Annotated in this window: 55 protein-coding genes (2 of these 55 running past the window's edge); 19 read left to right on the top strand and 36 right to left on the bottom strand. The window is 72.0% G+C overall.

Translation table 11 applies throughout. From position 1 onward, the window contains the following. A protein-coding gene (locus ABD091_RS14830) for an SRPBCC family protein (protein WP_343919778.1) crosses the window boundary here: on the bottom strand, positions 1-207 show its 5' portion. The gene continues 402 nt to the left of window position 1, outside the view; 207 of the gene's 609 nt are visible here — the first part of the coding sequence; it begins with the start codon at positions 205-207; its stop codon lies beyond the left edge, outside the window. 99 nt (positions 208-306) lie between these two features. Here ABD091_RS14830 and deoC point away from each other — a divergent pair, with 99 nt between their 5' ends. The 4 genes from deoC (at position 307) to ABD091_RS14810 (ending at position 4,266) form a co-directional block, all read left to right on the top strand. Beyond that, positions 307-1,290 (top strand): deoxyribose-phosphate aldolase, encoded by a 984-nt coding sequence (gene deoC, locus ABD091_RS14825; protein WP_343919776.1) that lies wholly within the window; start codon positions 307-309, stop codon positions 1,288-1,290. Positions 1,291-1,295: 5 nt separating this feature from the next. Continuing rightward, the gene (locus ABD091_RS14820; RefSeq protein WP_343919774.1) at positions 1,296-2,735 is read left to right on the top strand and encodes an aldehyde dehydrogenase family protein; all 1,440 of its coding nucleotides are present in this window, start codon (positions 1,296-1,298) and stop codon (positions 2,733-2,735) included. Continuing rightward, on the top strand, positions 2,735-3,616 hold the full coding sequence (locus ABD091_RS14815; RefSeq protein WP_343919772.1) for an aldehyde dehydrogenase family protein: 882 nt from the start codon (positions 2,735-2,737) through the stop codon (positions 3,614-3,616). The genes ABD091_RS14820 and ABD091_RS14815 overlap by 1 nt, the downstream gene beginning before the upstream one ends. A 134-nt stretch (positions 3,617-3,750) precedes the next feature. Next, positions 3,751-4,266: a hypothetical protein gene (locus ABD091_RS14810; protein WP_343919770.1), complete on the top strand. Its 516-nt coding sequence runs from the start codon at positions 3,751-3,753 to the stop codon at positions 4,264-4,266. Between the two features lie 3 nt (positions 4,267-4,269). Here ABD091_RS14810 and ABD091_RS14805 read toward each other — a convergent pair whose 3' ends face one another. Further along, positions 4,270-5,256: a zinc metalloprotease gene (locus tag ABD091_RS14805; RefSeq protein ID WP_343919768.1), complete on the bottom strand. Its 987-nt coding sequence runs from the start codon at positions 5,254-5,256 to the stop codon at positions 4,270-4,272. Positions 5,257-5,403: 147 nt separating this feature from the next. Between ABD091_RS14805 and ABD091_RS14800 the strand changes: the two genes are divergently transcribed. The 3 genes from ABD091_RS14800 to ABD091_RS14790 are packed head-to-tail and all read left to right on the top strand — an operon-like array spanning position 5,404 to position 8,758. Beyond that, complete coding sequence (locus tag ABD091_RS14800) at positions 5,404-6,294, top strand: oxygenase MpaB family protein (RefSeq protein ID WP_343919766.1); 891 nt, start codon at positions 5,404-5,406, stop codon at positions 6,292-6,294. After that, complete coding sequence (locus ABD091_RS14795) at positions 6,279-6,902, top strand: ATP-binding protein (RefSeq protein WP_343919764.1); 624 nt, start codon at positions 6,279-6,281, stop codon at positions 6,900-6,902. Before ABD091_RS14800 ends, ABD091_RS14795 begins: the two co-directional genes overlap by 16 nt. Before the next feature lie 26 nt (positions 6,903-6,928). After that, positions 6,929-8,758, top strand: coding sequence for a glycosyltransferase family 39 protein (locus ABD091_RS14790; RefSeq protein ID WP_343919762.1), 1,830 nt, complete (start codon positions 6,929-6,931; stop codon positions 8,756-8,758). On the opposite strand, the gene ABD091_RS14785 is transcribed toward ABD091_RS14790, so the two are convergent. After that, positions 8,724-9,800: an adenosine deaminase gene (locus tag ABD091_RS14785; RefSeq protein ID WP_343919760.1), complete on the bottom strand. Its 1,077-nt coding sequence runs from the start codon at positions 9,798-9,800 to the stop codon at positions 8,724-8,726. The genes ABD091_RS14790 and ABD091_RS14785 overlap by 35 nt on opposite strands. 18 nt (positions 9,801-9,818) lie before the next feature. On the opposite strand from ABD091_RS14785, the gene ABD091_RS14780 reads away from it, so the two are divergent. Next, positions 9,819-10,271, top strand: coding sequence for a MaoC family dehydratase (locus ABD091_RS14780; RefSeq protein WP_343919758.1), 453 nt, complete (start codon positions 9,819-9,821; stop codon positions 10,269-10,271). Between the two features lie 70 nt (positions 10,272-10,341). Here the strand turns inward: ABD091_RS14780 and ABD091_RS14775 are convergent, their stop codons facing one another. The 14 genes from ABD091_RS14775 to ABD091_RS14710 all read right to left on the bottom strand — a co-directional run bounded on the left by ABD091_RS14775 (position 10,342) and on the right by ABD091_RS14710 (position 26,954). Further along, positions 10,342-10,590: a hypothetical protein gene (locus ABD091_RS14775; protein ID WP_343919756.1), complete on the bottom strand. Its 249-nt coding sequence runs from the start codon at positions 10,588-10,590 to the stop codon at positions 10,342-10,344. A gap of 83 nt (positions 10,591-10,673) precedes the next feature. Then, complete coding sequence (locus ABD091_RS14770; protein ID WP_343919754.1) at positions 10,674-11,498, bottom strand: GNAT family N-acetyltransferase; 825 nt, start codon at positions 11,496-11,498, stop codon at positions 10,674-10,676. A 1-nt stretch (position 11,499) separates the two neighbouring features. Beyond that, positions 11,500-12,780, bottom strand: coding sequence for a thymidine phosphorylase (locus ABD091_RS14765; RefSeq protein ID WP_343919752.1), 1,281 nt, complete (start codon positions 12,778-12,780; stop codon positions 11,500-11,502). Positions 12,781-12,784: 4 nt separating this feature from the next. Further along, positions 12,785-13,948: a cytochrome P450 gene (locus ABD091_RS14760; RefSeq protein WP_343919750.1), complete on the bottom strand. Its 1,164-nt coding sequence runs from the start codon at positions 13,946-13,948 to the stop codon at positions 12,785-12,787. After that, positions 13,920-14,330 (bottom strand): cytidine deaminase, encoded by a 411-nt coding sequence (locus ABD091_RS14755; RefSeq protein ID WP_379189829.1) that lies wholly within the window; start codon positions 14,328-14,330, stop codon positions 13,920-13,922. The genes ABD091_RS14760 and ABD091_RS14755 overlap by 29 nt, the downstream gene beginning before the upstream one ends. Beyond that, positions 14,327-15,580 carry an ABC transporter permease gene (locus ABD091_RS14750; protein ID WP_343919748.1) on the bottom strand — a complete coding sequence of 418 codons (1,254 nt, stop codon included), beginning with the start codon at positions 15,578-15,580 and terminating at the stop codon, positions 14,327-14,329. Before ABD091_RS14750 ends, ABD091_RS14755 begins: the two co-directional genes overlap by 4 nt. Next, the gene (locus ABD091_RS14745; RefSeq protein WP_343919746.1) at positions 15,577-16,677 is read right to left on the bottom strand and encodes an ABC transporter permease; all 1,101 of its coding nucleotides are present in this window, start codon (positions 16,675-16,677) and stop codon (positions 15,577-15,579) included. The genes ABD091_RS14750 and ABD091_RS14745 overlap by 4 nt, the downstream gene beginning before the upstream one ends. Next, the gene (locus tag ABD091_RS14740; RefSeq protein ID WP_343919744.1) at positions 16,674-18,242 is read right to left on the bottom strand and encodes an ABC transporter ATP-binding protein; all 1,569 of its coding nucleotides are present in this window, start codon (positions 18,240-18,242) and stop codon (positions 16,674-16,676) included. Before ABD091_RS14740 ends, ABD091_RS14745 begins: the two co-directional genes overlap by 4 nt. A 136-nt stretch (positions 18,243-18,378) precedes the next feature. Further along, entirely contained in the window at positions 18,379-19,452 is a 1,074-nt protein-coding gene (locus tag ABD091_RS14735; RefSeq protein WP_343919742.1) for a BMP family lipoprotein, read from the bottom strand. A gap of 108 nt (positions 19,453-19,560) precedes the next feature. After that, a complete protein-coding gene (locus ABD091_RS14730; protein ID WP_343919740.1) occupies positions 19,561-20,757 on the bottom strand; it encodes an amidohydrolase in 1,197 nt (398 codons plus the stop codon). 120 nt (positions 20,758-20,877) lie between these two features. Beyond that, positions 20,878-21,963 (bottom strand): ScyD/ScyE family protein, encoded by a 1,086-nt coding sequence (locus tag ABD091_RS14725; RefSeq protein ID WP_343919738.1) that lies wholly within the window; start codon positions 21,961-21,963, stop codon positions 20,878-20,880. Between the two features lie 187 nt (positions 21,964-22,150). After that, positions 22,151-23,143, bottom strand: coding sequence for a methylmalonyl Co-A mutase-associated GTPase MeaB (gene meaB / locus ABD091_RS14720; RefSeq protein ID WP_343919736.1), 993 nt, complete (start codon positions 23,141-23,143; stop codon positions 22,151-22,153). A 5-nt stretch (positions 23,144-23,148) separates the two neighbouring features. Then, on the bottom strand, positions 23,149-25,293 hold the full coding sequence (gene scpA, locus ABD091_RS14715) for a methylmalonyl-CoA mutase (protein ID WP_343919734.1): 2,145 nt from the start codon (positions 25,291-25,293) through the stop codon (positions 23,149-23,151). Beyond that, positions 25,290-26,954 carry a methylmalonyl-CoA mutase family protein gene (locus ABD091_RS14710; RefSeq protein WP_343919732.1) on the bottom strand — a complete coding sequence of 555 codons (1,665 nt, stop codon included), beginning with the start codon at positions 26,952-26,954 and terminating at the stop codon, positions 25,290-25,292. The genes scpA and ABD091_RS14710 overlap by 4 nt, the downstream gene beginning before the upstream one ends. Before the next feature lie 81 nt (positions 26,955-27,035). Between ABD091_RS14710 and ABD091_RS14705 the strand changes: the two genes are divergently transcribed. From ABD091_RS14705 to ABD091_RS14695, 3 genes are read left to right on the top strand one after another with little or no spacing between them, the layout of a single operon-like run. Then, entirely contained in the window at positions 27,036-27,617 is a 582-nt protein-coding gene (locus ABD091_RS14705) for a GNAT family N-acetyltransferase (protein WP_343919730.1), read from the top strand. Positions 27,618-27,668: 51 nt separating this feature from the next. Next, positions 27,669-28,073: a hypothetical protein gene (locus tag ABD091_RS14700; RefSeq protein WP_343919728.1), complete on the top strand. Its 405-nt coding sequence runs from the start codon at positions 27,669-27,671 to the stop codon at positions 28,071-28,073. A gap of 23 nt (positions 28,074-28,096) precedes the next feature. After that, positions 28,097-28,726, top strand: a complete 630-nt coding sequence (locus ABD091_RS14695; RefSeq protein WP_343919726.1) for a LysE family translocator — start codon at positions 28,097-28,099, stop codon at positions 28,724-28,726. Between the two features lie 3 nt (positions 28,727-28,729). On the opposite strand, the gene ABD091_RS14690 is transcribed toward ABD091_RS14695, so the two are convergent. After that, the gene (locus ABD091_RS14690; protein WP_343919724.1) at positions 28,730-30,484 is read right to left on the bottom strand and encodes a glycoside hydrolase family 13 protein; all 1,755 of its coding nucleotides are present in this window, start codon (positions 30,482-30,484) and stop codon (positions 28,730-28,732) included. A 22-nt stretch (positions 30,485-30,506) separates the two neighbouring features. Next, the gene (locus ABD091_RS14685; protein WP_343919722.1) at positions 30,507-31,643 is read right to left on the bottom strand and encodes a glycerophosphodiester phosphodiesterase; all 1,137 of its coding nucleotides are present in this window, start codon (positions 31,641-31,643) and stop codon (positions 30,507-30,509) included. Between the two features lie 82 nt (positions 31,644-31,725). Between ABD091_RS14685 and ABD091_RS14680 the strand changes: the two genes are divergently transcribed. Next, positions 31,726-32,535, top strand: a complete 810-nt coding sequence (locus ABD091_RS14680) for a DUF4328 domain-containing protein (RefSeq protein ID WP_343919720.1) — start codon at positions 31,726-31,728, stop codon at positions 32,533-32,535. Here the strand turns inward: ABD091_RS14680 and ABD091_RS14675 are convergent. The 5 genes from ABD091_RS14675 to ABD091_RS14655 form a co-directional block, all read right to left on the bottom strand. After that, positions 32,522-33,268, bottom strand: coding sequence for a hypothetical protein (locus tag ABD091_RS14675; protein WP_343919718.1), 747 nt, complete (start codon positions 33,266-33,268; stop codon positions 32,522-32,524). The two genes, ABD091_RS14680 and ABD091_RS14675, sit on opposite strands and share 14 nt — an antisense overlap. 68 nt (positions 33,269-33,336) lie before the next feature. Then, on the bottom strand, positions 33,337-34,095 hold the full coding sequence (locus ABD091_RS14670; protein WP_343919716.1) for a glycoside hydrolase family 16 protein: 759 nt from the start codon (positions 34,093-34,095) through the stop codon (positions 33,337-33,339). 3 nt (positions 34,096-34,098) lie between these two features. Next, positions 34,099-34,875 (bottom strand): succinate dehydrogenase/fumarate reductase iron-sulfur subunit, encoded by a 777-nt coding sequence (locus ABD091_RS14665; RefSeq protein ID WP_343919714.1) that lies wholly within the window; start codon positions 34,873-34,875, stop codon positions 34,099-34,101. Positions 34,876-34,877: 2 nt separating this feature from the next. Further along, entirely contained in the window at positions 34,878-36,719 is a 1,842-nt protein-coding gene (locus ABD091_RS14660; RefSeq protein ID WP_343919712.1) for a fumarate reductase/succinate dehydrogenase flavoprotein subunit, read from the bottom strand. A gap of 3 nt (positions 36,720-36,722) precedes the next feature. Continuing rightward, positions 36,723-37,535 (bottom strand): hypothetical protein, encoded by an 813-nt coding sequence (locus ABD091_RS14655; RefSeq protein WP_343919710.1) that lies wholly within the window; start codon positions 37,533-37,535, stop codon positions 36,723-36,725. Between the two features lie 137 nt (positions 37,536-37,672). Between ABD091_RS14655 and ABD091_RS14650 the strand changes: the two genes are divergently transcribed. After that, complete coding sequence (locus ABD091_RS14650) at positions 37,673-38,716, top strand: glycosyltransferase (protein ID WP_343919708.1); 1,044 nt, start codon at positions 37,673-37,675, stop codon at positions 38,714-38,716. 11 nt (positions 38,717-38,727) lie between these two features. On the opposite strand, the gene ABD091_RS14645 is transcribed toward ABD091_RS14650, so the two are convergent. Next, entirely contained in the window at positions 38,728-39,534 is an 807-nt protein-coding gene (locus ABD091_RS14645; RefSeq protein ID WP_343919706.1) for an alpha/beta fold hydrolase, read from the bottom strand. A gap of 119 nt (positions 39,535-39,653) precedes the next feature. Between ABD091_RS14645 and ABD091_RS14640 the strand changes: the two genes are divergently transcribed. From ABD091_RS14640 to ABD091_RS14625, 4 genes are all read left to right on the top strand, one after another. Continuing rightward, positions 39,654-40,358: a succinate dehydrogenase cytochrome b subunit gene (locus ABD091_RS14640; protein WP_343919704.1), complete on the top strand. Its 705-nt coding sequence runs from the start codon at positions 39,654-39,656 to the stop codon at positions 40,356-40,358. Positions 40,359-40,389: 31 nt separating this feature from the next. Further along, positions 40,390-42,411, top strand: a complete 2,022-nt coding sequence (locus ABD091_RS14635) for a fumarate reductase/succinate dehydrogenase flavoprotein subunit (protein WP_343920950.1) — start codon at positions 40,390-40,392, stop codon at positions 42,409-42,411. Further along, positions 42,408-43,151, top strand: a complete 744-nt coding sequence (locus ABD091_RS14630; protein WP_343919702.1) for a succinate dehydrogenase/fumarate reductase iron-sulfur subunit — start codon at positions 42,408-42,410, stop codon at positions 43,149-43,151. Before ABD091_RS14635 ends, ABD091_RS14630 begins: the two co-directional genes overlap by 4 nt. Before the next feature lie 537 nt (positions 43,152-43,688). Next, positions 43,689-44,117, top strand: coding sequence for a hypothetical protein (locus tag ABD091_RS14625; RefSeq protein ID WP_343919700.1), 429 nt, complete (start codon positions 43,689-43,691; stop codon positions 44,115-44,117). Here the strand turns inward: ABD091_RS14625 and ABD091_RS14620 are convergent. From ABD091_RS14620 to ABD091_RS14595, 6 genes are all read right to left on the bottom strand, one after another. Then, positions 44,114-44,332, bottom strand: a complete 219-nt coding sequence (locus ABD091_RS14620; RefSeq protein ID WP_343919698.1) for an SCO4848 family membrane protein — start codon at positions 44,330-44,332, stop codon at positions 44,114-44,116. The two genes, ABD091_RS14625 and ABD091_RS14620, sit on opposite strands and share 4 nt — an antisense overlap. A gap of 22 nt (positions 44,333-44,354) precedes the next feature. Further along, on the bottom strand, positions 44,355-45,374 hold the full coding sequence (locus ABD091_RS14615; protein WP_343919696.1) for a YihY/virulence factor BrkB family protein: 1,020 nt from the start codon (positions 45,372-45,374) through the stop codon (positions 44,355-44,357). Continuing rightward, entirely contained in the window at positions 45,371-45,889 is a 519-nt protein-coding gene (locus tag ABD091_RS14610; protein WP_343919694.1) for a 2'-5' RNA ligase family protein, read from the bottom strand. Before ABD091_RS14610 ends, ABD091_RS14615 begins: the two co-directional genes overlap by 4 nt. Positions 45,890-45,898: 9 nt before the next feature. Beyond that, positions 45,899-46,918 carry a tryptophan--tRNA ligase gene (gene trpS, locus ABD091_RS14605; RefSeq protein WP_343919692.1) on the bottom strand — a complete coding sequence of 340 codons (1,020 nt, stop codon included), beginning with the start codon at positions 46,916-46,918 and terminating at the stop codon, positions 45,899-45,901. A 43-nt stretch (positions 46,919-46,961) separates the two neighbouring features. After that, positions 46,962-48,158, bottom strand: a complete 1,197-nt coding sequence (locus ABD091_RS14600) for an MFS transporter (RefSeq protein ID WP_343919690.1) — start codon at positions 48,156-48,158, stop codon at positions 46,962-46,964. A gap of 68 nt (positions 48,159-48,226) precedes the next feature. After that, positions 48,227-49,183, bottom strand: coding sequence for an ArsR/SmtB family transcription factor (locus ABD091_RS14595; RefSeq protein ID WP_343919688.1), 957 nt, complete (start codon positions 49,181-49,183; stop codon positions 48,227-48,229). 58 nt (positions 49,184-49,241) lie between these two features. Here ABD091_RS14595 and ABD091_RS14590 point away from each other — a divergent pair, with 58 nt between their 5' ends. Beyond that, positions 49,242-50,465 (top strand): MFS transporter, encoded by a 1,224-nt coding sequence (locus ABD091_RS14590; RefSeq protein WP_343919686.1) that lies wholly within the window; start codon positions 49,242-49,244, stop codon positions 50,463-50,465. A gap of 46 nt (positions 50,466-50,511) precedes the next feature. On the opposite strand, the gene ABD091_RS14585 is transcribed toward ABD091_RS14590, so the two are convergent. After that, complete coding sequence (locus ABD091_RS14585) at positions 50,512-52,740, bottom strand: NADP-dependent isocitrate dehydrogenase (RefSeq protein WP_343919684.1); 2,229 nt, start codon at positions 52,738-52,740, stop codon at positions 50,512-50,514. Continuing rightward, positions 52,737-53,495 carry a hypothetical protein gene (locus tag ABD091_RS14580; RefSeq protein ID WP_343919682.1) on the bottom strand — a complete coding sequence of 253 codons (759 nt, stop codon included), beginning with the start codon at positions 53,493-53,495 and terminating at the stop codon, positions 52,737-52,739. The genes ABD091_RS14585 and ABD091_RS14580 overlap by 4 nt, the downstream gene beginning before the upstream one ends. A 71-nt stretch (positions 53,496-53,566) precedes the next feature. On the opposite strand from ABD091_RS14580, the gene ABD091_RS14575 reads away from it, so the two are divergent. After that, entirely contained in the window at positions 53,567-54,553 is a 987-nt protein-coding gene (locus ABD091_RS14575) for a malate dehydrogenase (protein WP_343919680.1), read from the top strand. 110 nt (positions 54,554-54,663) lie between these two features. Here ABD091_RS14575 and ABD091_RS14570 read toward each other — a convergent pair whose 3' ends face one another. The 3 genes in view from ABD091_RS14570 to purH are tightly spaced (at most 25 nt apart) and all read right to left on the bottom strand, a layout consistent with a single transcriptional unit that may run on beyond the window. Further along, entirely contained in the window at positions 54,664-54,996 is a 333-nt protein-coding gene (locus ABD091_RS14570) for a DUF3017 domain-containing protein (protein ID WP_343919678.1), read from the bottom strand. Beyond that, positions 54,993-55,844 (bottom strand): bifunctional methylenetetrahydrofolate dehydrogenase/methenyltetrahydrofolate cyclohydrolase, encoded by an 852-nt coding sequence (locus ABD091_RS14565; RefSeq protein WP_343919676.1) that lies wholly within the window; start codon positions 55,842-55,844, stop codon positions 54,993-54,995. Before ABD091_RS14565 ends, ABD091_RS14570 begins: the two co-directional genes overlap by 4 nt. Positions 55,845-55,869: 25 nt before the next feature. Beyond that, positions 55,870-56,064, bottom strand: partial view of a bifunctional phosphoribosylaminoimidazolecarboxamide formyltransferase/IMP cyclohydrolase gene (gene purH, locus ABD091_RS14560; RefSeq protein ID WP_343919674.1) — the 3' portion only. Its footprint extends 1,377 nt past the window's final position; the window shows 195 of its 1,572 coding nt (coding positions 1,378-1,572); its start codon lies beyond the right edge, outside the window; the stop codon is at positions 55,870-55,872.

Genomic DNA, 56,064 nt, shown 5'->3' with positions numbered 1-56,064 from the left:
GACGACACCGCCGGCGTTGCCCACGAGCTGGTAGCGGCCCCCCACCTGCAGGTCCCCCTCGACCGGGAGGAACCAGCGCGGCAGCCGCTCAGGGACGGTGAGCACCTGCCAGACCTCTCCCACGGGAGCCGCGTAGTGGCGCTCGATCACCAGCCCGCGGGCCGGCTTGCCGTGGTGGTCCAGGGACGTCAGTGCTCGCTCGCTCATGCCGGCACTGTAACAAGTACATGCTTATATAAGTCAAGACGGAAATATGCGGTCACGCTGATTCTGCCCGCACCTCCGCGCACGCCTATGCTGACCCGAGTGACCACCACCATCCGACCCGACTCCCTCGCCCCCGGGGACGTCGCGGAGATCACGCGGAACGACGCCTCGCTGCGGCGCTTCCTCCACGGTCTCCCGGGCGTCGACCAGGTGGGCGCCGAGGCCCGCGCGGCCGGCCTCGGGACGCGTTCGATCAAGACCACCGCGAAGGCCTACGCCCTCGACCTCGCGATCCGCATGGTCGACCTCACCACGCTGGAGGGGCAGGACACCCCCGGCAAGGTGCGGGCCTTGGCGAGCAAGGCCATGCGCCCCGACCCGGCCGACCCGACCGTCCCCCAGGTCGCGGCGGTCTGCGTCTACCCCGACATGGTCGGCATCGCCAAGGAGACCCTCGGCGACTCCGGCGTGAACGTGGCTGCCGTCGCCACGGCCTTCCCCAGCGGTCGCGCGGCGATGGACATCAAGCTCGCCGACACCCGTGACGCCGTCGAGGCCGGCGCCGACGAGATCGACATGGTCATCGACCGTGGCGCTTTCCTGTCCGGCCGCTACCTCCAGGTCTTCGAGGAGATCGCCCAGGTCCGCGAGGCCTGTGCCAGGCCTGATGGGCAGAGCGCGCACCTCAAGGTGATCTTCGAGACCGGCGAGCTGCAGACCTACGACAACGTCCGCCGGGTCAGCTGGCTGGCGATGATGGCCGGCGCCCACTTCATCAAGACCTCCACCGGCAAGGTGCAGCCCGCCGCGACCCTCCCCGTCACGCTCGTGATGCTCGAGGCCGTGCGCGACTGGCGCGAGGCGACCGGTCAGATGGTCGGCGTGAAGCCGGCCGGCGGCATCAAGACCGCCAAGGACGCGATCAAGTACCTCGTGATGGTCAACGAGGTCGTCGGCGAGGACTGGCTCGACCCCGACTGGTTCCGCTTCGGCGCCTCCTCGCTGCTCAACGAGCTGCTGATGCAGCGCACCAAGATGACCACCGGTCGCTACTCCGGCCCCGACTACTTCACGCTGGACTGAGGCACATGAGCAACCCCTTCGAGTACGCACCGGCCCCCGAGTCGCGCAGCATCGTCGACATCAAGGCCTCCTACGGCCTCTTCATCGACGGTGAGTTCGTCGACGGCAACGGCACCAGCTTCAAGACCATCAGCCCGAGCACCGAGGAGGTGCTGGCCGAGGTCGCCGAGGCCGACGCCGGCGACGTCGACCGCGCGGTCAAGGCCGCCCGCCGTGCCTACACGCGGGTCTGGTCGAAGATGCCCGGCAGCGAGCGGGCCAAGTACCTCTACCGGATCGCCCGGATCATCCAGGAGCGCGGTCGCGAGCTCGCCGTCCTGGAGTCGATCGACAACGGCAAGCCGATCAAGGAGACCCGCGACGTCGACGTCCCGACGGTCGCGGCTCACTTCTTCTACTACGCCGGCTGGGCCGACAAGCTGGACTACTCGGGCTACGGCAGCACGCCTCTCGGCGTCGCCGGCCAGGTCATCCCGTGGAACTTCCCGCTGCTGATGCTGGCGTGGAAGATCGCCCCGGCCCTGGCCTGCGGCAACACCGTCGTCCTCAAGCCGGCCGAGACCACGCCGCTGACGGCGCTGCTCTTCGCCGAGATCTGCCAGCAGGCCGACCTCCCGGCCGGTGTCGTCAACATCGTCACCGGCGCCGGCGCGACCGGCCAGGCGATCGTCGAGCACCCCGACGTCGACAAGGTCGCCTTCACCGGCTCGACCGGGGTCGGCAAGGCCATCGCCCGCGCGGTCGCCGGCACCGACAAGAAGGTGACCCTCGAGCTCGGCGGCAAGGCCGCCAACATCGTCTTCGACGACGCGCCGATCGACCAGGCCGTCGAGGGCATCGTCAACGGCATCTTCTTCAACCAGGGCCATGTCTGCTGCGCCGGCTCGCGGCTGCTGGTCCAGGAGTCGGTGGCGGACGAGGTGCTCGAGCGCCTGAAGCGTCGCGTCTCCACGCTGCGCCTCGGCGACCCGCTCGACAAGAACACGGACATCGGCGCGATCAACTCCGCCGAGCAGCTCGCCCGCATCAAGGAGCTCTCCGACATCGGCGAGAGCGAGGGTGCCGGTCGCTGGTCCCCGGCGTGCGAGATCCCGAGCCAGGGCTTCTGGTTCCCGCCGACGATCTTCACCGGCGTCTCCCAGGCCCACCGGATCGCCCGCGAGGAGATCTTCGGCCCCGTGCTCTCGGTGCTGACCTTCCGCACGCCCGCCGAGGCCGTCGAGAAGGCCAACAACACCCCCTACGGCCTCTCGGCCGGCATCTGGACCGACAAGGGCTCGCGGATCCTCAAGATGGCCAACAGCCTCCGCGCCGGCGTCGTCTGGGCCAACACGTTCAACAAGTTCGACCCGACCTCGCCGTTCGGCGGCTACAAGGAGTCCGGCTACGGCCGCGAAGGTGGCCGCCACGGCCTTGCGGCGTACCTGAAGGGAGGCGACGCCTGATGGCCACCTCGCGCATCGACGTCCGGAAGACCTACAAGCTCTACGTCGGCGGGGCCTTCCCCCGCTCGGAGTCGGGGCACTCCTACGTCGTCAACGACTCGAAGGGACGCTTCGTGGCCAACGCCGCCAAGGCCTCGCGCAAGGACGCCCGCGACGCGGTCGTGGCCGCCCGGTCGGCCGTCAAGGGCTGGAGCGGCCGCACGGCCTACAACCGGGCCCAGATCCTCTACCGGATCGCCGAGGTCATGGAGGACCGCCGTCCCCAGTTCGTCGAGGCGCTGCGCCAGTCCGAGGGCCTCTCGGCCGCCGCCGCCGGTTCCGCGCTCGACGCGTCGATCGACCGCCTCGTCTGGTACGCCGGATGGGCCGACAAGCTGACCCAGGTCGTCGGCAACGCCAACCCGGTGGCCGGGCCGTTCTTCAACCTCTCGACCCCCGAACCGACCGGCGTGGTCGCCGTTGTGGCCCCCGAGGACTCCAGCCTGCTGGGCCTGGTCTCGGTCATCGCCCCGGCGATCGTCAGCGGTAACACTGTGGTCGTGATGTCGTCGTTCAGCCGGCCGCTGCCGGCGATCACCTTCTCCGAGGTCCTCGCCACCAGCGACGTGCCCGGCGGCGTGGTCAACATCCTGACCGGCGACCGGCGCGACACCGCGCCGTGGCTGGCGGCCCACATGGACGTCAACGGCCTCGACCTGACCGGCCTCACCGGCGACGACCTGGCCGCCGAGCTGGCCACCTCGCTCGAGGAGGCCGCCGCCGAGAACCTCAAGCGCGTCCGCCGCGCCCCCGGGGCCCACGACTGGGCCGCCGACCCCGGCCTCGACCCGATGACCACGTTCCTCGAGGTCAAGACCGTCTGGCACCCGATCGGCGTCTGACAGCGCGAGCCGTCACTTCTGACGGTGTGTCACCCCGCGAGCCGTCACCTCTGCAGCCCGGATGCTGCGGGAGTGACGGCTCGGCGCTGTTCAAGCCCGCGGCAGTGACGGCTCGCCGTGGGAGCCTGAGGGGTGTGACCAGGTTCCGGCAGCCGGACCCGACGACGTGCGGGTCGGCGGTGGCGGTCCGGGCGCGGATGCTGAGCGACCCGGCGTACGACGCGTGGCTCCGCGCCGACCGCGACCCGGCCGCCCGCTTCGCTGACGAGGCGCTGCGGACGCACCGGCGCACCAACCGCGTCCTCGACGGGTCCGGTCGGGTCCGCCTCCCGTGGCCCCGGGCCCTCGGCACCACGCCCTGGGCGCTGGCCCGCGAGCTCGGCGGCGCCCACCACGTCACGCTCGTCGTCGACCGGGAGGCGGCGTGGCAGCGGCTGACCGACACCGACGCACCGAGCCCCCTCTTTGTCGGCAGCAGCTGGCTGCCGCGCCACGTCGTGCTCGTGCTCGGCGTCACCGGCGACCGGCTGACCGCCTACGAGCCGTCGGCGGGCGCCGAGGCGACGGTCGACCGCGACGCGTTCGTGGGGGCCGACCTCCGCCTCGGCGGGTGGGACCGACCGTGGTTCACGGTCACCCCCGCCGGCTGATTGTCAGCCGTTTCCGCCCGCGCGGAACGCGACCCACGCGTCGCTCATGCGCTCGGCCTGGCCGCGCGTGAACTCGTACATGCAGTTGTCGTAGGTGTAGTCCATGAAGTTGTGGATCGGGTCGAGGCCCGGCTGGCGGCAGGAGTCGTAGGCCTCGTCGGGCTGGTCGCACTCGAACTGGGGGAAGGCCTCGCGCGGCGTGTCGGCCACGCCGTCGCCCGAGGCCGAGCAGCCCCCGGCGAAGGTGTGCTCGAGCATCAGCCAGTGACCGACCTCGTGGGTGAGGGTGTCGCCCTGGCTGTAGGAGTCCACCACGTCGGAGCCCTCGCGCGGGTAGTTCAGGCTGCCGCCCGGCATCGACTCGTCGAGGATGACGACGCCGTCGCGCCAGTCGTGGCCGTTGTTGTAGTCCTTGGGGAAGTAGGCCCAGCCGAGCAGCCCGCCCCCGATGTCGGCGGTGTAGACGTTGAGGGTCTCGGAGCCGCCGACGTGGAGCGCCTTCTTCGGCGCGACCTCGCCCTTGCCCGGCGTGAGGTGGGCCCAGGTCGGGTTGGCGGTCCAGGTGGTGTCGGTCAGCTCGAAGCGGAACGGCGAGTCCGCACCGCCGGTGGCCCCCGAGTAGGCGTCGTTGAGGACCTGCACCTGGTCGTCGATCCGCGCCACGTACTCGGCCTTGGCGGCCGGCGACAGCTTCTGCTCGGTGATGACGTGGAAGACCGTCTCGATCGTCACCGCACCGTCACCGAGGTACGGGGCGTCCTTGATGACGCCGTACTTCTTCGCGTCCTTGGCCTTGTAGAGGGCGGGCTCGACCGCCTTCTTGGCGCCGTGCTTGACCCGGGCGCCGGACGACTCGCCGGCGTGGTCGTCGCAGGCGTCGACGCCCGGCGAGGACCCCTGGGCGATCGTGGCCGGGGCGGCGGCCCCGACGAGCATGGTGCTGGCGAAGGCAGCGGCCGACAGGGCGGCGGCGGTACGGCGCAGGTTCACGGCAGGGTTCCTCCAGGCGGGCGGCACGGGGTGGGACCGTGCGCGGCCGGGCGGTCCCCGGTCGCCGCGAGCAACGTATCCCCCGAAACCTGCCGGAGGGAAGGGCTGACCGTTGCCCCGCTCGATCATGACAGCGATACTGTCACGATGAGCCGGCTGCCCCGCGACCTCTGGTTGCGCCGTCTCGACGAGCTCGACGTCGAGACCGACCACGCCCGGATCTACGGCATCACCGCCCGTCACGAGTTCCCCTGGGACATGAACCAGGCACTCTCCTTCGCGCTCTTCCGGACCTACGCCGTGCCGAGCATCGGCGTGCTCCTCCACGACACGGGCGAGTTCACCTCACGCACGCAGAAGCGCTACGACGACACCGCCCTGATCCTCGACCACATCGGGGAGCACGGCCTCGACTCCGAGGAGGGCCGACGGGCGCTGCGCCGGATGAACCGGATGCACGCGATGTACGACATCTCGCCCGACGACCTGCGCTACGTGCTGTGCACGTTCGTCGCCGTGCCCATCCGGTGGCTCGACGAGCACGGCTGGCGTCCGATGACGGAGAAGGAGAAGCAGGCCTCCGCCCGCTACTACACCGAGCTCGGCCGCCACATGGGCATCCGCGACATCCCCGCGACCTGGCAGGACTTCGGCGGCGCGATGGACGCCTACGAGGCCGACCACTTCGGCTACGACCCTCGCGCCCGCGAGGTCGCCGACGCGACCCTGCGGCTGATGGCGACCTTCCCGCCGAACCACCACGCACCGGCCGCAGCGGTGATCCGGTTCTCCCGCGCCTACATGGACGACGCCCTCCTCGACGCGTTCCGCTACCCCCGCCCCACGGCGGCCGAACGGCGTACGGCGCGGGTCGCCCTGCAGGCCCGCAACGCCTGGCTGCGACGGCGGCCGCCGCGGCTCCTCCCCCAGCACGCGCGCGACGTCGGCAACATCCGCTCCTACCCCGCCGGCTACGACGTGGCCGCGCTCGGCACGTTCGAGCCCTACGGCACAATGACCCGGTGTCCTCACGCGTGATCGTCCTCGCCGGCCCCTCCGGCGCCGGCAAGTCACGGCTCGCCGAGCGGCTCGGCCTGCCGGTGCTGCGCCTCGACGACTTCTACAAGGACGAGGCCGATCCCTCGCTGCCGACCCTCACCGAGGGCGCCAACGCGGGCCTCACCGACTGGGACCACCCGGACTCCTGGCTCCCGGACGACGCGATGGCGGCGATCCGCCTGCTCTGCACCGAGGGTCGTGCCGAGGTGCCGGTCTACGACATCTCGCGCAGCGGCCGGTGCGGCGCCCAGGGGCTCGACCTCGACGGCAGCCCGCTCTTCGTGGCCGAGGGCATCTTTGCGCAGGAAGTCGTGCCCGCCTGCGCCCGTGAGGGGCTGCTGGCAGCCGCCTACTGCGTGACCCAGCACCCGCTCGTCACCTGGTGGCGCCGGCTCACCCGCGACCTGCGCGAGCACCGCAAGCCACCGCTCGTGCTGCTGCGACGAGGCTGGGCGCTGATGCGTGACCAGGGCGAGGTCGTGCGTCACGCCGTCGCGCTCGGCTGCGAGCGCGTCGACACCGACACGGCGTACGCCGAGGTCAGGGCGTTGCAGGGCGCGACGCGCCAACCCCGCGCCGCCCGCTGACGCCGCCCGCTGGCACAGTGGAGGCCGTGGGGGACGCGAGTGAGGAGCAGCAGGCCGACGTCGTCATCGACGACGATCACGACGAGAAGCTCGAGCCCGCGGAGGAGGCCTCCGTCGGGCGCGCGCCGCGGCTGCGGGCGGTCGTCGACGTCCTCGTCGTGCTCGCCGGCGGCGCGCTGATCGGGCTGGCCGCGCTGCAGCAGCCCTACAACCAGAACGAGTGGGTCCAGGTCGAGCCCTACGGCTCCGACCTGCGCAGCGCCGTGTCCGGCACCCGGCAGCCCCCTCTCGACCCCCTCCTCGGCGCCCTCGTGCAACGACTGGTCGGCGTCGGCCAGCTCGAGCAGCGGCTGGTGCCGCTCGCGTGCGGGGTCGGGACGCTGGCCCTCGTGGCAGTCCTCGTACGCCGCTGGCGGCTCGGCTGGGGCGGCACCCTCGGCCTCGTCTTCCTCGCGACCGCTCCGCTCTTCGTCCGCTACTCCGCCTACGCCCGGCCCTACGCGCTCCCCCTGTTCCTCATGGTCGCCTGTGCGACGGTCGGCACGCGCTGGCTCGAGACCGGGCGCTACCGGTGGCTGCTGCTCGCCACCGCCCTCGCCGCCGCGCTGCCGCTCGCGCGGGTGCCGGAGCCGTCGGTCTTCCTCACGACGGCCGCCGTGGCGCTGTTCGCCGCCGGCGTCGTCGAGCGCTGGCCGCTCACCCGGGCCTGGGCGCTCTGCGGAGCGCTGCTGCTCGGTCTCGTCACCAGCGGCACCCTGATGCTGCTGGCGCTCCTCTCCCAGTCCGCGACCAGCCAGGGCGAGAGCCTCGTCGACCCGCTGGGGGTCGTCGACCGGTTCGGCCCGGCCCTCACAGCCGCGCGCCAGACCGTCCTGCCCCTCTACGCCGAGTGGTTCCCGTGGTGGCCGCTCACCCTGGCCGTGGTGGGCCTGGCGCTCGTCGTCGGCTCGACCCGTCGGATGCTGGCGCGCAGCTGGTGGTGGCTGCCCCTGGTCGCGGGCACGCTGGTCTTCCTCGTCGCCTTCCTGCTGGTCGTTCCCGAGGGACTGCGCGACTACCGCGTCCGGTTCGCCTACTTCCTCACCCCGGCCGTCGCCGTCGTCGTCGCCGTCGTGGCCCACTGGGGACTGTCCCGGCCGGTCTGGCTGCGGCTCCCCGTCCTCGGCCTGGTCGCGGCCCTCGTCGTGAGCCAGCTCTCCCTGACCCGCTCGGTGCTCACCCAGGACGAGGCGGTCGACTTCCGGCGCGCGGGCTCGGTCCTGGCGGCCGAGGTCCCCGACGACGCCCTGGTCGTCCTCGACGGGCCAGGAGCCGTCGGCAGCTGGCGGCAGGCGTTCATCGGCCGCAGCCGCGGCTACCTGCCGGCCGACACCCAGGTCGTCACCGCCAACCAGCTCACCCGGACCCGGCTCCAGGACCTGCCGCGGACCGCGCCGGTCTACCTCCTGGTGATGGACGCCGCCTGCACCAGCAACGTGGCCTGCACCGACCCACCCGACCCCGCGTGGGACGGCGAGGTCGCGGGCTACCGCGTGGTGAGCCGGATGCCCCACCTGGTCCTCTACGAGCCCACGAGCGACGAGACCGGGCTCAACGGCGTGCTCGCCGCGATGACCGCGCTCGTCGACGCCTACGGGCCGGCCGAGGCGGTGCCCAACGCCATCGTGGTCGCCCGGATCCTCGACCGCCGCCAGCGCGACGACGAGGCGGAGGCGGTCCTCGACCGCGTCTGCTCCGCGCAGCCCTCCGAGGAGGAGCGCGAGGTCTGCGACACCGTGGCGAAGCGGCGGCTGCGCAGCTCGCTGCGGGCCCCCGACGCGGTCAGCGGGAAGAAAGTGCGGCGTAGCCCGGCTTGATGACCTCGTCGATGAGGGCCAGCCGCTCGTCGAAGGGCAGGAACGCCGACTTCATCGCGTTGATCGTGAACCACCGCAGGTCGTCGAGGGTGTAGTCGAACGCCTCCACCAGCGACCACATCTCCTCGGTCATCGACGTCTGGCTCATCAGCCGGTTGTCGGTGTTGACCGTGACCCGGAACCGCAGCCGCGTCAGCAGCCCGATGGGGTGCTCGGCGATGCTGGCGGCGGCACCGGTCTGCACGTTCGACGCCGGGCACATCTCCAGCGGGATCCGGGTGTCGCGCACGTACGCCGCCAGCCGGCCCAGCCGGACCTCCCCGTCCTCGTCGACCGTGATGTCGTCGACGATCCGGACGCCGTGACCGAGCCGGTCGGCCCCGCACCACTGGATCGCCTGCCAGATCGACGGCAGCCCGAACGCCTCGCCCGCGTGGATGGTGAAGTGGGCGTTCTCGCGCTGGAGGTACTCGAAGGCGTCGAGGTGACGGGTGGGCGGGTGGCCGGCCTCGGCCCCCGCGATGTCGAAGCCCGCCACGCCACGGTCGCGCCACGCGACCGCGAGCTCCGCGATCTCGTTGGAGCGGGCCTGGTGGCGCATCGCGGTCAGCAGCTGGCGCACCACGATCCGCCGGCCCGCACTGCCCTCGTCGAACCCGGTCTGCACGGCGGCGACGACCTCGTCGAGCGACAGCCCGCCCTCGACGTGCTGCTCGGGCGCGTAGCGCACCTCGGCGTAGACGACACCGTCGTCGGCGAGGTCCTCGACGCACTCGCGGGCGACGCGTGTCAGCGCAGCCGCCGTCTGCATCACCCCGACGGTGTGGTCGAAGGTCTCGAGGTAGCGCACCAGCGACCCGGAGTCGGCCGCGGCCGCGAACCAGCGCCCGAGCTCGGCCGCGTCGGTGATGCCGTCGGGCAGCGCGTGGCCGCACTCCCCCGCCAGCTCCAGCACGGTCGCCGGGCGCAGTCCGCCGTCGAGGTGGTCGTGCAGCAGGACCTTCGGCGCGCGGCGTACCTGGTCACGAGTGGGTGTGGTCACGTGCCTATCCTTCCAGCCATGCGGACCTTCACCAGCTTCGACGAGCTCAGCGGCGCCATCGGCGAGGAGCTCGGCACCAGCGACTGGCTGACCATCGACCAGGAGCGCGTCGACCAGTTCGCCGACGCCACCGGCGACCACCAGTGGATCCACGTGGACGTCGAGCGCGCGGCGTCAGGCCCGTTCGGCGGGACGATCGCCCACGGCTACCTGACGCTGTCGCTGATCCCTCTGCTCGGCGCCCAGGTCTTCGCCCTCGACACCCCGGGGGCCAAGCTCAACTACGGCGTCAACAAGGTCCGCTTCCCCTCGCCGGTGCCGGTCGGGGCGCGCGTCCGCAGCACCGTCTCGGTCAAGGAGGTCACCGACCTCCCCAGCGGCAAGCAGCTCGTGCTCGGCCACGTCATCGCGATCGACGGCGTCGACAAGCCCGCCTGCGTCGCCGAGACCGTCGTCCTCCTGCTGCCCTGAGCGGCGAGTCGCCGCGCGGCAGATGACCGGTGTGAGCAGCCCCGGTCGCACCGACCCGGGGCGGCTCAGGTCAGCACCGGTCGTGCGCCAGCGGCTGGAGGACCTGACCGAACGCGTCGTCCCCGAGGTAGAACTCCCTGATCTCGAGGATCCGGGCGGCGACAGTCCGGGGCGCCTCCACCGCCTGCGCCTGGAACACCCTCGCGAGGCAGGAGGCTTCGTCGGCCGGCTCCCCGGCAGCGCTGGCCGGGCCCGGGGTGAGGACGAGGAGTGCAGCGGCGCCCGCAGCGGCGGCCGCCCGGAGAAGAGTGGTGTGCATGGCAGTCCCTTTCGTTGAGGCCCGGTGACCACCGGGATGCCACCAGTGCAACGGCACCCGGTCGCGATCGACTCACGGCCCGGTCACGACGCCGTGATCCGCGGGGTCGGACCTTCTCCCGGGGACCGTTCCCCCGCGGCTCGACGCAGGGAGAGGGAGAAGCAGCGCTGGAGGCCGTACGGCGTGAAGCCGAGGCGGGTGAGGATGGGGGCGGAGGTGTCGTCGACGGCCTTGACCAGCGCGAAGTCCGCGGTCGTGGGCCGGGCGTCGGCGATCCGGCGGGCGACCAGCGCGCGGTACGCGCCACGCCCCCGGTAGGCCGGGAGGCACGACCCGTCCCAGAACCGCAGGGCGTCGCCGTCGACCGTGCTCCCTCCGGACGCGACCGGGACACCGTCGACGTGGGCGACGTAGCACCGGACCAGGCGCTCCGACTCCGGGCGTGACACCGCGGCGAGCATGTCCTCGACCTGCGCCGGGGTCGGCGGAGACATGTCGAAGACCTCGGCCTGGATCCGGCCGGCGAGCTCGAGGCCGGCCCGGTCGGTCACCTCCACGACCTCGACGCCGTCGGGGACGTCGAGCTCGGCGCTCAGCGGGAGCGCGAGCACGACCAGCCGCTCGACCTCCTCCAGCCCGAGGCCGACCAGCTGCTGGTCGGTGTCGGCCGGCACGGTGCGCTCGTCGACCCACCACCGCAGCGTCGGCCGGCCCGCCGCGCGGGCGTGGTCGACGACCTCGTCGAGCACCTCGCCGAGCGGCCGCGACGTCCGCGACCACTGCACGCTGGTGTAGTCGGTGTAGTGGGTCAGCCGGTAGTCGTCGGACTCGACCTCGGTCGCGTCGACCGGCACCCAGACCCACCGCGCTGCCGCGGCGCGCACGCGGTCCGGGTCGAGCGGGTCCATGTCAGGGCGCGACCCGGCCGAGCACCAGCGGTGTCGCCTCGTACGCCGCCTCCGACTCGATGTCGAAGCCGCCGTCGAGCGAGGCGAGCGCGCGCTCGAACCGCGCCTCGTCGTCGGTGTGGAGCGTCAGCAACGGCTGGCCCTCGGTCACCGCGTCACCCGGACGCGCGTGCCAGACGACGCCGGCCCCGGCCTGCACCGGGTCCTCCTTGCGGGCCCGGCCGGCCCCGAGGCGCCAGGCCGCCATGCCGACCGCCATCGCGTCGAGCCGGGTCAGCGTCCCGCTGGCGGGCGCGACCAGGTCGTGGGTGTGGCGGGCGGTCGGGAGCGGGGCGTCGGGGTCACCGCCCTGGGCACGGATCATCTCCTTCCACGCGTCCATGGCGCGACCGGAGGCGAGCACCTCGGCCGGGTCGACGTCGGAGCGACCGGCGCCGGCCAGCATCTCGCGAGCGAGGGCGAGGGTCAGCTCGACGACGTCGGCCGGACCGCCGCCGGCGAGCACGTCGACGGACTCGGCGACCTCGCAGGCGTTGCCGGCGGTGTGGCCGAGCGGGGTGCTCATGTCGGTCAGCAGGGCGACGGTGTGGACCCCGGCGTCGGTGCCGAGCGCGACCATCGTCTCGGCGAGCTCCTGGGCGCGCCCGAGGTCCTTCATGAAGGCACCGGAGCCGACCTTCACGTCGAGGACCAGCGCCCCGGTGCCCTCGGCGATCTTCTTCGACATGATCGAGGAGGCGATCAGCGGGATCGCCTCGACGGTGCCGGTGACGTCGCGCAGCGCGTAGAGCTTCTTGTCGGCGGGGGCGAGCCCGTCGCCCGCGGCACAGATCACCGCGCCGACCGACTCGAGCTGGGCCATCATCTCGTCGTTGGAGAGCGCGGCGCGCCAGCCGGGGATCGACTCGAGCTTGTCGAGCGTGCCGCCGGTGTGGCCGAGACCCCGGCCGGAGAGCTGGGGAACCGCGACGCCGCAGGCGGCCACGAGCGGCGCCAGGGGCAGCGTGATCTTGTCGCCGACGCCACCGGTCGAGTGCTTGTCGGCGGTGGGGCACGACAGCGCCCCGAAGTCCATCCGCTCCCCTGACGCGATCATCGCCGCGGTCCAGCGGCTGATCTCGCGCCGGTCCATGCCGTTGAGCAGGATCGCCATCGCGAGCGCCGACATCTGCTCGTCGGCGACGTCACCCTTCGTGTAGGCGTCGACCACCCAGTCGATCTGGCTGTCGGACAGCCCGTGGCCGTCGCGCTTGGCGAGGATGACCTCGACCGCGTCGTGCATGGATCTACCTTCCCTTCTGCTGCACCGGCACCGAGCGGTGGCCGCGCAGGACGAACGTGCCCCGGCTCTCCGGCTCGGCGGCGAGGCCGAGGTCGGGGAACCGGTCGAACAGGGCCCCCACCGACTCCACCAGCTCCATCCGCGCCAGCGGCGCGCCGAGGCAGAAGTGGACGCCGACCCCGAAGGCGAGGTGGGGGTTGGGGTCGCGCGCGACGTCGAACTCCTCGGGTCGCGCGAAGACGGCGGGGTCGCGGTTGGCCGCGCCGAGCAGGGCGGCGACCTTCTCGCCGGGCTGGAGCACCACGTCACCGACCTGGACCGGCTCGGTGGCGGTGCGCTCGAACAGCTGGAGCGCGGAGTCGAAGCGCAGCATCTCCTCGACCGTCAGCGCCACGTCACCACCGGGGACCAGCCCACGTCGGAGCATCGCCACGAGACCGTTGCCGAAGACGTTGACCGACGCCTCGTGGCCGGCGTTGAGCAGCAGCACCACCGCTGCGACCTGCTCGTCCTCGGAGAGCCCGGTGGCGGCCAGGTCGCTGATCAGGTCGTCCGCGGGCGTACGCCGCCTGTCACCGATCAGCTCACGCACCAGTCCCGCGAACTCGACGGCCGCGGCCACGGCGGCGGCCGTCACGGCCGGCGACGGCGACGGCTCGTACATCCGCACGATCGCCTGCGACCAGTCGCGCAGCTGGGGCGCGTAGGTCGCGGGCACGCCGAGCAGCTCGGCGATCACCAGCACCGGCAACGGCTCGGCGTAGGCCTCGACGACGTCGAAGCCCGTCGGGTCGACCTCGTCGAGGAGCTCGGTGGCCAGCGCGCGCACGCGGGGCCGCAACCGCTCGACGTGGCCCCGGGCGAACGCCGAGGCGACGGGCCGGCGCAGCCGGGTGTGCTCGGGCGGCTCGTTCTCCATCATCTGGTTGCGGTGGAGCAGGTTGAAGGGCTCCATCACGTCCGCGGGCTGCCTGTCGTGCCAGAGCCGGCCCAGGGTGCGGGTGCGCTGCACGGTCGACACGGTCGCGTGCGTGAACGTCAGGTAGGACTGCGACGGCTCGTGCCACGCCACTGCGTGCCGAGCCCGCTCCTCGGCGAGGAACGGGTAGGGGTCGGCGACGACCTCCGGGGCGCCGAGGTCAAGCGAGGTTGTCGGGACCGAACGCATCCGGCAGCACCTCGTCCATCCGGCGTACGCCGGCGCCGGTCATCAGCAGCAGCGACGGCCCGCCGTTCTCGAAGAGCAGCTGGCGGCAGCGGCCGCACGGCATGATCACCCCGCCCTGCCCGTCGACGCAGACGGCGTGGGTGAGCCGGCCGCCCCCGCTCGCGTGGAGCGAGGAGACCATGCCGCACTCCGCGCACAGGCCGACGCCGTAGGCCGCGTTCTCGACGTTGCAGCCGACCACGAGCCGGCCGTCGTCCACGCGTGCGGCGGCCCCCACCGGGTAGGAGGAGTACGGCGCGTAGGCACGGCCCATGATCTCGACCGCGGCCTCGTGGAGCCGCTCCCAGTCGGCGTCGCCGAAGCTGTCGGGCAGGTCGGTCACCCCGCGCTGCCCTTGCGGTAGACCTGTCCGTCGGCCTTGGGCATCCGCAAACGCTGGGAGGCGAAGGCCAGGACCAGCAGGGTCGCGAGGTAGGGCGTCATCCCGGCGAACTCCCGCGGCACCGCGTCGGTGGCGAGGAACCACAGCAGGAACAGCCCACCGGCGACCGCGAAGACGATCGCCTGGACCGTCTGCCGGGTCTTGACCAGCTTCCACACGGCGAAGGCGATCAGGCCGATGGCGACCAGCAGCAGCAGCGCGTGGATGGCCCCGGTGGAGCGCAGCCGCAGGCTGTCGGTGTAGCCGAACATCAGCGAGCCGGTGAGGATGCCGCTGGGGCGCCAGTTGCCGAAGATCATCGCCGCGAGGCCGATGTAGCCACGGCCGTTGGTCTGGCCGGTCACGAACCCGCTCGAGGCGACGAGCGCCAGGAAGCCGCCGCCGATGCCGGCCATCGCACCGGAGGTCGTGACCGCGACCCACTTGTAGAGCAGCACGTTGACGCCGAGGCTCTCCGCGGCCTGCGGGTTCTCACCGCAGGAGCGGAGCCGCAGGCCGAACGACGTCTTCCAGAGCACGTACGCCGACACTCCGACGAGCGCGAAGCACAGGACCGTCATCAGGTTGACCCGGGTGGTGAAGGCGGCGACGACGGACGCGACGTCGGAGATGACGAACCACCGCTGGTCGGCCAGCGCGACCGCCCCGTCGGAGAGGCCGGGGATCGTGACGCTCGGTGGGCTGTCGAGGCCGGTGAGCTGGCGGACGCCGCCGCCCTGGAGGTTCGCGAAGTAGGCCTCCGCCAAGAACTTGGAGGCGCCGAGGCCGATGATGTTGATCGCGACGCCCGAGACGATGTGGTCGACACCGAAGGTGACGGTCGCCAGCGCGTGGAGAGCGCCGCCGATCGCGCCGAGCAGCGCCGCGCCGAGGATGCCCACCCACGGCCCGTAGTAGTAGGTGAAGTAGGCGGCACCCCAGGTGCCGAGGATCATCTGGCCCTCGAGGCCGATGTTGACGACGCCGGCCCGCTCCGACCACAGGCCGCCGAGGGCGGCCATGAGGATCGGGCAGGTGGCGATCAGCGCCGCCCGCAGGCTGCCGGGGGTGTCGATCTCGTGGGCTCCGGTGATGACGCGCACCGCCGAGACGGCGACGAGGACGCCGAGGCCGACCAGCAGCCACATCCAGTAGTTCTGACCGGCGCGCTGCGAGGTCGGCGGCGCGGGGGTCGCGGTCAGGGTGCTCATGCGGTGACCGCCTTGTCGTCGGAGGGCTTGGCGGCGTCGAGCTGCCGCTTCACGGCGTTCTGCTCGGCGGCCTGCTGGCGGCGGCGCACGACCTCGTAGGCCACGACGACGGCGAGCACGATGACGCCCTGGGTGATCTGGACGACGTTCTGGGAGATGTCGGTCAGCAGCGTGAGCCGGTTGGACTGCTCGTTGAGGAAGGCGAAGAGCAGCGCACCGAAGACGATGCCGAGTGGGCGGTTGCGGCCGAGCAGCGCCACCGCGATGCCGGTGAAGCCGAGCTGGAACTGGAACGTCGATCCGTAGGTGTGGGCGGCGCCGAAGAAGGCCGGCATCCAGATCAGTCCGGCGATCGCGCCGGACATCATCATGGAGATGATCACCATGCGATTGACCTTCACGCCGGAGGCGACCGCGGCCGTCTCGGACGCGCCGGTGGCCCGCAGGTCGAAGCCGAAGCTGGTGCGGTTGAGCAGGAAGGAGAAGCCGATGCCCGCGACGACGGCGAGGATCGAGAGCGTCCAGATCGAGCCGTCGCGGTCCAGGAACGGCGTGAAGCCCGCAAGCTGGCTGCTCTCGGGAATCTCCGTGGTGCGCAGCGAGTTGCCGGCGCGGATGCCGTAGGTGTTGAGCAGGTAGCCCACCAGCGTCACCGCGATCGCGTTGAGCATGATCGTCGAGATCACCTCGGAGACACCGCGCGTCACCTTCAGCAGGCCGGCGATGCCGGCCCAGGCGGCACCGGCGACCATGGCGACGACCAGGCCGAGGACGACGTTGAGCAGACCCGGCACGAAGGCCGCCCCGACGGTGACGGCGGCGGCGTAGGAGGCGACCTGGTACTGGCCCTCGACGCCGATGTTGAACAGGTTCATCCGGAAGCCGATGGCGGCAGCCAACGCCGAGAGGAAGATCATCGACGTCTGGTTGACGATGTTGACCATCGTGCGGTCGGCCGGCGGCTCGAGGATCACCTCCCAGAAGTCGCCCGGGCTGCTGCCCGAGGCCATGATCACGATGCTGGTGATCGCCATGGCGGCAACCACGGCCACGAGCGGCGCGACGAGCGCGCCGAGCACACGGCGGACGGCGGTCATGCCCGGTCCTCCTGGGTCTGGTCGTCGGCGGGCTCGTCGGCACCGCCCGTCATCGCGGACCCGAGGTCCTGCGGCGTGACGGTCTGCGGGTCGAACTCGCCGACCAGCCGACCGCGGAGGATCACCTCGATCCGGTCGGAGAGGCCGATCAGCTCGTCGAGGTCGGCGGAGATCAGCAGCACCGCCAGCCCCTCCTCACGGGCCTTCTTGATGTGGCCCCAGATCGCGGCCTGCGCACCGACGTCGACGCCGCGCGTCGGGTGGGCGGCGAGCACCAGCACCGGGTTGCCGCTCATCTCGCGGCCGACGATCAGCTTCTGCTGGTTGCCGCCGGAGAGGGCGCGGGAGTTGGTGTCGATGCCCGGGGTGCGCACGTCGTACTCCTCGACGATCCGCTGGGTGTCCTCGCGGGCACCGGACCGGTTGATGAGGAAGCCGTTGGAGGCGGGCTCGCGGCTCTGGAAGCCGAGGATGCGGTTCTCCCAGAGCGGCGCGTCGAGCAGCAGGCCGTGGCGGTGGCGGTCCTCGGGGATGTAGCCGATGCCGGCCTCGCGGCGCTCACGGGTGTCCCAGTCGGAGATGTCCTCGCCGCCGACTCGGATCACCCCTGCGGTCGGCTTGCGCATGCCCATGACGGTCTCCACGAGCTCGGCCTGGCCGTTGCCCTCGACGCCGGCGATGCCGAGCACCTCGCCCTTGTGGATGGTCAGGTCGATGCCGGAGAGCAGGTCGCGGCCGAAGGCGTCGGTGAGGGTGAGCCCCTCGATCTCGAGCTGCACCTCGTCGGTGACCGTGGAGGCGGTCTTCTCGGGCGTGGGCAGCTCGGAGCCGACCATCAGCTCGGCGAGCTCGCGCTTGGTGACCTCGCCCGGGTGGGCCTCACCGACCGTGGTGCCACGACGCATCACGGTGATGTCGTCCGCGATCGCCAGCACCTCGTCGAGCTTGTGGGAGATGAAGAGGATGGTGTGGCCCTCGGCCTTGAGCTCGCGCAGGTTGCCGAAGAGGGCGTCGACCTCCTGCGGCACGAGCACCGCGGTGGGCTCGTCGAGGATGATGATCTTCGCGCCGCGGTAGAGGACCTTGAGGATCTCCACGCGCTGCCGCTCGCCGACGCCGAGGTCCTCGACCAGCTCGTCGGGGTCGAGGTCGAATCCGTAGGCGGTGGAGATCTCCACGATGCGCCGGCGCGCGGCGTCTCCGATGCCGTGGATCTTCTCGGCGCCGAGCACGACGTTCTCGAGGACGGTGAGGTTGTCGGCCAGCATGAAGTGCTGGAACACCATGCCGATGCCGTGGGCGATGGCGTCGGTCGGAGAGCCGAACGACACCTCCTCGCCGCCCACGACGAGCGTGCCGTCGTCGGGCTTCTGCACGCCGTAGAGGATCTTCATCAGCGTCGACTTGCCGGCACCGTTCTCACCGATCAGGGCGTGGACGGTACCGCTGCGGATCGTGATGTCGACGTCGTGGTTGGCGATCACGCCGGGGAAGCGCTTGCCGACTCCCCTGACCTGGATCGCGTCCGTGGCAGCCGTGGGGCTGGCCGTGGGACTGGCGTTCATCGTGCTCCTCGGAACGACGTTGTTCTCTGGTTCGGGGCCCTCACCTGCAACCCCCGGACGGCACGGACCCGGGGTCACGCTACCGCGTGGCCCCGGGTCCGGCTCAGTCACTCCCGGTGACGGTCGGAGACCGTGATCAGGGGGTGTCGGGGACCTCGATGTCGCCGGACTTGATCTGGTCGGCGTAGTCGTCGATCTGGCCGATGGTGTCCTCGTCGAGGAAGTCACCCGACGTGGAGTAGCCCACGCCATCGGCGGCCAGGTCGTAGGTCTGGTAGCTCACCAGGGGCTCCTCGTCGGCGATCGACTGGACCATGTTGAAGGTCGCGGTGTCGACGCGCTTGAGCATCGAGGTGAGGATGTGCGGCTGCGCGTCGGCGGACGCGGTGAGGTACTGGTCGGAGTCGACACCGATCGCCCACATGCCGTCGCCGGCCTCGACCGCGGCGTCGAAGACACCGGCACCCGAGCCGCCTGCGGCGTGGTAGACCACGTCGGCGCCGCCGTCGTACATCGCCGTCGCGGCGGCCTTGCCGCCGGCCGGGTCGTTGAAGCCGGCCAGGTCGGACTCCTCGATGTACTGGACGTCGACCGTGATGTCCTTGCTGACCGCCTCGACACCGGCGACGTAGCCGGCCTCGAACTTCTGGATCAGCGGGGTGTTGACGCCGCCGACGAAGCCGACGTGGTCGGCCTCGGTGGTGAGCGCCGCGGCGACGCCGACGAGGAAGGAGCCCTCGTTCTCGGCGAAGCCGAGGTAGGCCACGTTGTCGTTGGGCTCGTCATCGGGGTCGAAGCCGTCGATGACCGCGAAGTTGACCTCCGGGTAGTCCGGGGCAACCGCGTTGGCGGCCTCGCTGTAGGCGAAGCCGACGCCGACGATGGGGTTGTGGCCCTCGTCGGCCAGCGTGCGCAGCCGGTCCTCGCGGGCCGACTCGGCCTCGCCGTCCTGGGCCTCGGCCTCGGTGCAGGTGGCGTCGAGCTCGTCGACGGCCTCCTTCATGCCGGCCGCAGCGGCGTCGTTGAAGGACTGGTCACCGCGACCGCCCACGTCGTAGGCGAGACCGACCTTGGGGCCGTCCCCGTCGCCCGCACACAGGTCCTCCGACGCGCTACCGCCGCCGCCGTTGGAACCCTCATCCTGGGCACAGCCGGCCAGCGCCACTACGAGCACTGCCGAGGCTGCACCGATCTTGGTCAGACGACGCAAGATGCCTCCTCCACTAGGCCGCGCCGCTGAACAGGCGCGGGAACACGCGCACACCCTAGTGTCGGGAGGTGCCCGCGCAAGGCCGCCCCAGGGATATTCGCGGGGTTGTTACCGAGTGGTGACCAAAGCGGTGACCGCCGCCTCGGCCAGCACCCGGGCGCCGATCGGGGTGGCGCGCTCGTCGACGGTCAGGTTGCCCTGGTGGAGGTCGTAGGTCGGCCCACCCGGGGTGCGGGTGCCGAGCCGGCCCATCGCACCCGGCACGCGCTCGACGAACCAGCCGAAGTCCTCCCCACCGAGGCTCTGGGCGGTCGGGACGTGCCCGTCCGTGCCGAGCACGCGGCGTACGGCGTCTCCGAGCAGGCGGGCCGACGCGTGGTCGTTGACGACCGGCGGGACTCCCCGCTTGTAGTCGATCTCGGCGGTCACGCCGTAGGGGGCCACGATCTCGTCGATCAGGACCCTCACCAGCGCCTCGGCGTCGGCCCAGGCCCCGGCATCGAGCATCCGGATGGTGCCCGCGGCGTAGCCGCCGCCGGGGATCACGTTGGGGGCCGAGCCGGCCCGGACCAGGCCCCAGACCACGCTCGCCCCGGCGCGGGGGTCGAGGCGGCGCGAGAGGATCGCCGGCAGCTCGACGACGAGCTTGCCGAGCGCGAAGGTGAGGTCCTCGGTGAGGTGGGGCCGGGAGGTGTGGCCGCCGCGACCCGCGAGTCGTACGGCGAGCGAGTCTGCCGCCCCGGTCAGGGCACCGTCACGCAGCCCGACCTCCCCGACGTCGAGGCTGGGGTCGCAGTGGAGCATGAAGATCTGGCGCACGTCGGCGAGGGCCCCCTGCTCGATCAGCCGCAGCGCGCCCCCCGGCATGACCTCCTCGGCCGGCTGGAAGAGCAGCCGCACGCGTCCCGGTAGCTGGCCCCGGTGGTGCACCTCGCTGAGGGCCAGGCCGGCCCCGACGAGGCCGGCGGTGTGGACGTCGTGGCCGCAGGCGTGGGCCACGCCCGGCACGGTGCTGGCCCACGGCAGCCCGGTGGTGTCCTCGACCGGTAGCGCGTCGAGGTCGGCACGCAGCGCGACCAGCGGTCCCTCGTCGCCGATGTCGACGAGCAGCCCGGTGCCCTCGAGGCGGCGTACGTCGGCGCCCGCGGCGGCCAGCCTCTCGGCGACCACCTCGGTGGTGCGGTGCTCGTCCCACGAGAGCTCGGGGTGGGCGTGGAGGTCACGACGGAGCTCGACGAGGTCGTCGGCGCACTTCTCGACGACGGCGTCGATGGTGCTGGAGGGGTCTGTGGTGGGGATCTGCATGTCCCGACGAGGTTAGTCCACCGACCTCACCGCCCACCGCCGAGTCCACCTGCTCCCCGCGACCCCGCGTGGGTCCGGGCGCGCGCCGGGGCGCGCACCCGGACCCGACGAGGCACCCGGTCAGGGCGCCAGCGTCCAGCGCAGCACCTTGCCGGCCGGCGGCCCGGAGCCGTCGCTGCCGAGGTCGGTGTCGGTGGCGTAGAGGGAGCCGTCGGCGACCTCGACGTCACCCACGAACGGCACCTGGGCGAACTCCGTGGTCGCCCCGTCGACCGGGATCTGCACGATGGAGCCCGCGAACAGCTGGGCGACGTAGGCCGTGCCGTCCGGCGTCATCGCCAGACCGGTCGGGCTGACGAGGCCGCGGCCGTAGACCGTGCGGGATCCGTCCTCGGGGTCGAAGCGGTAGATCCGGCCTGTCGGCAGGCCCTCGCCGGGCGCGCCGGGAAGTGAGGTGACGTAGAGAGCTCCGTCCGGACCCGTCTCGACGTCGGTCGGCACGCCCTCGGCGCGATAGGTCTTGCCGATCACGCACTTCGGCAGGCCGAACTCCCGCTTGATCGCCCGGGTGATCTCGACCCGGGTCGGGGGCAGGATGCCGATCGTCCTCGTGCCGCCGCCGTCGGGCACGGCGAGCACCGAGTTGCCGGCCGCGTCGGCGACGTAGGTGACGCCCTCGCCCCGCGCCGTGGCGTAGGGATGGGCCTCGATGATGCCCTGGTAGGGGCGCACGAACGGCGGCACCTGCTTGAGGCACCCGCGGCGGGCGACGAGGCCGTAGGTGTTGCCGGCGTCGGGGTTGACCCGCTTCTCGTAGCGGTACAGGTTCGCCAGCTTCGTCGGGCCCTCCGCGCCCTCGGCCAGCGACCAGAGGTGGGCGTTCGGCCTGCGCCGGGTGCCGCCCGTGGTGGCGAAGACGGCGCCGTCGGCGGTTGCGGACACGGCTCCGACCTCGGCGCCGTCGGGGTGGGCGAAGACGACCACCGGGTCGCCGCCGCCGGACGGGACGCGGGTGAGCAGACCGGCGAAGTTCTGCGACACGTAGATGTCGCCGTCACCCGCGACAGCGACGCTGAGCGGGGTGACGAGGCCGCCGGCGACGACCTCGGGCTCGACGCCGGCCTGGGCGGGCGCGATCGTCGATCCGATCAGGGCGATGGCCGTGGCGGCCACCGCGAGCGGGGTGCTGCGCTTGTTCAGACGCATGGTGCTGGTTCCCTCCGTTGGTGTGGATGCCACGGAGGCTCCCGCGCACCGCGTCCCGCCGGACAGGGACTGCTGTCCCGGTCGTGACGGGACGCCTCCCCGAGCCGTGAGGGCCCCCGCCGTCACCGGCAGTCTGGTGGTCCCTGACAGCGCTCGGCATACCCACTTCAGGGGCAGTTCGCGCCGTTCACTCCCCCACGCGGTCGTACGCCGCGAGCAGCTCGTCGGCCGCCAGCGGGGCGGTCAGCTCGCCGGCCAGCACGCGGCGGCGTACGTCCTCCCGGACCGCGGCGACCCCGGGTGAGCGGCGCAGCCGGTCGGCGAGCTCGTCGCGCACGAGGGACCAGGTGAAGTCGAGCTGCTGCTCGGCCCGCTTGCGGGCCAGGCCGTCAGCACCCAGGTGCTCGCGGTGGGCCTCGACCCGCTGCCAGACGTCGTCGACGCCGTCGCCGGTCAGCCCGGAGCAGGTGACGACGGGGGGCGCCCACTCGCCGTGCCCCCGGACCAGCCGGAGCGCCCCGGCGAGCTCGCGGGCCGCGGAGCGGGCCTCGCCCGCTCTGTCCGAACCACCCTGGTCGTCTGCCTTGTTCACCGCGATCACGTCGGCGATCTCGAGGATGCCCTTCTTGATGCCCTGGAGCTGGTCGCCGGTGCGGGCGAGGGTGAGGAAGAGGAAGCTGTCGACCATCCCGGCGACGGTGACCTCGGACTGGCCGACGCCGACCGTCTCGACGAGGACGACGTCGTAGCCACCCGCCTCGAGGACCTGCATCGCCTGGCTGGTGGCACGGGCGACGCCGCCGAGGGTGCCGGCGGAGGGCGACGGCCTCACGAAGGCATCCGGATCGGTCGCCAGCCGGCCCATCCGGGTCTTGTCGCCGAGGACCGACCCGCCGGTCCGCACGCTGGACGGGTCGACCGCGAGCACGCCGACCCGGTGGCCCGCGGCGGTCAGCCGGGTGCCGAGCTGCTCGATGAACGTCGACTTCCCGACGCCGGGCACGCCGGAGATGCCCACGCGCACGGCGGTCGTCGACCGCTCGGGCTCGAGCAGGCCGAGCAGCTCGCGCGCCAGCGCCCGGTGGGCCGGCTTGCTCGACTCCATGAGCGTGATCGCCCGGGAGACCGACGCGCGCTGCCGCGCGCGGACCCCTTCGGCGAGCGCCGCGACGTCGACCACCGGCGTCAGGCCCCGTGGCCGAGCTGCTCCGACAGCGCGTGGAGCAGGTCGAGCGCCGACTCGGCGATGACCGTGCCGGGCAGGAACACCGCAGCCGCGCCCATCTCCTTCAGCGTCGGGACGTCGTCGGGCGGGATCACGCCGCCGACGACGACCATCACGTCCTCGCGACCGAGCCCGGCCAGCGCCGATCGCAGCTGCGGCAGCAGCGCGAGGTGGCCGGCGGCCAGCGAGGAGATGCCGACGATGTGCACGTCGGCGTCGACCGCCTGCTGCGCGACCTCCTCGGGCGTGGAGAACAGCGGTCCCACGTCGACGTCGAAGCCCATGTCGGCGAAGGCGGAGACGACGACCTTCTGCCCGCGGTCGTGGCCGTCCTGGCCCATCTTGGCGACCAGGATCCGCGGCCGGCGTCCCTCGTGCTCCTCGAACTCCGCCGCAGCCTCGATGACCCGCTGCACGGGACCGTCGCTGCCGGACTCGTCGCGGTACACGCCCGAGATCGTACGGATCACGGCCTGGTGGCGGCCGTAGACCTTCTCGAGCGCGCCGGAGATCTCCCCGACCGTCGCCTTCGCCCGCGCCGCTCCGACCGCGAGCTCGAGCAGGTTGCCCTCGCCGCTCTCGGCCGCGCCGGTCAGGGCGTGCAGCGCGTCCTCGACCTCGCGGTCGTCGCGCTCGGCCCGCAGCCGCTCGAGCTTGGCGACCTGCTGGCGGTAGACGTCGTCGTTGTCGACCTTGAGGACGTCGAGCCGGTCCTCGGCCGCGAGCCGGAACGTGTTGACGCCGATCAGCTGCTGCTGTCCGGAGTCGAGCCGGGCCTGGGTGCGGGCCGCGGCCTCCTCGATCCGCATCTTCGGGATGCCCTGCTCGATGGCGGCGGCCATGCCGCCGGCCTGCTCGGCCTCCTGGATGTGGCCCCAGGCCCGCTCGGCGAGGTCGTGGGTCAGCCGCTCGACGTAGTAGGACCCGGCCCACGGGTCGATGGTGTGGGTCGTCCCGCTCTCCTGCTGGAGCAGCAGCTGGGTGTTGCGGGCGATCCGCGCCGAGAAGTCGGTCGGCAGCGCGATCGCCTCGTCGAGCGCGTTGGTGTGGAGGCTCTGCGTGTGTCCCTGGGTGGCGGCCATCGCCTCGATGCAGGTACGGCCGACGTTGTTGAAGACGTCCTGGGCGGTCAGGGACCAGCCCGAGGTCTGGCAGTGGGTGCGCAGGCTGAGCGACTTGGGGTTCTGGGGGTCGAACTGGCGCACGAGCCGGGCCCAGATCGCCCGGGCCGCGCGCATCTTCGCGACCTCCATGAAGAAGTTCATGCCGATCGCCCAGAAGAACGACAGCCGCGGGGCGAACCGGTCGATCTCGAGGCCGGCGTCGAGGCCCGCGCGGAGGTACTCCACGCCGTCGGCAAGCGTGTAGGCGAGCTCGAGGTCGGCGGTCGCCCCGGCCTCCTGCATGTGGTAGCCGGAGATCGAGATCGAGTTGAAGCGCGGCATCCGCTCGGCGGTGAAGGCGAAGATGTCGGAGATGATCCGCATGCTCGGCGCCGGCGGGTAGATGTAGGTGTTGCGGACCATGAACTCCTTGAGGATGTCGTTCTGGATGGTCCCCGCGAGCAGCTCCGGCTTCACCCCCTGCTCCTCGGCCGCCGCGACGTAGAGCGCCATGACCGGCAGCACCGCGCCGTTCATCGTCATCGACACCGACATCTGGTCGAGCGGGATGCCCTCGAAGAGCGTCCGGGCGTCGTAGATCGAGTCGATCGCCACGCCCGCCATGCCGACGTCGCCACGCACCCGCGGGTGGTCGGAGTCGTAGCCGCGGTGGGTCGCGAGGTCGAAGGCGACGCTGAGCCCCTTCTGGCCGGCCGCGAGGTTGCGGCGGTAGAACGCGTTGGACTCCTCGGCGGTCGAGAACCCGGCGTACTGCCGGACCGTCCACGGCTGGGTCGTGTACATCGTCGGGTAGGGCCCCCGCAGGAACGGGCTCAGCCCCGGCCAGGTGTCCAGCGCATCGAGCCCCTCGAGGTGCTCGGGACCGTACGACGGCAGGATCTCGATCCCCTCGGGGCTCAGCCACGGCTCGCCGGCTGCCGGCGCAGCGGCCGACCCACCGCTCGCGAGGTCGAGGCCGGCGAAGCTCTCCGGGACGCTCATGACAGCCGCTCCTTGGTCCTGGTCAGGAAGTCGAGGGCGTCGACGCCGAGCGCGCAGGAGTCGTCGGCCCAGTCGCGCGGTCTGCCCGCGACCACCACCCAGCCGACCCCGGCCTCGCGGAGCGACGCCGCCCGCGCGGCTCCCTCCTCGTCGTACGCCGCGTCGGTGCCGGCCACGACGGCGACGCGTGCCCCGTCGGGCTCGGAGGTCACGGCGATGCCGCCGGCCGCCAGCAGGTTGGTGGCGAAGGTGGCGCGGGCCGTGTGGGCCGACACCGGGCCGAGCGTCGCCAGCAGCACCGGCGAGGTCGCCGGCTCGGCGCGCAGCGCCTCGAAGGCGGCACCCCAGCGCCGCACGTCGTCGCCCTCGCCCGACCGCTCCGGGAGCGTCTCGGCGAGGTTCGGGAACTCGGTCAGGCCGGTCAGCGGCTGCTTCCGCGTCGCGACCGCCCGGTCGCGCGCGGCCACCGTCTCGGCCACCCGGGCGTCGAACGCGTCGAGCCCGTCGGCCTCGATCCGCCCCAGCTCGGCCCAGGCGGCGACCGCCAGGTCGTCGGTCAGCTTCTCCACGGCGTAGGACCCGCCGGCCGGGTCGGCGACCCGGCCGAGGTGTGACTCGCTCATCAGCAGGTGGGAGGTGTTGCGGGCGATCCGGCGCCCGAACGCGTCCGGCTCGCCCAGCGGGCTGTCGAAGGGCACCACCGTGACCGCGTCCGCGCCGGCCACGCCCGCGGCGAACGCCGCGACCGTCGTGCGCAGCATGTTGACCCAGGGGTCGTAGCGGCTCAGCATCGCGCGGCTGGTCACGACGTGGAGCCGCATCGGCACCGGGGCGTCGACGCCGCTGAGCTCCTGCATCCGCGCCCACAGCCGACGCACGGCGCGCAGCTTGGCGATGGTCGGGAACTGGTGGTCGGTCGCGGACAGGCGGAACTCCACGAGGCCCGCGGCCTCGTCGACGCTGAACCCGGCGCCCGACAGGGTCCGGAGGTATGCCGCCGCGTCGGCCAGCACCCGGCCGAGCTCCTGCACGTCGGAGGCCCCCGCGTCGTGCACGGCGGTGCCGTCGACGACGGCCGCCAGGACGCCGGCGTCGCGGGCCAGTCGGGCGACCTCGACCAGGTCGGCGCCGGTGGCGGCGACCCCGAGGTTCGTGCCGTCGGCGGGAGTGGTGTCGGCGAGCACCGCCAGGAACGCCCGGGCCGAGGTCGCGTCGCCGGCGTCGACGACCACCGGGGCGAGGTCGAGCAGCACCCCCTCGAGGAGCGCCTCGAGGTCGGCGGTCGCGGGAACGGTCAGCGCGGTGGCACCGGTGTCGAGGTCGGCGAGGGCGGTCTCGTTGTCGGCGACCCGGGTGCGGACGTGCCAGCCGGCCGCGCGCGTGGGGCGGCCGGACGTGGTGAGCTCCTCGAGCAGGTCGGGAGTGCCGAGCGGCGGGACGGCGAGGCCGTCGAGAGTGGTGCGGGTCAGGCGCTCCCAGACGAGGTCGTCCCCGTCGTCCTCGGCCAGCCGGCCGGCCTTGCGCAGCACGGCCGCGGCGGCGGCCTCCCAGTCGGCGCGGGTGTGGTCGTCGGCCGGGTCGGCGAGCGCGAGCGAGCCCTGGTCGGGCTCCAGCTCGGTCGGCTCGTCGAGCCCGCCCTCGACGGACGCATCGGTAGGCATGGGGCGAACGATAGGAGGGGGCCCGGACCGGGGGCCACCGAGTGTGATGTTTCCCCGCCCCCACGGCCGTAGGCTCCGGGCGTGACCGAGGACATCGACGGCGGGATCGACGAGGGCACGGGCGTGCGGCTGCGCCCCCTCCGTGAGGGCGACGCACCGCGGCTGCTCGAGATGCTGCACGACCCCGACCAGCAGCGCTGGGGTTCACCGGCGTTCGTGCCGCTGCCCGCCGACGTGGCCGAGCTGGCCGAGCGGATCGCCGCCTCCTCGCGGGCGTGGGCCGACCGCCAGCCCGGCACCCTGGCGATCACCGACGCGGACGACGTCTTCCTCGGCGACATCTCCTGGCGTTGGTCGGCCTCGGAGCGGATGGCGGTCGCCGACCTCGGCTACGTCGTGCACCCCGACGCCCGCGGCCGCGGTGTCGGCCGCCGGGCGATCGTGCTCCTCACCCGCTGGCTGATGGACCCCGACGGGCGCGGCCTGGCGCGAGTCCAGCTCGACCACAGCACCGAGAACGAGGCGTCGTGCCGGGTCGCGCTCGCCGCCGGGTTCGAGCGCGAGGGCGTCCGCCGCGGGTTCCTGCCGTTGCGCGGACCCGACGGCGTCGTACGCCGCCACGACGTGTGCCTGCACGGCACGGTGGTCCAGCCCACCGGTTGAGCTCGGACCGAATCCCTTGTCGCGGAGCGCCGCGAGCCCCACCCTGACCTCATGAAGAGCCTGCTCGGGGCGCTCGCCCTCGTCACCCTGATGGGTGCCGGCGCGTGGTCGAGCGACGCCCTCAGCGGGTTCGACGCCCCCGACCGTGGCCGCCACCAGCGCGAGCACGCCGAGGACCGGGCGGCCGACAGGGCGGAGAGGGCCGAGCGGAAGGCCGAGAAGGCGGACCGGACCGAGGCTCAGGAGAAGGACCAGGAGAAGGCCCGGGAGAAGGACGGGAAGGCCGGGGAGAAGGCCGACAAGCCGGAGCACCCCCACGGCCCGCCGGGGCAGCAGCAGCGTGGTCGTGGCGAGCCGCCACCCTGGTCCGGCGGACCGGAGCAGCGCACCGAGGAGCCCCCAGGGCTGGCGGGCAAGCCGGCCGACCACCCTGCGAAAGCCCACAGGCGTCCCTGACCTGCGGGGCTGATACTTCTCGCATGCCCAGCACCACCCAGTGGGTCACCTTCCTGGTGGCCTCGCTGCTCTTCATCCAGGTCCCCGGCCCGAGCCTGCTCTTCACCCTCGGCCGGGCGCTGACCGTCAGCCTGCGCGACGCGCTGCTGTCGGTCGTCGGCAACGCCCTTGGCCTGCTGGCCCAGGTCGCGCTGGTCGCGGTGGGGCTCGGCGCCGTCGTCGCCGCCAGCGCGAGCGCCTACACGGTGCTCAAGGTCGCCGGGGCGGCCTACGTCGTGTGGCTGGGCGTGCAGGCCATCCGCCACCGCTCCGACGCCCGTACCGCCCTGCTGGCCGGGACGAAGCCGCCCGAGCGCACCGGCCAGGCGCTGCGCACCGGCTTCGTCGTGGGTGCCAGCAACCCCAAGACGATCGTCTTCTTCGTCGCGTTCCTGCCCCAGTTCCTCGACGACGGGGCCGCGGCGGCGCCGCAGGTGCTGGCGCTCGGGCTGGCCTTCGGGGCGCTGGCCGTGCTGTCGGACGGGATGTGGGCGACGGTCGCGGGCTCCGCGCGGCGCTGGTTCGCCCGCAAGCCGCAGCGCCTCGACGCGATGGGCGCGGCCGGCGGCGTGATGATGATCGGCCTCGGCGCGACCCTCGCGGCCACCGAGTAGCCGTCAGCGGCGGTGGACCCGGGCCTCCCACGGACCCAGGACGAACCCGTCGTGCGAGGGCGACGCGCGGTTGCAGAGCACCAGCTCTGCGGACGCCCACGCCTCGGCGTCCGGCACGTCAGCCACCACGCCGTCCTCGCTGGAGGCGTTGACGACGACGAGCAGCTCCCGGCCCTCGTGGCGACGTACGAACGCGACGACCTGCTCGTGGTCGGCCAGCACCGGGACGGTCTCGCCGTGGACGACCACCGGCTCCTCGTGCCGCAGCGCGATCAGCGCCCGGTGGTGCTCGAGCACCGACCCGGCGACGCCGACCTGGGCGGCGACGTTGACGGTCGCGTGGTCCGGGCTGGCGGGCAGCCACGGGTCGGCGGTGGAGAACCCGGCGTGCGGCGAGTCGTCCCACTGGACCGGCGTCCGCGCGTTGTCCCGCGACTTGTGGCGGATCCGCCCCATCGCCTCCTCGGGCGGCAGCCCGGCGTCGAGCAGGTCCTGATAGGCGTTGATCGACTCGACGTCGCGGCAGTGGGAGATGTCGGGCAGGGGCGTGTTCGCCATCCCGATCTCGTCGCCCTGATAGACGTACGGCGTGCCGCGCAACAGGTGGAGCATCGTCGCCAGCGCGGTCGCCGACGCCTCCCGGTGCTCGGGTGAGTCGTCGCCGAACCGGCTGACGAGCCGCGGCTGGTCGTGGTTGCCGAGGTAGAGGCTGTTCCACCCCGCCTCCGCGAGCCCCTCCTGCCACCGGAACAGCGACTCCTTCAGGTCGCGCACCGTCATCGGAACGATGTCCCACTTCCCCTGCGGTCCGGAGTCGAGGTCGACGTGCTCGAACTGGAAGACCATGTCGACCTCCGCACGCGCGGGGTCGGTGTAGAGCCGCGCCTGGTCGACCGAGGTCGCGGGGGTCTCTCCCACGGTCAGCAGCCCGGCCGGCCGGTGCGCGAAGACCTCGCGATGCATCTCCTGGAGGTAGTCGTGGACGCGCGGCCCGTTGAGGACGTAGGGGCCCTGGTCGCCGTAGACACGGGTGTTGATGGGCCCCCCGTTGCCACCGACCTCGCCGTCGAGCAGACCGGGCGATCCCGGGACGGTGACCTTGGAGATCAGGTTGATGACGTCCATCCGGAAGCCGTCGACCCCGCGGTCGAGCCACCAGTTCATCATCGAGTAGACGGCCTGCCGCACCTCCGGGTTCTCCCAGTTCAGGTCGGGCTGGCTCTCGGCGAAGATGTGGAGGTAGTACTCCCCCGTCGCCTCGTCCCAGGCCCAGGCGGACCCGGAGAAGACCGAGCCCCAGTTGGTCGGCTCGGCCCCCGGCTCGCCGCCGGTGCGCCCCGGCCGGGGTGGGCGCCACCAGTACCAGTCGCGCTTGGGGTTGTCGCGACTCGAGCGCGACTCCTCGAACCACGCGTGCGCGCTGGAGGTGTGGTTGACGACCAGGTCCATCACCAGCTTCATCCCCCGGGCGTGGAGGTCCTCGATCAACCCGTCGAGGTCCTCGAGCGTCCCGAAGAGCGGGTCGACGTCGTAGTAGTCGCTGATGTCGTAGCCGTTGTCGTCCATCGGCGAGCGGTAGACCGGGCTCAGCCAGACGACGTCGACCCCGAGGTGCTCGAGGTGGTCGAGGCGCTGCCGGATCCCCGGGATGTCGCCGACGCCGTCACCGTTCCCGTCCATGAAGCTGCGCGGGTAGACCTGGTAGACCACCGCCGACTTCCACCAGTCGCGGGCCACGACGTCTGGGTTGCTCGTCATGACCCGCGACCCTACGGGTGGCTCAGCCCCGCCCGCGAGACCCCTCCACCGCCTGGACCGCGAGGTCCGGCTGGTCGGAGAAGACGCCGTCGAGCCCGGTCCTCAGGAAGGTGCGGACCTCGGCGACGAGGTCGCCGTGCTCCGCCGGACCGCCGTCGGAGCGGAAGTCGGCCGGCAGGAAGGTGTTCTCGGCCCGGAAGGTCCAGGCATGGGCGACGAGGCCGGCGCGGTGGGCGTCCTTGACGACGCGGGTCGGGCGGCCGAGGCTGCCGTCGGCCTTCCGCGGGATGACCAGGTCCTTGCAGAGGCCCACACCGTCGGCGTAGGTCGCGACCGCCCGCAGACCGGCCCGGGTCGCCATCTCGGCGTACGGCGTTCCGGGCCGGTCGGCGGGGGCGCCGCTGCAGTTCGTCAGCTGCGCGAGGGTCACGTCGGTCAGGGCGTCGAGCTCCTGCAGGTTGCCCACCTCGAAGCTCTGCACGATCACCCGGTCGTCCTCGTCGGTGTAGCCGTTGGCCTCGAGGCTCTCGACCAGGGGCTGCTCCAGCGACAGGCCGATCGAGTCGAAATAGCTCGGGTGCTTCGTCTCGGGGTAGATCCCGACCGGCTCGCCGTCGCAGGTCTCGCTCGCCTGCGCGAGGTCGATGACCTCCTGCAGCGTCGGGATCGCGAAGCGGCCGTCGTAGGCGGTGTTGGCGGGCCGCACCTGCGGGATCCGCTCCTCCGCGCGCAGCGTCGAGAGCTCGGCGTAGGTGAAGTCCTCGGTGAACCAGCCGGTGACCGACGCGCCGTCGATGACCTTCGTGGTCCGGCGGTCGGCGAACTCGGGATGGTCCTCAACGTCGGTCGTCCCGCCGATCTCGTTCTCGTGTCGCGCGACCAGGACGCCGTCGGCGGTCGAGACCAGGTCGGGCTCGAGGTAGTCGGCGCACTGCTCGATCGCAAGCTCGTAGGACGCCAGCGTGTGCTCCGGGCGGTAGCCGCTGGCACCGCGGTGGCCGATCACGATCGGCTCGGAGCGGCTGCCGGCGTGGCCGGGCTGGCCGTGGCCACCCGCGGCGGCGGCGGTCCCACCCGGGAGCAGGACGGCGACGAGCGCGGCGACAGGGAGCGCGGCGACGGCCGCGACGAGGGGACGTGGGTTGTTCCGAGAGGTCATGGCCCGACCCCAGCGCCGCCGGGCGACCGGTTCTCGACGTTTCGGTGACGAAGGGGCGAAGACCGGGGCATCATCCGACCTCGTGACGATTCCCGCCGGCTGGTACGACGACCCGCGCGACCGCACCCGCCACCGCTGGTGGGACGGCGCGGAGTGGACCCCGTGGGAGCGGATCGACGCCCCGGCGGAGGCCGAGCGCCACCTCTGGTCACGCCCCGGGGTCGGGCGCGGGTGGACCGTCCTCGCCAACGTCCTGCAGGTCCTCTTCACCGTCCAGGTCGTCGTCGCGGCGTTGACGGTCGTGACCTACTGGCAGCTGCGGGCCGAGCTCACCGTCGGCATCGAGCGGCCCCGCGCGATGGACGCGGGGGTGCTGGACACGGTCGCCGGTGCGGAGACGCCGCTGCTCGTCGCGATGGTCGCGACCGCGCTGACGTCCTACGTGCTCTTCATCATCTGGCTCTACCGGGGCTACCGGAGCAACCGGGTCGACGCAGCCCGGCTCCCACGCGGTGCGGGCTGGGCCATCGGCGCCTGGTTCATCCCCCTGGTCAACCTCGTGCTCCCTGCCCTGGTCGTCCACGACCTCAACCAGGCCAGCCGGCCGCTGGGCGAGTCGCGCGCCGGCCTGGTCACCACCTGGTGGGTGGCCTTCCTCGCGTGGGGCTTCCTCATCCAGGCCGGCGGGCCGCTCCCCGACGACGACCTGCCCGTGCGTGAATACCTCCGCCAGCTCCAGGGTTCGGTCGACCTGACCCTGGCCGGTGAGGCCGTCGGCATCGTGGCCTCGGTCCTCGGGGTGCTGCTGGTGCGCCGGCTGACCCACCAGGTGCGCACCTCGCCGTACGGGCCGCGGCGCAGCGAGCCGCTGCCCGAGGTCAGCGCGAGCTGAGCCAGTCCTCGAGCGCCTCGGCGACGACGTCGTCCCGGGTACGACCGCTGTCGCGGACGGCGGCGCCGAGAGCGGCCTCCAGCCGGGCCGGGACGCGGACGGCGGCGCCCGGCTCGTCAGGTCGGCGGTTGCCGAAGACGGCGAGCGCGAGGGTCGTGAGCGTGCCGAGGACGTCGAGGATCGCGATGACGCCGAGCGCCCGGAAGACGACGTCGCCGTCAGGCTCGGTGAGGATCGTCGCGGTGATGATGCCGGCCAGGGCGACGGCGAGCGCGACGGTCGGCCACAGCACGGTCTGGAGGCGGCGACGGTCGCCGGCGACCCCGAGCAGGAGCGAGAGCTGGGCCAGGGTCAGGGCGACGGTGAGCCCGATGCCGAAGGTCTTGAAGGTGGCCTCGGTGTCCCAGGCGTCACTGTTCCACGTGAGCAGCAGCGCGATCGTGGCCGGAAGGAGGACGGCGACGCCACCGACGGCGCCGACGACCTGGAACCGGGAGCCGGCGGTGGCGAGGTAGCAGAGCATCGCGACGCTGGTGCAGCCGACGATGAGCGTCGTGAGCAGGACCTGGCCCTCGCGCTCACCGAAGGCCCCGCCCCCGAGCAGGGCGACGATGCCCATGAGAGCGGCGATGGAGAAGGAGCCCAGTGTCAGCCAGACGACGACCCGGCGGACGGGGGCCGTGGGGGTGTTGCGGGGTGCCGCGGGGCGGCTCGGGGCGGCGGTCTCGGTCATGCCTCCAGTGTCCTGCGCCACACGCCCGCAGGGCATGAGTCCGAGTGCTCAGGGTGTCGGGACCTCGGTCACCAGCCGGCGACGTGGTCGACGGTCATCGACGGCACGAGGTGGTCGTCCGCACCGGTCGACCACTCCGGGAAGTCGAAGACCGCGACCATCAGCTGGAGCGGGTACGTCGGAGGGCGCGGGCAGCGGCGCACCTCGTCGCCGTCGACGGTGAACACCGCGGCCTCGGCGTCCCAGTCGACCGCGTAGGTGTGGGGCTCGGCGACGTCGATCGGCAGTCGCGGGGCGTCGAAGTCCTGGTCGAGCGCCGGGTCACGGAAGGCCTTGATGCCGACTCCCACCTCGGCCGAGCCGTCCTGCACCGACCGGCCGAACACCTCCACCACGCAGAGCTCCCCGCAGCGGAGCTGCTCCTCGTCGTCCTCGAACCCCGACATCCACAGGGCCGCCATCGAGCGCGGCGAGAGGTCCATCGCACAGCGGATCTCGACGTGGCCCGACGAGGGCAGCCACCCCTCGAAGCGCGACTGCTCCTCCCTCACGACCTGCCCCTCGCGGAAGCGCTGCTGCCCGCGGGTCGAGCCGACCGGCCCCGACCAGCTGCCCGACTGGAGGCCGGACACTCGCAGCGGCGGCTCGTGGTCGCCGGGGCACCACACCGGGTGGTCGACCGGGACGTCGAGGACGAGAGCCCCGTCCGCGACCCGGTGGCTGGCGGCGGTGGCCGCCCGGGACGACCAGGCGGGCAGGTAGTGGGGCAGCCAGACGGAGGCGTCGAGGGTGGCCCCGTCGAAGTCGTCGCGGAGGGGCGCGCCCACGAGTCAGACCTCCTCGCGCCCGTCGTTGTCCTTGTTGCGGATCCCGATCTTGTTGCCGAGCCAGACCAGCGGGTCGTACTTCCGGTCGGCGACCCGCTCCTTCATCGGGATGATCGCGTTGTCGGTGATGTGGATGCCCTCGGGGCAGACCTCGGTGCAGCACTTGGTGATGTTGCACATCCCGATGCCGGCCATCTCCTGGGCGAGCTGTCGGCGGTCGTGGGTGTCGAGCGGGTGCATGTCGAGCTCGGCGTAGCGCAGGAAGAAGCGGGGGCCGGCGAACTTCTCCTTGTTGTCCTCGTGGTCACGGACGACGTGGCAGACGTCCTGGCAGAGGAAGCACTCGATGCACTTGCGGAACTCCTGCCCGCGCTCGACGTCGACCTGCAACATCCGCCGCTTGCCGTCGTCGTCGCGGGGACCGAGCTCGACGCCGGGCAGCTGGCGCGCCTTCTTGTAGTTGAAGGAGACGTCGGTGACGAGGTCGCGGATCACGTCGAAGGTCCGCATCGGCGTGACCGTGATCGTCTCGTCCTCGGCGAAGTCCGACAGCCGGGTCATGCACAACAACCGCGGCCGGCCGTTGATCTCGGCACTGCACGACCCGCACTTGCCGGCCTTGCAGTTCCAGCGGATCGCGAGGTCGCCGGCCTGCGTGGCCTGCAGCCGGTGGAGAGCGTCGAGCACGACCTCGCCCTCGGAGACCTCGACGGTGTAGTCGCGCAGCTCGCCGCCGCGCTCGTCGCCGCGCCAGACGCGGAGCTTCAGGTCGTATCCCATGCTCACTCCTGGAAGTAGGTCTTGAGCTCGTCGGGCATGACGGGCAGCGGTTGCTCGGTCAGGTCGACCCCGGTGCCGGCCTCGTCGAGGCGGACCACGAGGTTCTTGCTGCCCCACTCGGGGTCGGGCTTCGGGAAGTCGTCGCGGGTGTGACCGCCGCGGGACTCCTGCCGCGCGAGCGCCGCCTTCGCGATCGCCTCGGAGACCAGCAGCATGTTGCGGAGGTCGAGGGCGAGGTGCCAGCCGGGGTTGTACTGGCGGTGGCCGTCGACGGCCATCGCCGCCGCCCGCTCCTTGAGCCGCTGGATGCCGGCCAACGCCTCCTCGAGCTCGCTCGCGGTGCGGATGATGCCGACCAGGTCGTTCATCTGCTGCTGGAGGTCGTGGTGGATCGAGTAGGGGTTCTCGCCCTCCTCGGCGTTGAAGGGCTCGAGGGCGCTCCACTCCCCCGCCCTGACCAGGCCGTCGTCGACCTGCGGCCGCTTCTCCAGCCCGGCCGCGTACGCCGCCGCGGACTCGCCCGCGCGCCGCCCGAAGACGAGCAGGTCGGACAGGCTGTTGCCGCCGAGCCGGTTGGACCCGTGCATCCCACCGGACACCTCGCCGGCGGCGTAGAGCCCGGTGACGGCGCTCTGCTGGGTGTCGGGGTCGACCTCGACCCCGCCCATCACGTAGTGGCAGGTCGGGCCGATCTCCATCGGCTCGGCGGTGATGTCGACGTCGGCCAGCTCCTTGAACTGGTGATACATCGACGGCAGCCGCTTGCGGATGTAGTCGGCGTCGCGGCGGCTCGCGATGTCGAGGTAGATGCCGCCGTGCGGTGAGCCGCGACCCGCCTTGATCTCGGAGTTGATCGCGCGGGCGACCTCGTCCCGCGGCAGCAGCTCGGGCGGCCGGCGGTTGTTCTTCTTGTCGTCGTACCAGCGGTCGGCCTCCTCGACCGTGTCCGCCGTCTCGGACCGGAAGAACTCGGGGATGTAGTCGAACATGAACCGCTTGCCCTCGGAGTTCTTGAGGATGCCGCCGTCACCGCGCACCGACTCCGTGACCAGCAGCCCCTTCACCGACGGCGGCCACACCATGCCGGTCGGGTGGAACTGGACGAACTCCATGTTGATCAGCGACGCACCGGCCCGCATCGCGAGGGCGTGGCCGTCGCCGGTGTACTCCCACGAGTTGGACGTCACCTTGAACGACTTGCCGATGCCGCCGGTGGCGAGGACGACCGCCGGGGCGTCGATGACGACGAAGCGGCCGGTCTCGCGCCAGTAGCCGAAGACACCGGCGATCCGCTGGTCCTCCTGGAGCAGCTCGGTGACCGTGCACTCCATGAACACGTCGATGCCGATCTGCACCGCACGCTGCTGGAGGGTGCGGATCATCTCCAGCCCGGTGCGGTCGCCGACGTGGGCGAGCCGGGCGTACTTGTGGCCGCCGAAGTCGCGCTGGCTGATCAGCCCGTCGTCCGTGCGGTCGAAGAGCGCGCCCCAGTCCTCGAGCTCCATGACCCGCTCGGGCGCCTCCTGGGCGTGGAGCTGGGCCATCCGCCAGTTGTTCAGCATCTTGCCGCCGCGCATCGTGTCGCGGAAGTGGACCTCCCAGTTGTCCTCGGGCCACCGGTTGCCCATCGCCGCGGCGATGCCCCCCTCGGCCATGACGGTGTGGGCCTTGCCGAGCAGCGACTTGCAGACGATCGCGGTGTTGGCGCCGGCCTCGTGGGCGGCGATCGCCGCACGCAGGCCGGCGCCGCCGGCCCCGACGACGACGACGTCGTAGGAGTGGCGCTCGATGCCGCCCTCGGAGTAGTAGTCCATCTCGTTGCCGGTCATCTCGTGACGGGTCATGGGTCAGAAGATCCTCAGGTCCTGGATGGTGCCCGTGGCGAGCAGGAAGATGTAGAGGTCGACCAGCGCGACCGAGAACAGGGAGTACCAGGCCCACCGGGCGTGGCTCTGGTTGAGCCGCGACACCCAGGTCCACAGCCGGTAGCGGACCGGGTGCTTGCTGAAGTGGCGCAGCCGGCCGCCGACGACGTGGCGGCAGGAGTGGCACGACAGCGTGTAGAGCCAGATGAACACCACGTTGGCGAGCATCAGCAGGGTCCCGAGACCCAGGTGGACGCCACTGGTCTCGCCGTCGCCGACGGCGTACTCGGCCGGCATCGGGCGGAAGGCCAGCACCACGTCGAAGCTCAGGACGAGGGCGACCAGGACCGCGGCGTACCAGAACCAGCGGTGGACGTTCTGGAGGATCAGCGGGAACCGGGTCTCGCCGGAGTAGGACCCGTGGGGCTCGGCGACGCCGCAGGCGGGCGGGCTGAGCCAGAACGCGCGGTAGTAGGCCTTGCGGTAGTAGTAGCAGGTCATGCGGAAGCCGAGCGGGAAGATCAGGATGATCAGCGCCGCCGAGAGCGGCCACCACGCGAACGGCTGGCCGAAGTCGCTCGCACCCTCGACGCAGTCGCCGAGACAGGGCGAGTAGAAGGGCGAGAGGTAGGGCGAGGCGTAGTAGTCGCGGCCCATGAACGCACGGATCGTCGCGTAGACGACGAAGGCGCTGAAGACCACGAAGGTCGTGAGCGGCGCGAGCCACCACCGGTCGGTCCTGAGCGTGCGTTCCTCGATGCCTGCCCGGCCCGGGCCGGTCACTCCAGTCGCCATGGGTGCCTCTCGTGGGAGAACAACGGCTTGCAGTCTGTCCGGCGGGACGCCGAATGTGAAGGAGCACACACCGCGACTTCACCTCGTCGTCGTGTCGATGTGGCAGCGAGTTCTCGTCCGCGGACCACCCTCGGGCCATGAGGATCGCCCTGGTCTCGGAGTCCTTCTACCCCGCCGTCGACGGCACCACCACGACCGTGCGGGCCGTCGCCGACCGGCTCGTCGACACCGGCCACCAGGTGCTCGTGGTCGCCCCCGGGCCCGGCCTGCCGACCTACCGCGGCTGCCGCGTGGTCCGCGTCCTCAAGCCGGGCCGCAGCGAGCAGGTCCGGTCGGCGCTCGCCGACTTCCGGCCGGACCTCGTCCACCTCACCTCACCCGCCGGCCTCGGCCGCCGGGCGGCGAAGCACGCCCAGGCGATGCGGGTCCCGGTGCTCCAGGTCCAGCAGACGCCGGTCGCCGACCTGGGGGCGGACTACTGGCGCGCCACCACCGCCGCCCGCGCCGACCGGGTCGTGGTGACGGCGCACTGGATGCGCCGACGCCTCGCCGACCTCGGCGTGCCCGCCTCGTTGTGGGCACCCGGCGTCGACCACCAGACCTTCACCCCGGAGCTGCGGGACCCGGCCGTGCGCCGCAACTGGGCACGCAACGGCGAGGTGCTGGTCGGCTACGTCGGGGCGCTGCGCAACCGTCACGACGTACGACGCCTGGCGGAGGTCACCTCGCTGCCCGGCACCCGGCTGGTCGTCGTCGGCGAGGGCGCCCAGGAGGGCTGGCTCAAGTCTCAGGTGCCGACCGGCAAGTTCGTCGGCCCGCTCGCGACCGGCGCGCTCGCCCTCACCGTGGCCAACCTCGACGTGCTCGTGCACCCGGGGGTCAACGAGACCTGCTGCCACCCGCTGCGCGAGGCCGCAGCCAGCGGCGTGCCGGTCGTGGCCCCCGCTGCCGGGGGCGCTCCGGACGTGGTGAAGCCGCTCGAGACCGGGCTGCTGCACGACCCGGACGACCCGCGGGCGATGCTCCGCGCGCTCGCCGCTGTCGTCGGCGACTCGCGCCGCGACCTGCTCGGCCGGCACGCCCGCACCCTCGCCGTCCGACGGAGCTGGGCCGACGCCGTCGACGAGCTCGTCGAGCGGCACTACCTCCCGCTCCTCGCCACCTCACCGACCGCCGCCTGAGGCACTCGCGCTCAGGAGACCTCGGCGAGCCAGTCGAGGAGGAGGGCGGTGAACGCCTCGGGCCGCTCCAGCGAGGGCAGGTGTGCCGCGTCGGGCCACACCACCTGGCGGGCACCGGTGACACCGGCGAGGACCGCCGTGGCGGCCAGGTCGATGGCGTCGACGTCGAGCGCCCCGGAGAGGACCAGGGTGGGGACGTCGACCTCGCCGAGCCGCTCCAGCGCGGGCGGGTCGAGCTCGTCCTCCTCGACGTCGTCCCAGTCGAGGGTGAGCTCGAAGGCACGCCGCTGCATCTCGCCGACCAGCGCGCGGACCGCGGGGTCGACCCGGTCGCTCGGCTGACCCGGTCCGTCGACCCAGGTGACGAGGTTGGCCTCGACGGCGGCGTCGAGGTCGTCGGCCTCCAGCGCGGCGTTCTCGGCGCGACCGAAGGCGCGCAGCGTGTCGGTCGCCTCGGGGATCAGCGCCCCGCCGGGCGCGGCCAGCAGCAGGGACGCGGCGCGGCCCGGGTCGACCAGCGCGACCTCGACGGCCACGCCCGCGCCGAACGAGGCCCCGACGAGGTGGGCGCGCGCGATCCCGAGCCCGTCGAGGGTCGCGAGCACGTCGCGCCAGGGCGCGAGCGGGCCGTCAGGCCGACCGGTCGTGTCGCCGAACCCGCGGAGGTCGAGGCGCACCACGTCCCGGTGGGCGGTGAGGGCGTCCCACTGGGGCTGCCACATGCGGCGGTCGGCGACCCCGGCGTGGAGCAGCACGACGGGGAGGTCGCCGGTCGGGCCGGCGCGGTCGTGGAGGAGGTCGGGCGCTGTGTCGGGCACAGGGCCATCCAACGACCAGCAGGCCGTCGTCACAACCCGATTTGTTACTCGCCGGGTGGGCCAATGTCACACTCCCCCGGAGTCTCCTCGCGCGCGCCCGGCAGGTAGCGTGACGGTTTGTGGCAACTCCTACCTTGGTCAAGGGAGCGCGCTCGACCCGCTCGACCATCGCACTCAAGCTGCTGATGGCCGTGAGCGGCACCGTCTTCATCGGATTCGTGCTGCTCCACATGTACGGCAACCTCAAGGCCTTCGCGGGGCACGACGCCTTCAACGAGTACGCCCACCACCTGCGCGAGCTCGGCGAGCCGATGCTCCCGCACGAGGGGGCGCTGTGGATCATCCGCGTGGTACTGATCCTGTCGCTGGTCGCGCACGTCTACGCCGCGTTCACGCTGTGGTCGCGCAACAAGCGCGCTCGAGGCGCGACGCCGTACGTCGTGAAGAAGCGCACGGGGGCGACCTACGCGAGCCTGATGATGCGCTGGGGCGGCGTGACGCTGCTGCTCTTCATCGTCTGGCACCTGCTCAACTTCACCGTGGGCAAGGTCAACGTGTCGGGTGGCCCGACCGACGACCCCTACAACCTGCTCGTCGACACCTTCGACGTGTGGTGGCTGACGCTGATCTACCTCGTCGCGATGGCGATGCTCGGCGCCCACCTCCACCACGGCATCTGGAGTGCCGCGCAGACCCTCGGCCTCACCGGCACCGCCCACGCCCGCCAGCGGGCGAAGGCCGTCGGATTCACCCTCGCGCTGATCATCTCGGTCGGGTTCTCGCTGGTCCCGCTCGCGGTGCTCGCCGGCATCATCGAGAAGTAAGGGAGCACCCATGAGTGACGACATGAAGGACATGCCCGACACCGTCACGTCGACGGAGTCCTCCCACACCGGCCCCGCCGACCAGGACTACGACGACGCCGCCGGCTTCTACACCCTCGGCGAGCCGATCGTGGACGCCAAGGCCCCTGACGGGGAGATCTCCGAGCGCTGGCAGAACCGCAAGTTCGAGGCTCGGCTGGTGAACCCCGCCAACCGCCGCAAGCTCTCGGTCATCATCGTCGGCACCGGCCTCGCCGGGGCCTCGGCGGCCGCGACGCTCGGCGAGGCCGGCTACCGGGTGAAGTCCTTCTGCTACCAGGACTCCCCCCGACGGGCCCACTCGATCGCCGCCCAGGGCGGCATCAACGCGGCCAAGAACTACAAGGAGGACGGAGACTCCGTCCACCGCCTCTTCTACGACACCGTCAAGGGCGGCGACTACCGCTCGCGAGAGTCCAACGTCTACCGCCTGGCCGAGGTCAGCACGAACATCATCGACCAGTGCGTCGCCCAGGGCGTGCCCTTCGCCCGTGAGTACGGCGGCCTGCTCGACAACCGCTCCTTCGGCGGCGTGCAGGTCTCCCGGACCTTCTACGCCCGGGGACAGACCGGCCAGCAGCTGCTGATCGGCGCCTACCAGGCCCTCGAGCGCCAGGTCCACGCCGGCACGGTCGAGACCTTCACGCGCCACGAGATGCTCGAGGTCATCCTGGTGGACGGGAAGGCCCGGGGCATCATCGCCCGCGACATGGTGACCGGTGCGATCGAGACCCACACCGCGGACGTCGTGGTGCTCGCCTCGGGCGGCTACGGCAACGTCTTCTACCTCTCGACCAACGCGATGGGCTGCAACGTCACGGCCTCGTGGCGCGCGCACCGCAAGGGCGCCTACATGGCCAACCCGTGCTACACGCAGATCCACCCGACCTGCATCCCGGTGTCCGGCTCCCACCAGTCGAAGCTGACGCTGATGAGCGAGTCGCTGCGCAACGACGGCCGGATCTGGGTGCCGAAGAACAAGGCCGACTGCGACAAGGACCCGCGCGAGATCGCCGAGGAGGACCGCGACTACTACCTCGAGCGCATCTACCCCTCCTTCGGCAACCTGGTCCCCCGCGACATCGCCTCCCGCGCCGCGAAGAACGTGTGCGACGAGGGGCGGGGCGTCGGCCCGGAGGTCGACGGCGTGCGCCGCGGCGTCTACCTCGACTTCGCCGCTGCCATCGAGCGGCTCGGCCGCGACGGCATCCAGGAGAAGTACGACAACCTGTTCGACATGTACGAGCGCATCACGGGCGAGAATCCCTACGAGGTCCCGATGCGCATCTACCCCGCCGTCCACTACGTCATGGGCGGGCTGTGGGTCGACTACGACCTGCAGTCCTCCATCCCGGGCCTGTTCGTGACCGGCGAGGCCAACTTCTCCGACCACGGCGCCAACCGGCTCGGCGCCTCGGCCCTGATGCAGGGTCTGGCCGACGGCTACTTCGTGCTGCCCCACACGATCCGCGACTACCTCGCCGACGGGCCGTTCGAGCCGGTCGACGACGACCACCCTGCGGTCGTCGAGGCGCGCGAGTCGGTGCAGTCGCGCATCGACCACTTCCTGGGCAACAACGGCACCCGCAGCGTCGACTCCTACCACCGCGAGCTCGGCAACATCATGTGGGAGTTCTGCGGCATGGAGCGCACCGAGGACGGCCTCAAGAAGGCGATCGACCTGATCCGCACGCTGAAGGACGACTTCTGGCGCAACGTGAAGGTGCTCGGCACGGCCGACTCGCTCAACCAGAGCCTCGAGAAGGCCGGCCGCGTCGCCGACTTCATGGAGCTCGGCGAGCTCATGTGCATCGACGCCCTCAACCGGCGCGAGTCCTGCGGCGGCCACTTCCGCGGCGAGTCCCAGACCGAGGACGGCGAGGCGCTGCGCCACGACGACCAGTACGCCTACGTGGCGGCCTGGGAGTTCGCGGGCGACGACCAGCCGCCCGTCCTGCACAAGGAAGACCTCGTCTACACGGCGATCGAGATGAAGCAGAGGTCCTACAAGTGAAGCTGACCCTGAAGATCTGGCGTCAGGCCGGCCCCGCCGAGAAGGGCGGGATGCACACCTACGAGCTCGACGGCGTCTCGGAGGACATGTCCTTCCTCGAGATGCTCGACGTGCTCAACGAGCAGCTCATCGAGCAGGGCGAGGACCCGGTCGCCTTCGACTCCGACTGCCGCGAGGGGATCTGCGGCATGTGCGGGCTGATGATCAACGGCGACGCCCACGGGCCCGAGGTCACCACGACCTGCCAGCTCCACATGCGCTCCTTCTCCGACGGCGAGACGATCACCATCGAGCCGTGGCGCGCCGAGGCCTTCCCGGTCCTCAAGGACCTGGTGGTCGACCGCTCGGCGTTCGACCGGATCATCGCCGCGGGCGGCTACATCTCGGTCAACACCGGCTCGGCCCCCGAGGCCCACTCGGTCCCGGTCCCCCGTGACGACGCCCTGCGCGCCTTCAACGTCGCGACCTGCATCGGCTGCGGTGCCTGCGTCGCCGCCTGCCCCAACGGCTCGGCCTCGCTGTTCATGGGCGCGAAGATCACCCACCTCGGCGAGCTCCCCCAGGGCCAGCCCGAGCGAGACACCCGGGTCGTCGACATGGTCGCCCAGCACGACCACGAGGGCTTCGGCGGCTGCACCAACATCGGCCAGTGCACCGCCGCCTGCCCCAAGGAGATCCCGCTCGACGTGATCTCCCAGCTCAACAAGGACCTGCGCACCGCCATGCGTCACGGCCACTGACCGACCACGATCTGCAGCGGCGAGGCCGCGACACGCCGACACCACGGCGTGTCGCGCCTCTGTCGTGCAGGACGTGGCCTGTGGATGACGGTCACTCGGTGACCTCCGGGTGCGAGAGGCTCGCGGCGTGGATCCGGTGGCTGCCCTCGCCCGCCTGGGCGGCGTGGCGACGGCGCACGACCTGCTGCGCCTGACGACCCGACGGTCGCTTCGCACTGCCCTCGGATCGGGGCGCATCCGGAGGCTGTCCACGGGCCGCTACGGGCTGCCCACCGCCGCGGCCTCGCTGCGGCTCGCAGGAACACACGGCGGCTACGTCTCGCACCTCTGCGCCGCCGCCCACCACGGTTGGGAGATCGCCCGCCAGCCCGAGCTGCCGCAGCTGGCGGTGCCTCGTCACCGAACGCCCCCTCGCGATCTCGTCGCCGAGGTGACGCGGCTGCCGTCCACGACCGCCGACTTCCGCGGGCCTGCCACGGGTGCCGTCCTGACCGTCATCTGTGCTCCCGTGACCTCCCGTTCGGCGAAGCACTCGCCGTGGCCGACTCCTGCCTCCGCCACGGCGACGCGACCCACGACGAGCTCGTGGCCGCAGCAGCCGGGTCGCCCCCCGGCGTACGTCGGGTTGTGGCCTACGCCGACGGGCGTTCGACCAACCCGTTCGAGTCCGTCCTCCGCGCGCTCGCGATCGACGCCGGGCTCGACGTCGTCCCGCAGTACGAGGTCCGAGCCGGCGGCCTGGTGCTCCACCCGGACCTCGTCGACCCACTGCGCGGCATCGTCCTCGAGGCCGACTCGTGGGGGTTCCACGCTTCCCACGACGAGCACGACCGCGACTGTGTCCGCTACAACCCCCTCGTCGCCACGGACTGGCGGGTGCTGCGCTTCACGCACGACCACGTCATGGGATCGGCGTCCTACGTCGTGTCGACGATCCGGCATGTGATCGACGCTGCCGCGGACTAGCGGGAGCGGAGGGCCTTCCAGCCGAGGCGGCCGAGGACGGCGGCGATGGCGAAGTTGACGACGATGAGCACGGAGTGGGCCACCCAGTAGCCGGTTGCGCGCTCCTCGCCGGCGGCGTAGGCCGCGTAGAGGTTCTTGGTGAACATGCCGAAGGTCAGCACGTTCCAGAGCGCCACTCCGAGCAGGAGCAGGGCATGACGGCGTTCGAGCTTCACGGGGCGTCCTTCACTGGTCGTCCTACTTCCTGCGGGCGAGTGCGACGAGCCCGAGCATGGTGGCGCCGCCGGCGGCGAACGCCGCCTTCGGGCTGACGCCGGAGGCGGGAGCGGTCTCGCGGAGCTCGACCTGGGTGAGCTCCTTCATGGCGTACTCCGCGCGGTCGGCCTCGAGCGCCGCGCGGTCACGCTGCTCCCGCGCCTCGCGCGACGTGTGGGCCCACGCGGCCGCATACATGACCACGCGCGAGAAGTAGTAGATCCAGACCAGCAGGATCAGAGCGATCCCGAAGACCTGGAAGGCGTCGGAGTTCTTGGTCGAACCGAGCAGGAGGAACGACGCCCGCTTGAGCACCTCGAAGCCGAGCGCGCCCAGCAGTGCCCCTGACCACAGCGAGCGCCGTGGGGTGCGGGGCTGGGCCAGCACCACGAACATGGTGAAGAACAGCAGCACGTTGGCCGCAAGCCCCAGCACGACGGTCAGCAGCGTCACGAGCCAGGCGAATGCCTCGTCGACCCCGAGCCAGTCGAGCAGGTCGGTGGCGAACCCGCTGATCAGCCCGGTGACGGCGACGCTGACCAGCAGGGTGACGCCGATGACGGCCAGCGTCATCAGGTCGCGGAGCTTGCCCACCACGAAGTTCGGCTGCGCCCGCTCCGGCTCCTCGAACACGACGATGAGCGCTTGACGCATGGCCGACAGCCAGCCGAGGCCGGCGTAGAGCACACCGGCGAGTCCGATCAGCCCGGCAGTGCTGGCCCCGTCCTCGAACGCGGAGAGGTTCAGGTCGATGCCGGGGAACAGGTCGGTGAGCGCCGTGTCGAGGGCGTCCTGGGCCCCGGGGTAGACCTTCGAGACGTAGCCGACGACGAAGAAGGCGAGCGCGAGGATCGGGAAGAAGGAGAGGAAGCCGAAGTAGGTGACAGCCCCGGCCTGGAGGCTGCCCTTGACCGCGCCATAGTGCTGGACCATCCGCACGACGTGGTCGATGAGGGGCCTGCGCCGCCGGACGTCCGCGAGCCGTTCCTGGGGTGAGGTCATGGGGTGGTGGCCAGCGCGAAGTCCCGGGAGGGCCGCCAGCCGTGCTCCTCGTCGTGTCGGTAGAGGTGGAAGTCCTCGGCCTCGAAGGTGCAGTCGAAGCCGGCCAGCTCGTCGAACGCGCGGTCCATGACGGGCTCGGGCATGTGGTGGGCGATCGTCACGTGGGGGTGGAAGGGGAACTGGAGCGGGACGTCGAGCGGCCCACGGCGCACGCTCTCGGCCAGCGCCTCGCACTGGGAGATCCCCTCGACCAGCGACACGAACACCACCGGGGAGACCGGTCGGAACGTCCCGGTGCCGCGCAGGTGGATCTCGAACGGCTCGATGTCGGCCGCGGCCGCCTCGAGGTGCTCCTCGGCGGACCCGATCTGCTCCTCGGTCAGCTCGACCGGCGGGACCAGCGTGATGTGGGTGGGGATCAGCGTCGCCGTCTCGTCGCCGAGGGCGGTGCGGTAGTCCTGGAGCTCGCTCGCCCACGGCTCGGGCAGGGCGAGGGCGACTCCGATCGTGGGCACCGCTCGACCCTAGCGGCCGGCCGGCACGAAGCCGACCCGGTCGTAGACGTCGCGCAACGTCGCCTCGGCGACCGCGCCGGCCGTCGCGGCGCCTTCGGCGAGCACCTTCGCGAGCTGGTCCTGGTCCTCCAGCAGTTCCAGCGTGCGGTCGCGGAACGGCGTGACGAACTCGACCACGACGTCGGCGAGGTCACCCTTGAGCGCGCCGTAGCCCTGCCCGGAGTACGCCGTCTCGAGGTCGTCGACGGTGCGGCCGGTCAGGGCCGAGTAGATCGTCAGCAGGTTGGAGACACCCGGCTTCTCCTCGGGGTCGAACCGCACCTCCGAGCCCGAGTCGGTGACCGCCGAGCGGATCTTCTTCGCGCTCATCCTGGGGTCGTCGAGCAGGTCGATGATGCCGGAGGGCGAGGAACCCGACTTCGACATCTTCGCCGTGGGGTCCTGGAGGTCGGTGATCTTCGCCGTCGCCTTGAGGATGTAGGGCTCGGGCAGCCGGAAGGTCTTCTTGTAGCGGTGGTTGAAGCGCTGCGCGAGGTCGCGGGTCAGCTCGAGGTGCTGGCGCTGGTCCTCGCCGACCGGGACGTAGGCCGGCCGGTAGAGCAGGATGTCGGCCGCCTGCAGGATCGGGTAGGTGAACAGGCCGACCGAGGCCGCACCCTCCCCGCCCTTGGCGGACTTGTCCTTGAACTGGGTCATCCGGCGGGCCTCGCCGAAGCCGGTCAGGCACTGGAGCACCCAGCCGAGCTGGGCGTGGGCCGGGACCTGGCTCTGGACGAAGATCGCCGAGCGCTGCGGGTCGACCCCGGCCGCGAGCAGCTGTGCGGCCGCGCGCAGCGTCCGCTGCCGCAGCACCTTCGGGTCCTGCTCGACCGTGATCGCGTGCTGGTCGGCGATGAAGAAGAACGGCTGGTGCTCCTCCTGCAGCTCCACCCACTGGCGCAGGGCACCGAGGTAGTTGCCGAAGTGGAAGGAGTCGGCCGTCGGCTGGATCCCGGAGAGGACGCGCGGCCGTGCGGTCGGAGCGGACATGGCCCCGATTCTGTCAGGAGCGCCGGTGGCGCCGGACCGCAGGTCAGCCGTGGGTACGGCGCAGCGCGGCCGACCACCCGAGCACCAGGAGGCCGAGCAGGGCCAGCAGCGCGCCGACGACGCCCGGGGCCTGATAGCCCCAGCCGGCCGAGACGACGAGGCCGCCCAGGAAGGCGCCGAGGGCGTTGGCGACGTTGAGCGCGGCGTGGTTCATCGCAGCGCCCATGGTGCGGGCCTCCGCCGCGACCGACATCAGCCGGATCTGGAGGGCGAGGACCAGCACGGAGCCGGTGACGGTGATCCCGAAGAGGACGGGCAGGGTCCACCAGCCCGCCGGGGCGAGCACGCTGAACAGGAGCAGCAGCAGACCCTGACCGGCGCCACCGATGAACATCGAGCGCATCACCGACCAGTCGGCCATCCGCCCCGCCACCCAGGTCCCGACGACCATGCCGAGCCCGAAGGCGAAGAGGAAGATCGGGGCCACCGACTCCGGCAGGCCGCCCACCTCGGTGATGGTCGGGACGATGTAGGTGTAGACGGCGAACATGCCGCCGAAGCCGATCGCACCCGCGAGCAGCGTGAGCAGGACCTGCGGTTGCTTCAGCGCCGCCAGCTCGTTGCGCCAGGTCGCGTCGGGGTTGCCCTTCGTGCGTGGGACGAAGGTCGCGACGAGGGCGACCGTCAGCAGGCCGAGCGCGGCGACCAGCCAGTAGGCGGTGCGCCAGCCCAGGTTCTGGCCGAGCCACGTCGCGGCCGGGACACCGACGACGTTCGCGACCGAGAGCCCGAGCATCACCGAGGCGATGGCGCGGCCCTTGCGGTGGGGAGCGACCATGCTGGCCGCGACGAGCGAGGCGACACCGAAGTAGGCGCCGTGCGGCAGGCCCGAGGCGAACCGCGCGACCAGCAGCGCGTCGTACGACGTGGCGAGGGCGGAGGCAGCGTTGCCGACAGCGAACGCCGTCATCAGGACGAGCAGCAGCGCGCGGCTGGGCAGCCGGGCCGCGAGCGTGGCGATCGTCGGAGCGCCGACGACCACCCCGAGCGCGTAGGCCGAGATCGCGTGGCCCGCGGAGGGGATCGAGACGTCCACGCCCCGCGCCAGCTGGGGCAGCAGACCCATCGACACGAACTCGGTCGTGCCGATCGCGAAGCCGCCCATGGCGAGCGCCACCAGCGCCACCGTGACGTGGCGCGGGCGGAGGTCGGTCGTCGGCTCCGTGGCGAGGGTGGTCACGTGAGGCGGCAACAGCCCGCCGGGGGACTCCATTCCGTGATCCCCGGTGTGACCTCGGACTCCCCCGGTCATCCGGAGGCCGCGACGAGCGCGTCGCCGAGCGCCGTGCGCCAGTAGAGCACCTCGCGCCCGGACCGTCGGCGCTCGGCCAGCCCGCTCTCGCGGAGCACCCGCAGGTGGCCGCCCACAGAGCCGACCGGCAGTCCGGTGAGACCGGCCAGCCCGGAGGTGCTCGAGGGCGTCCCGAGTGCTGCCAGCAGCCGGGCGCGGTTGGGGCCGAGGAGCCGCGCGGACGCTCCGGGCTGGCCGGACTCGAGTCCGGCGAGGGCACCCGCGACGGGGTAGTAGACGGCATACCGGTCCGGGAGGTCCCAGCCGACTGAGCTGGCGGGGCTGTGGACCGGCACGAACCAGAGCTCGGTCGCGCCGGTCAGGTCGCGGGACGGGTTGTCGTGGAGGTTGATCCGCAGCTCCCCGTCGCCGAGCCACGCCCGGTCGCGCCCGAGGTCGCCGAGGACCGACTCCCAGCCGTGGGTCGCCAGCCGCGACGTGCGGGAGACGATGTCGGCGCGCAGCACCCGCTCGCGCCGCGGCCAGTCGGTGGCGACGACGTGCACCCACACCCAGTCGAGCAACGCGGTGGCGTGACCCGCCGTCCCCGGCCGGCGCAGCACCGGCGGCAGGACCGCGCCCGAGGTCTCGGCCAGGTCGGCCCGGACCCGCCGGTCCCCGAGCGAGGCGAGCTCGGCGAGGTGGCTGGGGAAGGAGGTGTGCCCGCCGCGCGGTGGCAGGCACAGGAAGTCGGCCGTCCACCGGGGCGCGAAGCAGTGCGCGAGCACGGCGGCCCGGCCCGGATGGCGCTCGAGCATGGCGCGGAAAGCGTCGCCGTGCAGGGCGGCCAGCGCTCGCTCGCTAGGGGTGCGCGGGCGGTCGAGGCCCGCCATCGCGGCCACGACGTCGGCGTACGGCGACACCGTGAAGCGCGCCCGCGCCAGCAGGTCGGCCGACATCTGCCAGGTGCCCATGTTTCGCCTCCACGCGAAACATTAGCGTCGCGGGGCTCCCGGAGCCGAGGATCGCCGGGTGAGGACCTATCGCGACCTGTTCGCCGTGGCGGAGTTCCGGGTGCTGTTCGTCTCCCAGTGCCTGACGATGGTGGCCGCGGCCACCGCCGGGCTGGCGCTCGGCACCATCGTGCACCGGGAGACCGGGTCGGCGGTCCTGACCGGCCTCAGCATGTTCGGGGGGCCGATCGCGGCGCTCGTCGCCTCCGCGTTCTGGCTCTCGGCCTCCGACCTCGTCCGCCCGCGCCGGGCGCTGGTCACGGTGGCGAGCGTGATCGCCGTGGCCGACCTGGTGCAGGCCGTCCCGGGGATGCCGTGGCCGGCCCGCTTCGGGCTGCTCGCCGCGGTCTGGCTGGTGATGTCCACCGCCGCAGGTGCCGGCGTGGCCTACCTTGCCGACCTGCTGCCGCACGAGGCCTTCGTGCTGGGCCGGGCGACGCTCAACATCGCTGTCGGGTCGATGCAGATCGTGGGCTACGGGCTCGGGGGACTGCTGCTCGTCGCGTTGAGCCCCCAGGGCCTCTTCCTCGTGGCCGCGGCGAGCGCGGCGGCGGCCGCGGTCCTGTTGCGGCTCGGTCTGGCCGACCGCGAGGCCCGCGCCACCGGTCCCGTCGTACGACGCACCCGTGAGGTCAACCGGAGGCTGCTCGGCTCCCCCGTCCTGCGTCCCCTCTATCTCTCCTCCTGGGTGCCCAACGGCCTGATCGTCGGCTGCGAGGCGCTCTACATCCCCTTCGCGGGCGAGCGTGCCGGCTTCCTCTTCGCCACCACCGCCGCGGGGATGCTGCTCGGCGACGTCGTGGTCGGCCGGTTCCTGGGCCCCGACACCCGTGACCGGCTCGTCAACCCGTTGCGCTTCCTCCTCGCCGCCCCCTTCCTGCTCTTCTGGTTCGACCCCCATCTCGGCATCGCCCTGGCCCTCGGCTTCGTCGCCGCCATCGGCTACGCCGACAGCCTCCCGCTGCAGGAGCGGCTCCTCGACCGGATCCCGGAGGACGTCCGCGGCCAGGCGATGGGACTGCGCTCGACCGGGCTGAGCGCCGGTCAGGCACTCGGCGCGCTGGTCGCGGGCGCCACGGCCGACCTGCTGGGCATCGGCTCGGAGTCGGCCGGGCGGGCGATGGCCGTCATGGCCGTGCTGTCGCTGCTGGTGAGCCTCGCCCTGGTGCCCGGGTTGCGACGGTCGCGGCGCCACGCGCCCGCGGCCCCCGAAGACGCGTCGTACCCGACCTCAGCGTCGTGATCCGTCCGGATCACGACCGTGAGGTCGGGTACGACGGCGGGTGGGGTCAGCGCAGGGAGTCGATCGCGGCGTTGAGCGTCGCGGACGGCCGCATGACCTGCTCGGCCTTGGCGGGGTCGGGCCGGAAGTAGCCGCCGATGTCGGCGGGGCTGCCCTGGACCCCGTTGAGCTCCTCGACGATCGCCTGCTCGTCGCCGGCCAGCTTCTCCGCGAGCGGAGCGAACGCCTCGGCGAGCGCTGCGTCCTCGGTCTGCTTCGCGAGCTCCTGCGCCCAGTAGAGGGCGAGGTAGAAGTGGGAGCCGCGGTTGTCGATGCCGCCGATCTTGCGGGTCGGCGACCTGTCCTCCTCGAGGAAGGTCGCGGTCGCCGCGTCGAGCGTGTCGGCCAGGACCTGCGCCCGGGCGTTGTCCTCGCGCTGGGCGAGGTGCTCGAACGAGGCGGCCAGCGCGAAGAACTCACCGAGGCTGTCCCACCGCAGGTAGTTCTCCTCGACGAGCTGCTGCACGTGCTTCGGGGCCGAGCCGCCGGCGCCGGTCTCGAAGAGGCCGCCCCCGTTCATCAGCGGGACGATCGAGAGCATCTTCGCCGACGTGCCGACCTCGAGGATCGGGAAGAGGTCGGTGTTGTAGTCGCGCAGCACGTTGCCGGTGACCGAGATGGTGTCCTCGCCCTTGCGGATCCGCTCGAGCGAGTAGGTGCATGCGTCGGCGGGCGACATGATCTCGATGGTCAACCCGTCGGTGTCGTGGTCACCCACGTAGTCATGGACCTTCGCGATCAGGTTGGCGTCGTGGGCCCGGGTCTCGTCGAGCCAGAAGACGGCCGGCGAGCCGGACGCGCGGGCGCGGGTGACGGCGAGCTTGACCCAGTCGCGGATCGGCTCGTCCTTGGTCTGGCAGGCACGCCAGATGTCGCCGGGCTCCACGTCGTGGGACATGAGTACGCCGCCGGCGGAGTCGACCACCGTCACGGTGCCGGCCGCGGTCATCTCGAAGGTCTTGTCGTGGGAGCCGTACTCCTCGGCCTTGCGGGCCATCAGGCCGACGTTCGGGACCGAGCCCATCGTGGCGGGGTCGAGCGCGCCGTGGGCCTTGCAGTCGTCGATGACGGCCGCGTAGACGCCGGCATAGCTGGAGTCGGGGATGACCGCGAGGCAGTCGTCCTCCTGGCCGTCGGGACCCCACATGTGGCCGCCGATCCGGATCATCGCCGGCATCGAGGCGTCGATGATGACGTCGGAGGGGACGTGCAGGTTGGTGATGCCCTTGCGGTCGTCGACCATGGCCATCCGCGGGCCCTCGGCGAGCCCAGCCTCGACCGAGGCCTTGATCGCGTCCCCGTCGGGCAGGTCGGAGACCGCCGAGAGCAGCGCACCGAGCCCGTCGTTGGGCGAGATGCCGGCCGCGGCCAGCTGCTCGCCGTACTGCTCGAAGAGCGTCGGGAAGAACGCCTGGACGGCGTGGCCGAAGATGATCGGGTCGGAGACCTTCATCATCGTGGCCTTGAGGTGGACCGAGAACAGCACGTCGTCGGCCTTGGCCCGGGCGATCTGCTCGGTGAGGAAGCGGCGCAGCGCGGCGACGTTCATGAACGTCGCGTCGACGACCTCGCCGGCCTCGACGGTGAGGCCGTCCTTGAGCACGGTCTCGGTGCCGTCGCTCGAGGTGTGCACGATGCGGAGGGTGTCGGCCGACTCCATGACGACCGACTGCTCGTTGGACCGGAAGTCGTCGTGACCCATGGTCGCGACCTCGGTCCTCGAGTCGCTCTTCCACTCGCCCATGCGGTGGGGGTGCTTCTTGGCGTAGCCCTTGACCGCGGCGGGCGCGCGGCGGTCGGAGTTGCCCTCGCGCAGCACCGGGTTGACCGCGGAACCCTTGACCTTGTCGTAGGCGGCGCGGGCGGCCTTCTCCTCGTCGGTCTGGGGGTTCTCGGGGTAGGCCGGGATGTCGTAGCCCTGCTCCTGCAGCTCCTTGACCGCGGCCTTGAGCTGCGGGACGGAGGCGGAGATGTTGGGCAGCTTGATGATGTTGGCCTCGGGCGTCGTCGCCATCTCGCCGAGCTCGGCGAGCGCGTCGCCGATGCGCTGGTCGTCGCTCAGGCGGTCGGGGAACTGCGCGAGGATGCGGCCGGCCAGCGAGATGTCGCGGGTCTCGACGGACACACCGGCCTGGGCGGCGTACGCCTCGATGATCGGCAGGAACGAGTAGGTCGCGAGCAGCGGCGCCTCGTCGGTGTGGGTGTAGATGATCGTGGAGCCATCGGTGTCGGTCACGCGTCGGACGCTACCAATCGCGCCCGCACGAGCTCGACCCGCTCCTCCCCTCCCGAGACGGTCTCCTCGAGGACCAGGCCCGTGCCGCGGGCGTAGTACTTCACCTCGACCAGCCCGGGCTCGAGCGGGGTCGTGTCCTCGGTCACCACGAGGTCGTCGTAGGTCGTGCCGGCCACGGTGCGGGTCTCCCCCACCGCGAGCACCCGTGCCTGGTCCTCGGCGGCACCCGCGTCGTACTCCTGGCGGTAGCCGTCACCCACGCGTGGCGTCGCCGGCATCGCGAGCCCCGCCTCGGCCCCGTCGACCCCGGCCTCCCACGAGCCCTCGGTCGTCGGCCGGCGGCGCCTGCCCTCGTAGGCGGTCGTGTCCTCGCCGAAGTACCAGACGTTGCCCGCGGTGTCCTGCGCGAACCAGTCGTAGGTGTCCTCGACGACCCGCCCCCTCGCGTCCGTCACGACGTCGTGCACGACCGTGGTGGTCACTCCGGCGACGACGCGGGTCTCGTCGGTGACCGTGACGGTGACCGTCTCCCTCTCCCCCTCGTCGCCCGTCGACTCGTAGACCCACTCCGAGCCCGGCACGAGCGGCAGCCAGGGGTTGTCGATGCGGTCCACGAAGTCGGCCGGGTCGGGCGAGGGCGTCGGCACCTCGAGCCCGTCCACCCCCGTGGGCCCGATCTCCTCGGGCGCGCCGCCGCAACCGCCGAGCAGGAGGACGGCGAGCAGCGCGGGTGCCAGCGTCCGGCGCGGGGTCATGGAGGCAGCATGTCGCACCGCTGCTAGCGTCGGAGCGCTGACCCTTCACCTCCAGATCGAGGAGCCTCGACGTGACCTCTCCGCTCAAGGTGGCCGTGACCGGTGCCGCCGGCCAGATCGGCTACAGCCTCCTGTTCCGCCTCGCGAGCGGTGCGCTCCTCGGCCAGGACCGCCCGATCCAGCTCCAGCTGCTCGAGATCGAGCCGGCCCTGAAGGCGCTCGAGGGTGTCGTCATGGAGCTCGACGACTGCGCCTTCCCGACCCTCGCCGGCGTCGAGATCGGCGCCGACGCCGAGAAGGTCTTCGACGGCGTCAACCTCGCCCTGCTCGTCGGTGCCCGCCCGCGCGGCCCGGGCATGGAGCGCAGCGACCTGCTCGAGGCCAACGGCGCGATCTTCACCGCCCAGGGCAAGGCCCTCAACGCGGTGGCCGCGGACGACGTCCGGATCGGCGTGACCGGCAACCCTGCCAACACCAATGCCCTGATCGCGATGTCCAACGCCCCCGACATCCCGGCGGAGCGCTTCTCCGCGCTGACCCGCCTCGACCACAACCGGGCGATCTCGCAGCTCGCAGCGAAGACCGGTGCGCCGGTGACCGACATCAAGAAGATGACGATCTGGGGCAACCACTCCGCCACCCAGTACCCCGACCTGTTCCACGCCGAGGTCGGCGGGAAGATCGCGGCCGACGTCGTCAACGACCAGGAGTGGCTCGAGAACGACTTCATCCCCACGGTCGCCAAGCGCGGCGCAGCGATCATCGATGCCCGCGGCTCCTCCTCGGCGGCCTCGGCCGCGTCGGCGACCATCGACGCCGCCCGCGACTGGCTGCTCGGATCCGCCGAGGGCGACTGGGTCTCGATGGCGGTCCGGTCCGACGGCTCCTACGACGTCCCCGAGGGCCTCATCTACTCCTTCCCCGTCGTCACCAAGGACGGCAACTGGGAGATCGTCGAGGGCCTCGACATCAACGAGTTCTCGCGGGCGAAGATGGACGCCACGGCCGCCGAGCTCACCGAGGAGCGCGACGCGGTGAAGGGCCTCGGGCTCATCTGAGGCTCGATCTCGACTGAGCGCCTGCGCGACTTCGCAGGCTCAGTCGCGGCGCTCGCTCGATCTGGCAGCACCCACGCCCGGTTCCGCTCCGCGGAGCCGGGCTGTGCTGCTCAGAAGGGCTGTTGGGGGATGTCGCCGGCGAGGAACCAGATCAGCCCGGCGACGACGAGCAACAGGGGCACGTCGAAGGCGCGGTGGCGCACGGCGAGCATGCCCGCCTGCCGCGACGGCAGCACCAGCCGGCAGCCGGCGGCGAAGGCGAGCGACGCGGCGACGACGCGGACGCCGGTGCGCCAGTCGTCGAGGGCGGCGACGCCGAGCCCCGTGATGACGCCCGCCAGCGCGACGAGGTAGAGCAGCCCGCCGATGGTGGAGGGGTAGCGGCGCGGCGCAGGGTCCGGCGGCTTGATGTCGGGGGCGGGCTCGGACGCGGCCTCGCTCATGCGACCCCCGCCGCGCGCTCCGCGGCCTCGACGATGTTGGAGAGCAGCATCGCGCGCGTCATCGGGCCGACCCCGCCCGGGTTGGGCGACACCCAGCCCGCGACGTCCCAGACGTCGTCGGCGAGGTCGCCGGCGATCTTGCCCTCGACGCGCGAGACACCGACGTCGAGCAGGGCGGCGCCGGGCTTGACCATGTCGCCGGTGATGATGCCGGGCACGCCGGCGGCGGCCACGACGATGTCTGCCTCGCGCACGTGGGCGGCGAGGTCGCGGGTGCCGGTGTGGCACAGCGTCACGGTCGCGTTCTCCGTACGCCGGGTCAGCAGCAGGCCGAGCGGCCGGCCGACCGTCAGCCCGCGGCCGACGACCACGACCTCGGCGCCCGCGATCTCGACGTCGTGGCGGCGCAGCAGCTCGATGACGCCGACCGGGGTGCACGGCAGCGGCCCGGGCTTGCCGAGGACGAGCTTGCCGAGGTTCATCGGGTGGAGGCCGTCGACGTCCTTGTCCGGGTCGACCCGCGAGAGCAGCGCGAACTCGTCGCGCCCCGTCGGCTGCTGGACGAGGAACCCGGTGCACGTGGGATCGGCGTTGAGGTCGTCGATCACGGCCTCGACCTCGGCCTGCGGCGTACCGGCGGGCAGGTCGCGCCGCAGCGAGGTGATGCCGATCTCGGCGCAGTCCTTGTGCTTCGCTCCGACGTACCAGTGGCTGCCCGGGTCGTCGCCCACCAGCACGGTGCCCAGCCCGGGCGTGACGCCCCGCTCGGCGAGCAGCCGCACCCGTTCGGTGAGCTCCTCCTTGATCACCTTCAGCGTGGCGTTGCCGTCGAGCCTCTGTGCAGTCACGGTGGGGATCCTCGCAGACGAACGGTCAGTGGAAGAAGTGCCTCGTCCCGGTGAAGTACATCGTCACGCCGGCGGCCTCGCAGGCCTTGACCGTGAGCTCGTCGCGCACGGAGCCGCCGGGCTGGACGATGGCCGTCACCCCGGCGTCGAGGAGGACCTGCGGGCCGTCCTCGAACGGGAAGAACGCGTCGGACGCGGCGACCGAGCGGGCGGCCCGCTC

Source organism: Nocardioides aestuarii (assembly GCF_039527245.1).
GTDB lineage: Bacteria > Actinomycetota > Actinomycetes > Propionibacteriales > Nocardioidaceae > Nocardioides > Nocardioides aestuarii.
The sequence above is the reverse complement of the archived record's forward strand: the minus strand, read 5'-3'. Positions and strand labels throughout refer to the sequence as shown.

Bases quoted from the DNA above. Each gene is read 5' to 3' on its own strand.
- ABD091_RS14800 (WP_343919766.1), top strand. From the start codon at position 5,404: ATGAGCCGGCTGCCCCGCGACCTCTGGTTGCGCCGTCTCGACGAGCTC.
- ABD091_RS14570 (WP_343919678.1), bottom strand. From the start codon at position 54,996: ATGAGCGAGGCCGCGTCCGAGCCCGCCCCCGACATCAAGCCGCCGGAC.
- ABD091_RS14765 (WP_343919752.1), bottom strand. From the start codon at position 12,780: ATGCACGACGCGGTCGAGGTCATCCTCGCCAAGCGCGACGGCCACGGG.
- ABD091_RS14655 (WP_343919710.1), bottom strand. From the start codon at position 37,535: ATGGCGACTGGAGTGACCGGCCCGGGCCGGGCAGGCATCGAGGAACGC.
- ABD091_RS14695 (WP_343919726.1), top strand. From the start codon at position 28,097: ATGCCCAGCACCACCCAGTGGGTCACCTTCCTGGTGGCCTCGCTGCTC.
- ABD091_RS14820 (WP_343919774.1), top strand. From the start codon at position 1,296: ATGAGCAACCCCTTCGAGTACGCACCGGCCCCCGAGTCGCGCAGCATC.
- ABD091_RS14725 (WP_343919738.1), bottom strand. From the start codon at position 21,963: ATGCGTCTGAACAAGCGCAGCACCCCGCTCGCGGTGGCCGCCACGGCC.
- ABD091_RS14675 (WP_343919718.1), bottom strand. From the start codon at position 33,268: ATGACCGAGACCGCCGCCCCGAGCCGCCCCGCGGCACCCCGCAACACC.
- trpS (WP_343919692.1), bottom strand. From the start codon at position 46,918: ATGTCCGCTCCGACCGCACGGCCGCGCGTCCTCTCCGGGATCCAGCCG.
- ABD091_RS14710 (WP_343919732.1), bottom strand. From the start codon at position 26,954: ATGCCTACCGATGCGTCCGTCGAGGGCGGGCTCGACGAGCCGACCGAG.
- ABD091_RS14700 (WP_343919728.1), top strand. From the start codon at position 27,669: ATGAAGAGCCTGCTCGGGGCGCTCGCCCTCGTCACCCTGATGGGTGCC.
- ABD091_RS14615 (WP_343919696.1), bottom strand. From the start codon at position 45,374: ATGACCTCACCCCAGGAACGGCTCGCGGACGTCCGGCGGCGCAGGCCC.
- ABD091_RS14745 (WP_343919746.1), bottom strand. From the start codon at position 16,677: ATGACCGCCGTCCGCCGTGTGCTCGGCGCGCTCGTCGCGCCGCTCGTG.
- ABD091_RS14580 (WP_343919682.1), bottom strand. From the start codon at position 53,495: ATGACCCCGCGCCGGACGCTGGCACCCGCGCTGCTCGCCGTCCTCCTG.
- ABD091_RS14685 (WP_343919722.1), bottom strand. From the start codon at position 31,643: ATGACCTCTCGGAACAACCCACGTCCCCTCGTCGCGGCCGTCGCCGCG.
- ABD091_RS14815 (WP_343919772.1), top strand. From the start codon at position 2,735: ATGGCCACCTCGCGCATCGACGTCCGGAAGACCTACAAGCTCTACGTC.
- ABD091_RS14770 (WP_343919754.1), bottom strand. From the start codon at position 11,498: ATGGACCCGCTCGACCCGGACCGCGTGCGCGCCGCGGCAGCGCGGTGG.
- ABD091_RS14750 (WP_343919748.1), bottom strand. From the start codon at position 15,580: ATGAGCACCCTGACCGCGACCCCCGCGCCGCCGACCTCGCAGCGCGCC.
- ABD091_RS14650 (WP_343919708.1), top strand. From the start codon at position 37,673: ATGAGGATCGCCCTGGTCTCGGAGTCCTTCTACCCCGCCGTCGACGGC.
- ABD091_RS14660 (WP_343919712.1), bottom strand. From the start codon at position 36,719: ATGACCCGTCACGAGATGACCGGCAACGAGATGGACTACTACTCCGAG.
- ABD091_RS14665 (WP_343919714.1), bottom strand. From the start codon at position 34,875: ATGGGATACGACCTGAAGCTCCGCGTCTGGCGCGGCGACGAGCGCGGC.
- ABD091_RS14730 (WP_343919740.1), bottom strand. From the start codon at position 20,757: ATGCAGATCCCCACCACAGACCCCTCCAGCACCATCGACGCCGTCGTC.
- ABD091_RS14780 (WP_343919758.1), top strand. From the start codon at position 9,819: ATGCGGACCTTCACCAGCTTCGACGAGCTCAGCGGCGCCATCGGCGAG.
- ABD091_RS14595 (WP_343919688.1), bottom strand. From the start codon at position 49,183: ATGGGCACCTGGCAGATGTCGGCCGACCTGCTGGCGCGGGCGCGCTTC.
- ABD091_RS14760 (WP_343919750.1), bottom strand. From the start codon at position 13,948: ATGCGTTCGGTCCCGACAACCTCGCTTGACCTCGGCGCCCCGGAGGTC.
- ABD091_RS14690 (WP_343919724.1), bottom strand. From the start codon at position 30,484: ATGACGAGCAACCCAGACGTCGTGGCCCGCGACTGGTGGAAGTCGGCG.
- scpA (WP_343919734.1), bottom strand. From the start codon at position 25,293: ATGAGCGTCCCGGAGAGCTTCGCCGGCCTCGACCTCGCGAGCGGTGGG.
- ABD091_RS14740 (WP_343919744.1), bottom strand. From the start codon at position 18,242: ATGAACGCCAGTCCCACGGCCAGCCCCACGGCTGCCACGGACGCGATC.
- ABD091_RS14635 (WP_343920950.1), top strand. From the start codon at position 40,390: ATGCCCGACACCGTCACGTCGACGGAGTCCTCCCACACCGGCCCCGCC.
- ABD091_RS14775 (WP_343919756.1), bottom strand. From the start codon at position 10,590: ATGCACACCACTCTTCTCCGGGCGGCCGCCGCTGCGGGCGCCGCTGCA.